44 protein-coding genes are annotated in these 41,708 nt (G+C 55.6%); 7 read left to right on the forward strand and 37 right to left on the reverse strand.

Translation table 11 applies throughout. The features are described 5' to 3' along the window. Positions 1-118 precede the first annotated feature (118 nt). The 11 genes from argT to pdxB form a co-directional block, all read right to left on the reverse strand. Positions 119-901, reverse strand: coding sequence for a lysine/arginine/ornithine ABC transporter substrate-binding protein ArgT (argT, locus tag EXW94_RS08375; RefSeq protein ID WP_014171026.1), 783 nt, complete (start codon positions 899-901; stop codon positions 119-121). A 290-nt stretch (positions 902-1,191) separates the two neighbouring features. Continuing rightward, positions 1,192-1,761 (reverse strand): UbiX family flavin prenyltransferase, encoded by a 570-nt coding sequence (locus tag EXW94_RS08380; RefSeq protein WP_010433259.1) that lies wholly within the window; start codon positions 1,759-1,761, stop codon positions 1,192-1,194. An 88-nt stretch (positions 1,762-1,849) separates the two neighbouring features. After that, the gene (purF, locus tag EXW94_RS08385) at positions 1,850-3,367 is read right to left on the reverse strand and encodes an amidophosphoribosyltransferase (protein WP_010433256.1); all 1,518 of its coding nucleotides are present in this window, start codon (positions 3,365-3,367) and stop codon (positions 1,850-1,852) included. A 33-nt stretch (positions 3,368-3,400) separates the two neighbouring features. Beyond that, on the reverse strand, positions 3,401-3,889 hold the full coding sequence (gene cvpA / locus EXW94_RS08390) for a colicin V production protein (RefSeq protein WP_000262116.1): 489 nt from the start codon (positions 3,887-3,889) through the stop codon (positions 3,401-3,403). 253 nt (positions 3,890-4,142) lie between these two features. After that, positions 4,143-4,829 (reverse strand): cell division protein DedD, encoded by a 687-nt coding sequence (gene dedD, locus EXW94_RS08395; protein WP_174339893.1) that lies wholly within the window; start codon positions 4,827-4,829, stop codon positions 4,143-4,145. Next, positions 4,819-6,087 carry a bifunctional tetrahydrofolate synthase/dihydrofolate synthase gene (folC, locus tag EXW94_RS08400; RefSeq protein WP_174339894.1) on the reverse strand — a complete coding sequence of 423 codons (1,269 nt, stop codon included), beginning with the start codon at positions 6,085-6,087 and terminating at the stop codon, positions 4,819-4,821. Before folC ends, dedD begins: the two co-directional genes overlap by 11 nt. 70 nt (positions 6,088-6,157) lie before the next feature. Continuing rightward, entirely contained in the window at positions 6,158-7,063 is a 906-nt protein-coding gene (gene accD, locus EXW94_RS08405) for an acetyl-CoA carboxylase, carboxyltransferase subunit beta (RefSeq protein WP_010433245.1), read from the reverse strand. Positions 7,064-7,217: 154 nt separating this feature from the next. Next, positions 7,218-7,877 (reverse strand): DedA family protein, encoded by a 660-nt coding sequence (locus EXW94_RS08410; RefSeq protein WP_003861406.1) that lies wholly within the window; start codon positions 7,875-7,877, stop codon positions 7,218-7,220. Between the two features lie 28 nt (positions 7,878-7,905). After that, the gene (truA, locus tag EXW94_RS08415) at positions 7,906-8,718 is read right to left on the reverse strand and encodes a tRNA pseudouridine(38-40) synthase TruA (protein WP_042716992.1); all 813 of its coding nucleotides are present in this window, start codon (positions 8,716-8,718) and stop codon (positions 7,906-7,908) included. Further along, positions 8,718-9,731, reverse strand: coding sequence for an aspartate-semialdehyde dehydrogenase (locus tag EXW94_RS08420; protein WP_174339895.1), 1,014 nt, complete (start codon positions 9,729-9,731; stop codon positions 8,718-8,720). The genes truA and EXW94_RS08420 overlap by 1 nt, the downstream gene beginning before the upstream one ends. Positions 9,732-9,798: 67 nt before the next feature. Continuing rightward, positions 9,799-10,935, reverse strand: coding sequence for a 4-phosphoerythronate dehydrogenase PdxB (pdxB, locus tag EXW94_RS08425; protein ID WP_174339896.1), 1,137 nt, complete (start codon positions 10,933-10,935; stop codon positions 9,799-9,801). A 112-nt stretch (positions 10,936-11,047) separates the two neighbouring features. Here pdxB and flk point away from each other — a divergent pair, with 112 nt between their 5' ends. Continuing rightward, positions 11,048-12,055 (forward strand): flagella biosynthesis regulator Flk, encoded by a 1,008-nt coding sequence (gene flk / locus EXW94_RS08430; RefSeq protein ID WP_100165815.1) that lies wholly within the window; start codon positions 11,048-11,050, stop codon positions 12,053-12,055. A gap of 91 nt (positions 12,056-12,146) precedes the next feature. Here flk and EXW94_RS08435 read toward each other — a convergent pair whose 3' ends face one another. Both EXW94_RS08435 and fabB read right to left on the reverse strand, forming a co-directional pair. Then, positions 12,147-13,325 carry an MFS transporter gene (locus EXW94_RS08435; protein ID WP_126817841.1) on the reverse strand — a complete coding sequence of 393 codons (1,179 nt, stop codon included), beginning with the start codon at positions 13,323-13,325 and terminating at the stop codon, positions 12,147-12,149. A 68-nt stretch (positions 13,326-13,393) separates the two neighbouring features. Continuing rightward, positions 13,394-14,611, reverse strand: coding sequence for a beta-ketoacyl-ACP synthase I (gene fabB, locus EXW94_RS08440; protein ID WP_089597894.1), 1,218 nt, complete (start codon positions 14,609-14,611; stop codon positions 13,394-13,396). Positions 14,612-14,769: 158 nt separating this feature from the next. Between fabB and mnmC the strand changes: the two genes are divergently transcribed. Next, positions 14,770-16,767: a bifunctional tRNA (5-methylaminomethyl-2-thiouridine)(34)-methyltransferase MnmD/FAD-dependent 5-carboxymethylaminomethyl-2-thiouridine(34) oxidoreductase MnmC gene (mnmC, locus tag EXW94_RS08445; protein ID WP_174339897.1), complete on the forward strand. Its 1,998-nt coding sequence runs from the start codon at positions 14,770-14,772 to the stop codon at positions 16,765-16,767. Between the two features lie 62 nt (positions 16,768-16,829). Here mnmC and EXW94_RS08450 read toward each other — a convergent pair whose 3' ends face one another. Genes EXW94_RS08450 through prmB form a run of 6 tightly spaced genes read right to left on the reverse strand, consistent with a single transcriptional unit; the run spans position 16,830 to position 21,378 of the window. Next, a complete protein-coding gene (locus EXW94_RS08450) occupies positions 16,830-17,105 on the reverse strand; it encodes a YfcL family protein (protein WP_059312865.1) in 276 nt (91 codons plus the stop codon). A gap of 13 nt (positions 17,106-17,118) precedes the next feature. After that, the gene (locus EXW94_RS08455) at positions 17,119-17,664 is read right to left on the reverse strand and encodes an elongation factor P hydroxylase (RefSeq protein WP_010433224.1); all 546 of its coding nucleotides are present in this window, start codon (positions 17,662-17,664) and stop codon (positions 17,119-17,121) included. Further along, the gene (locus tag EXW94_RS08460; RefSeq protein WP_089597892.1) at positions 17,664-18,473 is read right to left on the reverse strand and encodes a sulfite exporter TauE/SafE family protein; all 810 of its coding nucleotides are present in this window, start codon (positions 18,471-18,473) and stop codon (positions 17,664-17,666) included. The genes EXW94_RS08455 and EXW94_RS08460 overlap by 1 nt, the downstream gene beginning before the upstream one ends. Further along, the gene (gene mepA, locus EXW94_RS08465) at positions 18,473-19,297 is read right to left on the reverse strand and encodes a penicillin-insensitive murein endopeptidase (RefSeq protein WP_174339898.1); all 825 of its coding nucleotides are present in this window, start codon (positions 19,295-19,297) and stop codon (positions 18,473-18,475) included. The genes EXW94_RS08460 and mepA overlap by 1 nt, the downstream gene beginning before the upstream one ends. Positions 19,298-19,299: 2 nt before the next feature. Further along, the gene (gene aroC / locus EXW94_RS08470) at positions 19,300-20,385 is read right to left on the reverse strand and encodes a chorismate synthase (RefSeq protein WP_174339899.1); all 1,086 of its coding nucleotides are present in this window, start codon (positions 20,383-20,385) and stop codon (positions 19,300-19,302) included. Between the two features lie 60 nt (positions 20,386-20,445). Beyond that, positions 20,446-21,378, reverse strand: a complete 933-nt coding sequence (gene prmB, locus EXW94_RS08475) for a 50S ribosomal protein L3 N(5)-glutamine methyltransferase (protein ID WP_047353630.1) — start codon at positions 21,376-21,378, stop codon at positions 20,446-20,448. Positions 21,379-21,523: 145 nt separating this feature from the next. On the opposite strand from prmB, the gene smrB reads away from it, so the two are divergent. After that, complete coding sequence (smrB, locus tag EXW94_RS08480) at positions 21,524-22,075, forward strand: endonuclease SmrB (protein WP_042718983.1); 552 nt, start codon at positions 21,524-21,526, stop codon at positions 22,073-22,075. A gap of 46 nt (positions 22,076-22,121) precedes the next feature. On the opposite strand, the gene sixA is transcribed toward smrB, so the two are convergent. The 4 genes from sixA to EXW94_RS08500 all read right to left on the reverse strand — a co-directional run bounded on the left by sixA (position 22,122) and on the right by EXW94_RS08500 (position 26,805). Further along, positions 22,122-22,607 (reverse strand): phosphohistidine phosphatase SixA, encoded by a 486-nt coding sequence (sixA, locus tag EXW94_RS08485; protein ID WP_003861375.1) that lies wholly within the window; start codon positions 22,605-22,607, stop codon positions 22,122-22,124. Between the two features lie 209 nt (positions 22,608-22,816). After that, a complete protein-coding gene (gene fadJ, locus EXW94_RS08490; protein WP_174339900.1) occupies positions 22,817-24,964 on the reverse strand; it encodes a fatty acid oxidation complex subunit alpha FadJ in 2,148 nt (715 codons plus the stop codon). Then, on the reverse strand, positions 24,964-26,274 hold the full coding sequence (fadI, locus tag EXW94_RS08495) for an acetyl-CoA C-acyltransferase FadI (RefSeq protein WP_174339901.1): 1,311 nt from the start codon (positions 26,272-26,274) through the stop codon (positions 24,964-24,966). Before fadI ends, fadJ begins: the two co-directional genes overlap by 1 nt. A 246-nt stretch (positions 26,275-26,520) precedes the next feature. Next, positions 26,521-26,805 carry a YfcZ/YiiS family protein gene (locus EXW94_RS08500; protein ID WP_174339902.1) on the reverse strand — a complete coding sequence of 95 codons (285 nt, stop codon included), beginning with the start codon at positions 26,803-26,805 and terminating at the stop codon, positions 26,521-26,523. Positions 26,806-27,177: 372 nt separating this feature from the next. Here EXW94_RS08500 and fadL point away from each other — a divergent pair, with 372 nt between their 5' ends. Further along, positions 27,178-28,461, forward strand: coding sequence for a long-chain fatty acid transporter FadL (gene fadL, locus EXW94_RS08505; protein ID WP_010433202.1), 1,284 nt, complete (start codon positions 27,178-27,180; stop codon positions 28,459-28,461). Positions 28,462-28,506: 45 nt separating this feature from the next. Here fadL and mlaA read toward each other — a convergent pair whose 3' ends face one another. Continuing rightward, positions 28,507-29,259 carry a phospholipid-binding lipoprotein MlaA gene (mlaA, locus tag EXW94_RS08510; RefSeq protein WP_010433199.1) on the reverse strand — a complete coding sequence of 251 codons (753 nt, stop codon included), beginning with the start codon at positions 29,257-29,259 and terminating at the stop codon, positions 28,507-28,509. Positions 29,260-29,574: 315 nt separating this feature from the next. Here mlaA and EXW94_RS08515 point away from each other — a divergent pair, with 315 nt between their 5' ends. After that, on the forward strand, positions 29,575-30,504 hold the full coding sequence (locus EXW94_RS08515) for a formate/nitrite transporter family protein (protein ID WP_108416662.1): 930 nt from the start codon (positions 29,575-29,577) through the stop codon (positions 30,502-30,504). Positions 30,505-30,767: 263 nt separating this feature from the next. Next, the gene (locus tag EXW94_RS08520) at positions 30,768-31,016 is read left to right on the forward strand and encodes a DinI family protein (RefSeq protein ID WP_174339903.1); all 249 of its coding nucleotides are present in this window, start codon (positions 30,768-30,770) and stop codon (positions 31,014-31,016) included. 124 nt (positions 31,017-31,140) lie between these two features. Here EXW94_RS08520 and EXW94_RS08525 read toward each other — a convergent pair whose 3' ends face one another. Next, on the reverse strand, positions 31,141-32,238 hold the full coding sequence (locus EXW94_RS08525; protein ID WP_174339904.1) for a contractile injection system protein, VgrG/Pvc8 family: 1,098 nt from the start codon (positions 32,236-32,238) through the stop codon (positions 31,141-31,143). A gap of 448 nt (positions 32,239-32,686) precedes the next feature. On the opposite strand from EXW94_RS08525, the gene EXW94_RS08530 reads away from it, so the two are divergent. Beyond that, entirely contained in the window at positions 32,687-33,301 is a 615-nt protein-coding gene (locus EXW94_RS08530; RefSeq protein WP_174339905.1) for a hypothetical protein, read from the forward strand. Between the two features lie 30 nt (positions 33,302-33,331). Here the strand turns inward: EXW94_RS08530 and EXW94_RS08535 are convergent, their stop codons facing one another. The 12 genes from EXW94_RS08535 to EXW94_RS08590 form a co-directional block, all read right to left on the reverse strand. Then, on the reverse strand, positions 33,332-33,505 hold the full coding sequence (locus EXW94_RS08535; RefSeq protein WP_375336640.1) for a tail protein X: 174 nt from the start codon (positions 33,503-33,505) through the stop codon (positions 33,332-33,334). Continuing rightward, the gene (locus EXW94_RS08540; protein ID WP_174339907.1) at positions 33,495-34,019 is read right to left on the reverse strand and encodes a phage tail protein; all 525 of its coding nucleotides are present in this window, start codon (positions 34,017-34,019) and stop codon (positions 33,495-33,497) included. The genes EXW94_RS08535 and EXW94_RS08540 overlap by 11 nt, the downstream gene beginning before the upstream one ends. Next, positions 34,019-34,561 carry a phage major tail tube protein gene (locus EXW94_RS08545; protein ID WP_174339908.1) on the reverse strand — a complete coding sequence of 181 codons (543 nt, stop codon included), beginning with the start codon at positions 34,559-34,561 and terminating at the stop codon, positions 34,019-34,021. Before EXW94_RS08545 ends, EXW94_RS08540 begins: the two co-directional genes overlap by 1 nt. A 40-nt stretch (positions 34,562-34,601) precedes the next feature. Further along, entirely contained in the window at positions 34,602-36,176 is a 1,575-nt protein-coding gene (locus EXW94_RS08550; protein ID WP_174339909.1) for a hypothetical protein, read from the reverse strand. Positions 36,177-36,276: 100 nt separating this feature from the next. Beyond that, entirely contained in the window at positions 36,277-36,645 is a 369-nt protein-coding gene (locus EXW94_RS08555) for a phage tail assembly protein (protein ID WP_174339910.1), read from the reverse strand. Between the two features lie 63 nt (positions 36,646-36,708). Then, positions 36,709-37,218, reverse strand: a complete 510-nt coding sequence (locus tag EXW94_RS08560) for a phage major tail tube protein (protein WP_174339911.1) — start codon at positions 37,216-37,218, stop codon at positions 36,709-36,711. Further along, the gene (locus EXW94_RS08565) at positions 37,208-38,683 is read right to left on the reverse strand and encodes a phage tail sheath subtilisin-like domain-containing protein (protein WP_174339912.1); all 1,476 of its coding nucleotides are present in this window, start codon (positions 38,681-38,683) and stop codon (positions 37,208-37,210) included. The genes EXW94_RS08560 and EXW94_RS08565 overlap by 11 nt, the downstream gene beginning before the upstream one ends. A 43-nt stretch (positions 38,684-38,726) precedes the next feature. Next, the gene (locus EXW94_RS08570; RefSeq protein WP_174339913.1) at positions 38,727-39,149 is read right to left on the reverse strand and encodes a tail fiber assembly protein; all 423 of its coding nucleotides are present in this window, start codon (positions 39,147-39,149) and stop codon (positions 38,727-38,729) included. A gap of 1 nt (position 39,150) precedes the next feature. Continuing rightward, positions 39,151-40,404, reverse strand: coding sequence for a pyocin knob domain-containing protein (locus EXW94_RS08575; protein ID WP_174339914.1), 1,254 nt, complete (start codon positions 40,402-40,404; stop codon positions 39,151-39,153). Next, the gene (locus EXW94_RS08580) at positions 40,373-40,822 is read right to left on the reverse strand and encodes a phage tail protein (protein WP_174339915.1); all 450 of its coding nucleotides are present in this window, start codon (positions 40,820-40,822) and stop codon (positions 40,373-40,375) included. Before EXW94_RS08580 ends, EXW94_RS08575 begins: the two co-directional genes overlap by 32 nt. After that, complete coding sequence (locus tag EXW94_RS08585) at positions 40,819-41,370, reverse strand: phage tail protein I (RefSeq protein ID WP_174339916.1); 552 nt, start codon at positions 41,368-41,370, stop codon at positions 40,819-40,821. Before EXW94_RS08585 ends, EXW94_RS08580 begins: the two co-directional genes overlap by 4 nt. Positions 41,371-41,375: 5 nt before the next feature. Next, positions 41,376-41,708 (reverse strand): baseplate J/gp47 family protein (locus EXW94_RS08590; protein WP_174339917.1); only part of this gene is annotated, 333 nt, incomplete at its 5' end.

The raw sequence follows: 41,708 nt of genomic DNA on the forward strand, positions 1-41,708 counted from the left end.
ATTTTTTGCATTATAAATGCGTAAGTATGCACACGACGACCCAATATGGTGCACAAGCTGCACCATATCGAATCACCCACACCAGCAACGCACCAGGTCAGTGCATCACCGTTATGCGTCAGTCACCGTAGACGTTGAAGTCGAAGTATTTCTTCGCCAGTTTGTCGTAGGTACCGTCTTTACGCAGCTCAGCGAAGGCTTTGTCAAAGGCGGCTTTCAGCTCGGTATCGTCCTTACGCAGGCCGATACCGGTGCCGTCACCAAAGTATTTTTTGTCTTTCACGGACGGGCCCGCAAAGGCGTACTCTTTACCGGCTGGCTGCTTCAGGAAGCCTTCGCTCGCGGCGACTTCATCCTGGAATGCGGCATCCAGACGGCCTGCTGCCAGGTCAGAGTAAATCAGATCCTGGTTCTGGTAAGCCACCACATCTACGCCCTTCTCACGCCAGTTGGCATTAGCAAAACCTTCCTGCGTCGATCCCTGAAGCACACCGACATGCTTGCCTTTCAGCGAGTCGATGGTCGGTTGGATCGGGGAGCCTTTGGCGGCAATCAGACGAGAATCCGCAGCGTAGAGCTTGTCAGAGAAGGCGATCTCCTGCTGACGTTTTTCGGTGATGGAGAGAGAAGAGATAATGGCGTCGATTTTTTTGGCTTTCAGCGACGGGATTAACGCGTCAAAGTCGCTGCCCACCCATGTGCATTTCACCGCGATGCGTTTGCACATTTCATTTCCCAGATCGATATCAAACCCCACGAAATCGCCTTTCGCATCCTTGGAAGAGAATGGCGCGTAGGTTGCGTCTGTACCGATACGAACCGTCTGTGGCAGTGCTGCATAGCTACCTGCTGCTGCACTTAACCCCACGAGCAAAGACAGAGCCAGAACCGTCTTCTTCATACATTTACCCTCAAGTACCGTGATTTTATTATGTATTGTGTAGTGTGTTGTGTTGCAGGCTTCTCTTGCAGGTCTTATGCCACATTCCCGTCTGGTCAAAAATTCGACGTTAAATATGTTAATAAAACGTTGCGATATTGCCTTAGTGGTGAAAGATAGCAGGTCTGCCGAACGAACCGGAGAGGGAAGAAGGGAAAAAACGAATTAAATGTCGAGGATATGATCGCCGTTGCATAATTGCCCTGAAACAGGGCAACTTGTCTTTTCATGCACCTTGTTTGTGCACAAATTCAGGCACCCTGCCAGCGGGTGAAGAGGTCTTCCGGCAGGTCAATATCAAACTGGTCCAGTACGCGGTTAACGGTCTGGTTGATGATGTCATCCAGCGTTTGCGGGCGGTGGTAGAACGCGGGGACCGGGGGCATGATGACAGCCCCAAGTTCAGCCGCCTGCGTCATTAAGCGTAGATGCCCCAGATGCAGCGGTGTTTCCCGCACGCAGAGAACCAGTGGACGACGCTCCTTCAGCACCACATCCGCGGCGCGCGTCACCAGGGTATCGGTATAGCTGTTCACAATGCCGGAGAGCGTTTTAATTGAACAGGGCAGGATAACCATACCCGCCGTTTTAAACGAGCCTGAAGAGATACTGGCCGCGATATCGCGGGCATCGTGGACGACATCCGCCAGCGCCTGAACGTCACGCAGGGAAAGGTCGGTTTCAAGGGAGAGGGTCTGGCGCGCCGCCTGGCTCATCACCAGATGGGTTTCCACATCTGCTACGTCACGCAGCACCTGCAACAGACGTACGCCGTAAATCGCGCCGCTGGCACCGCTGATCCCAATAATGAGTCGTTTCATGATTTTTGCCCTTACTGATTCAGGGCAGACTGTGCAGGATTTTGCGGGGAGTTGCAAGTGAGGGCGTCTGCCCTCACCTGCAGAAACATCAACCTTCGTTGTGCATCTCTAAGCTCTCAAGATCGTTCTGCAGCTGGACGGCTTTCGCATCGTCGTTACGCAGGGAATCCAGGTAGTCGAGATACTGCTGGTCAACGTCTTTGGTCACGTACACGCCGTTAAACACTGAGCATTCGAACTGCTGAATGTCCGGGTTCTCGGCACGCACCGCGTCGATCAGATCGTTCAGATCCTGGAAAATCAGGCCGTCAGCACCGATGATCTGGCGAATTTCGTCCACTTCACGACCGTGAGCGATCAGCTCCGTCGCGGTTGGCATGTCGATGCCGTACACGTTCGGGAAGCGAATCTCTGGCGCCGCAGACGCCAGGTACACTTTCTTCGCACCGGCTTCGCGTGCCATTTCGATAATCTGCTCAGACGTCGTACCGCGAACGATGGAGTCATCCACCAGCAGTACATTCTTGTCACGGAACTCGGCGCGGTTGGCGTTCAGCTTACGACGTACGGACTTACGGCGCAGATGCTGGCCCGGCATGATAAAGGTGCGGCCAACGTAGCGGTTCTTCACGAAGCCCTGGCGGTAAGGCTTATCCAGAATACGCGCGATTTCCAGCGCGATATCGCAGGAGGTTTCCGGGATAGGGATCACGACGTCGATATCGAGATCGTCCCACTCGCGGGCAATCTTCTCGCCGAGCTTCGTACCCATGTTCACGCGCGCGCTGTAGACGGAAATCTTGTCGATGAAGGAATCCGGACGGGCGAAGTAAACGTATTCGAACAGGCACGGGTTGCTGACCGGATTGTCAGCACACTGGCGGGTAAACAGCTGGCCCTTCTCAGTGATGTAGACCGCTTCACCGGGCGCAACGTCACGCAGGAATTCAAAGCCCAGCGTGTCCAGTGCCACGCTTTCAGAGGCAACCATATACTCCGTACGACCATCGCCGAGCTCACGTTTGCCGAGCACCAGAGGACGAATGCCGTTTGGATCGCGGAAGGCGACCATGCCGTGACCGATAATCATCGCCACGCAGGCATACGCGCCGCGGATCTGACGATTTGTTGCGGCAATGGCAGCAAAGATGTTGTCTGCTTCCAGCGGGTAGTGACGGAAGTTATCCAGCTCGCTGGCAAACACATTGAGCAGGATTTCAGAATCAGAGGTGGTGTTAATGTGGCGACGTTTCTCTTCGAACAGCTTTTTGCGCAGCTCGTGCGCGTTGGTCAGGTTGCCGTTATGAGCAAGGGTGATGCCATACGGTGAGTTGACGTAGAAAGGCTGTGCCTCAGAGGCGCTGGAACTGCCAGCAGTAGGATAACGAACGTGACCGATCCCCATATTACCTTGCAGACGCTGCATATGGCGGGCTTCAAACACATCGTTTACCAGGCCATTCGCCTTGCGTAAACGGAAGCAGTTGTTTGCATCAATGGTGATGATACCCGCAGCATCCTGCCCACGGTGCTGAAGCACCGTTAACGCGTCATAAATCGACTGGTTTACCGGCATGAAACCGGCGATACCGACAATACCGCACATTCGTCTTTTCCTCGTTAAGCCACATCTCAGGGTTTATGCCCTGGGCAAAAAACTCGACGAGCTTTGCAGATAGTCAAAGAACCATCTGATGATGAAGCTGAACTCTGGAATGAGCTGCGATTTCTGCCAGTCTTCGCTTTTGGAGAACCCGGTGAAGGTATCCAGGAAGAACAGTATCGCGGCCACAATCAGCACGCCTCGCAACGCACCGAAACAGATCCCGAGCACCCTGTCCGTTCCTGACAGACCGGTTTTCTCGACCAGCTGACCTATCACGTAATTGACGATAGCGCCAACAATCAGCGTCGCGATAAACAGCACCGCGATGGCGATTCCGTTTCGGACCAGTTCATCTTCAAAGCCCGTGAACCAGACAGACAGGTAAGTGTAGTAATGACTGGCAACAAAGAAAGCACAACCCCATGTCACCAGCGATAACGCTTCACGAACAAAGCCACGGATCAGGCTAACCAGACAGGAAAAACCAATCACCGCAATGATGGCGTAATCAATCCAGACCATATGTGTCCCACGATTTAACGCCCTGTCATCCAGTTCGGGGCGAATTCTAACAGAAAAAGAAAACGTTTGCGTAGGGATTTCCTTCCCGCGCGTAAATAAAAAAGGCGCTGAAAAAACGCTCAACGCCATGGGCCTTTTGACGCCTCTGTGGACGTCTGCTTCCCCTCACCCTAACCCTCTCCCCAAAGGGGAGAGGGGACTTTTTACACCCTCTCCCCTTTGGGGAGAGGGCCGGGGTGAGGGGTAATTCTTGTCAGTTCGCGCTGTAGTTCATCACCACACCGCTCAGCCCGGAGATCTGCTTCAGCTCACCGAGTGACCCTTTCAGCTTATCTTTCGACGCTTCCGGCCCCACCAGGATACGGGTAATTTTACCCTGCACCGGCGTGGAAGGTGAAGTGTAAACACGGTATCCCGCACCGCGCAGTTTACTCACCACCTCGTTGACTTTATCGGCGTTTTTCAATGCGCCAAGCTGAACAACGTAGGCTTTACCCGTCGGTGTCGCGTCTTGTTTCGCCGGTGGTGGGGTTTCTGACACTGCAGCCAGCTGCTCTGCCGCTTTATCCCGCTGCGGCTTCGGCTGCGGTTTCTCGACAGGCTTCGGTTTTTCAACAGCCTTAGGCTGTTCCACCGGCACTGGATCGATTTCGATATTGTTATTCGCAGCCAGGCGAGAAGGATCGAGCGATGGTGCAGCAGCATCTCCTGCGCGCACCTCTTCTGCCGCCCCCTCTGGCGGTTGAGCAGGCAGCGCCTGCGTCGCGGCGGGCAGCATGTCTGGCTCATCGCGATCGCCCGGTTTCGGCACCAGCGGAATGGCCGCAAATTCGTCCTGATAATGCTTTTTCTGCCCGTCGAGCAGTCCCGGAAGAATAATCACTCCGAGCGCGACCAGCACAATGGTTCCTGTTAAACGGTTCTGAAACTTACTCGCCACCGGTTCTCCCCGCGTCCATCACTTCCATGACATGTGCCACCGTGTGGAATGAACCACACACCAGCACGGTATCTTCTGGTTTAGCATCCGCCATCGCAGCATGCCAGGCCTGCGCCACGCTACTATAGATTGCGCCTGTGCCGAGATGTTCCATCAACTGCTCAGCCGTCGCGCCGCGCGGTCCCTCCAGAGGAGCACAATACCAGCTATCGACCACACTCTCCATGCAGGCCAGCGTCCCGCCGATATCTTTATCATGAAGCATACCGATAACCGCCAGCACGCGCCCGGTTTTTGGTAACGATTTGAGACGTCCTGCCAGATACGCCGCCGCGTGCGGGTTGTGGGCCACGTCCAGAATAAGACGCGGCGACTCGCTGACAATCTGGAAACGCCCCGGCAGGATCGCATTCTGGATACCGTCGCGGATCGCCTGCTCGCTCACCGTTAATCCACTGGCACGCAGTGCCGCCAGCGCGGTGGCGGCGTTCGGCTGCGGTACCTGCGGCAGCGGCAGGTCGTCCAGCGCACCCTGCGCATCGCTAAAGCGCCAGCCGTTGTCCTGAACCTCATAGTGCCAGTCTACGTCGCGGCGCATTAAATGAGCGCCCTTCTCATTCGCCACGTCGGCGATGGTATGCGGCATGTCCGGCTCGCCGACCACGGCGGGCTTATTCGCCCGGAAAATACCGGCCTTTTCACGGCCAATACTTTCACGGTCTGGCCCCAGCCAGTCGGTATGATCCAGCGCGATGCTGGTGACGACGGCGACATCCGCATCCACCATGTTGGTGGCGTCAAGACGACCACCGAGCCCGACTTCCAGAATCACCACGTCAAGCTGCGCCTGTTTGAACAGCCACAGCGCTGAAAGCGTACCGTATTCGAAATAGGTTAATGAGATCTCACCGCGCGCAGCTTCAATTTCCGCGAATGACGCCGTATGGGCAGATTCCGGCAGTTCGCGGTTCTGCACGCGCACCCGCTCGGTGTAGCGCACCAGGTGTGGAGAGCTGTAAACGCCTACCTTGTAACCCGCCGCCATCAGGACAGATTCCAGCGTGCGGCAGGTCGTGCCTTTCCCGTTGGTGCCCGCGACGGTGAACACGAACGGAGCCGGTTTGAGCACATCAAGACGCGCGGCGACCTGGCTTACGCGTTCAAGCCCCATATCGATGGTTTTACTGTGCAGGTTTTCCAGATAAGAAAGCCACGCGGCCAGGGGCGACGTGGCTTGGGGAATGCTTTTATTTTCCATAATGCCCGGTTGTCATTAACAGATTAGAAAGCAAAAGGGCAGCGCCAACCGGCCCTGCCCTTTTCAGTTATCAGGCCTCGGGTTCCTGATCCGGTACGATCACGCCTTCGCGTGGCTCATCCGGGTTCGGCGCGGGCAGATTCATCAGCTTCGCCAGGACGCTTGCCAGTTTCAGGCGCATTTCCGGGCGGCGAACGATCATGTCGATAGCGCCTTTCTCGATGAGGAACTCACTGCGCTGGAAGCCCGGCGGCAGTTTTTCACGTACGGTTTGTTCGATAACGCGAGGACCGGCAAAGCCAATCAGCGCTTTTGGCTCAGCGATGTTCAGATCGCCCAGCATCGCGAAGCTTGCAGAGACGCCGCCCATGGTTGGGTCGGTCAGTACAGAAATGTACGGCAGACCGCGCTCCTGCATTTTCGCCAGCGCTGCAGAGGTTTTTGCCATCTGCATCAGGGACATCAGCGCTTCCTGCATACGTGCGCCACCTGAAGCGGAGAAGCAGATCAGCGGGCAGTTGTCTTCCAGCGCCTGCTCAACGGCACGCACGAAGCGCGCACCGACCACAGAGCCCATTGAGCCGCCCATAAAGGAGAACTCAAATGCGGCGGCAACAACCGGCATCTCATGCAAGGTGCCCTTCATGACGATCAGCGCGTCTTTCTCGCCGGTCTCTTTCTGTGCAGAGGCCAGGCGATCTTTGTATTTTTTGGAATCGCGGAATTTCAGCACGTCTTTTGGCTCAAGTTCGCTGCCCAGTTCTACCAGAGAACCTTCGTCCAGCAGGCTATGCAGGCGGTTGCGCGCCGACATACGCATGTGGTGGTCACATTTCGGACACACTTCAAGATTGCGTTCCAGTTCTGCACGATACAGAACCTGGCCGCAGCTATCACACTTCGTCCATACCCCTTCAGGAATGCTCGCTTTGCGCGTTGGGGTAATGTTGCTTTTAATTCGTTCAATCCAGCTCATTGATAACCTTTCTGCCTGAACCTGGTCGTATGCCAGTTTTGCTATAAGAGGCGAATAATGCCATTTTTGCCTCCAACAGACCATGAATGTTGCACATTAAAACATAACAGCCCGAAACTTTGGATAAAAAAGTGGTCGAACCGCCAGCGTGCATTTACTTCGCTTGTTTAGCTGCCGCCCGTTTGTGACGGATGATTTCGATAACGCCCGGCAGTACGGAAAGCACAATAATCGCTACAATCAGCAACTTAAGGTTTTCCTGAACCACTGGCAGATCGCCAAACAGGTAGCCTGCGTAAGTAAAGAGCAGTACCCACAGCAGCGCACCGACAACGTTATACATCGCAAAATGACGATAGGACATATGCCCCATTCCTGCCACAAACGGTGCAAAGGTACGAACGATGGGGACAAAACGGGCAAGAATAATGGTTTTGCCGCCGTGACGCTCGTAGAAGGCATGCGTTTTATCTAAATAGCTGCGGCGGAAAATTTTGGAATCCGGATTACTGAATAACCGTTCTCCAAACACGCGCCCGATGGTGTAATTAACCGCGTCTCCCACAATGGCGGCGATGATCATCAGCACAACCATTAGATGGACATTCAGGTCATTGGTCGGCAGAGCGGACAACGCACCGGCCACAAACAGCAGCGAATCTCCGGGCAGGAACGGCGTCACCACCAGACCGGTTTCACAGAACAAGATCAGGAACAGAATGGCATATACCCAGACGCCATACTGCGCGACCAGTTCCGCCAGGTGAACATCAATATGCAGAATGAAATCAATCAGAAAACGTATTACGTCCATATTGTCTAAGCCTTAATTGCACCTTTGTTTAGTCCGCTAAAAACAGCGGGCCCATTGGCGGTTTTGGCAGGTCAAACCGATCCGGATAATCCACCGAGACCAGATACAGCCCTTCCGCTTTCGCCGTTGCTGCCGCAAGCGTTCTGTCCTTCGCTGCCAGCAGTTCTGCAATCCAGCTCTCCGGCTGGTGTCCGGCACCCACTTCCATCAGGCTGCCAACAATATTCCGCACCATATGATGTACAAAGGCATTGGCTTTGATATCGACCACCACATACGCGCCATAACGACTGACGTTAATGTGCATGACGTTACGCCACGGCGTGCGGGACTGACACTGCACCGCACGAAACGACGTAAAGTCATTTTCTCCAATCAGACACTGCGCCGCACGCTGCATACGTTCTGCATCAAGCGGCTCATAAAAATGCGTCACGCCCTGGCTTAACACTGCCGGACGCAGACGCTGGTTGTAGATGACGTAGCGGTAACGGCGCGCAGTGGCGCTGAAACGCGCATGAAAATCATCCGGCACAGCTTTCACCCAACGCACGGCAATGTCACCAGGTAAATTCGCATTTACACCCAGCGTCCAGGCAGCATCCTTGCGCACGGCGGTGGTTTCGAAGTGCACTACCTGCCCTGTGCCGTGAACACCGGCGTCGGTTCGGCCTGCGCATAAGACGTTAATCGGCTCATTCGCTACCTGAGAAAGCGCTTTCTCCAGCTTTTCCTGAACGCTGCGCACTTCGTTCTGACGCTGCCAGCCATAATATTTACTGCCATCGTACTCAATGCCGAGGGCAATTCTATGGACCGGCTTTTGTTCCACTTCTGACATCAGTACAGGTACTCCTGCACCAGCTTCTCGGCGATTTTAACTGCCATCAGCGCGCCGCCAAAGCGTACGTTATCGGCAACGGACCAGAACTGAACCTGCTCCGGCATGCCGTAATCGTTGCGCACGCAGCCAACGGAAAGATGCGCGCTACCGGTGGCATCGCCCACCTGGGTCGGGAATTCACTCTCTTCAGAAAGCACGATATCTTCACCGCGGCTAAACGCATCGCGCGCTTCTTCCGCCGCCAGCGGGCGCAGGGCTTCAAAGCCAACCATCTGCGCGTGGCCGTAGAAGACAGGCGACTGCACAACGTTGGCGGAGATCATCAGCCCTTCATCCTGCAGAATTTTACGCACTTCATCGACGATACGACGCTCTTCGCGCACGGAACCTTCACGATCCGGCAGCAGTGGCAGCATGTTGAACGCCAGCTGACGACCAAAATAATCGTCTTCATCAATCGGGATACCGTTCAGCAGCTTCGCACTCTGCCCGGCCAGCGCATCGACCGCTTTTTTACCGTTAGCGGAGGCCGACAGCAGGCTGGTCACATTAATACGAGACAGGCCGCCGTCGTCGATCAGCGGTTTCAGCGCAGTCAGCAGCTGGCTGGTCAGGCTGTTCGGTACCGCGATGACGTTGCGGTTGCGGTAGTCAGCCAGCACGAACGGGTTCACGTCCGGCACCACCAGCGGCACATCCGGCTCCATTGAGAACAGGCCGCTCAGGTCGATCACCAGGCAGCCTGCGTTGGTCGCCTCTTCAACGTACGCAGCAGTCGCTTCAGCGCCCGCGGCGAAAAACGCCAGCTGCGCCTGCGTCCAGTCGAACGCTGCCGCGTCCTGGACCATGACGGATTTACCGTTAAAACGCAGATGCTCACCTGCGCTGTCGGTACGCGCCAGCGCATAGATGTCGCCCACCGGGAACTGACGCTCAGCAAGGGTTTCGAGCAGGGCTTCGCCCACGGCACCCGTGGCACCTAAAATGGCAATGTTCCAGCCTTCAGACATGGTGGTTTACTCCAGAAATAAAAAAGCGTCCCTGTCGGAGTATCCGACAGGGAGCATTAAGAAGACATTAATGCGCCGGGTGATGAACGGCGTTAAACCCAAGTTTATGCAGCAGCGTCGCCGCCGAAGCGTCGTCGCACATCACATACAGGGAAGACCACTCGCGGCGCTCAACGTAGTTCTTGCGCAGCTTATCAAACTCACCCGGGATCCCCGCCACTTTACGCAGCAGCGCATCATCGCGGCGCACATCATACACCAAATGCACCAGCCTTTTCAGCGTTGCCTGATCGAGCGGGCCGTGCAAAGTAATGCGACCAAATTCAGGCGCGGGGAGTAAGGTATCCAGCGCCACCTGCTGCGGATGACCGATAAAGGCGCTGTAGGCTTCAAACACCTGCGTCGTGCCGCGCGCTTTGCCTTCAAGCGTGTAGCCAGCGATATGCGCGGTGCCCACGTCCACCTTGTTGAGTAGCTCAACGTTGAGTTCCGGCTCGGGTTCCCAGACGTCCAGCACCACGCTGAGGTTTTGTCCTTCGTTCAGACATGTCAGCAGCGCGGCGTTGTCCACGACCGGGCCACGGCAGGCATTTATCAGAATAGTGCCAGCCTTCAGACGGCGGATCAGCGTTTCATCGGCCAGATGAAGAGACTTATACGGCCCCTCTTTAAACAGCGGCGTGTGGAAGGTGATCACATCGCATTGTTCAACCAGCTCATCCAGCGAGCGGAAGTCGCCTTCATCGCCGTTATCTTTGCGCGGCGGGTCGCACAGCAGTGTGCGGATCCCTAACGCTTCAAAACGCTTTTGCAGGCGACCGCCCACGTTGCCCACGCCGACAATCCCCACGGTGCGGTCTTTCAGCGCAAAACCATCGCGCTCGGCCAGCATCAGCAGCGAGGAGAAAACGTATTCCACAACGGCAATGGCGTTACAGCCCGGCGCGGCGGAAAAACCGATCCCCGCCTGCTTAAGCCACTTGTCATCCACATGATCGGTCCCTGCCGTTGCGGTCCCGACAAATTTCACCGTTTTGCCAGAGAGCAACGTCTCATTTACTTTGGTCACCGAGCGCACCATCAGGGCATCGGCATCATCCAGTTCATTCACCGGAATCGGGCGACCAGGGACAGCCTTAACATCGCCAAGACGGCTAAACAGCTCGCGGGCGTAAGGCATATTTTCATCAACGAGGATTTTCACGTCTGAGTACCTGTTTGAGAGGAAGAAAACCTGCCAAGTGTGCCATAATCTCGCCGCCAGGCATATATGTCCGCCGGGTTAACGCTGAGTTTTGACTTTAAGGATTCCGACGATGCAGCCTATTTCAGGTACGCCGCCGCGCCCTCCGGGTGAAGGCCCCTTAACGCCGCCGAGTGTCGCAGGCGAACAGCCGCTCTCCACGCAACAGCGCACCGTGCTGGAGCGACTGATCACGCGCCTGATTGCGCTGACGTCGCAACAAAACGCGGAAGTCTGGGCCGGGGTGAAGCATGACCTGGGCGTGAAGAACGACGTACCGCTGCAGTCGCGCCATTTCCCTGCCGCCGAGCAGAACCTGAACCAGCGAATCAACGCTGCGCAACAAAATCACACCACTCGACAGATTGTGTCGCAGTTGACCGAGCTACTGGGCCAGGGGAACAATCGCCAGGCGGTCAGTGATTTTATTCGCCAACAGTATGGCCAGACTGCCCTGAGCCAGCTCACGCCCGATCAGCTCAAAACGGTGCTGACGCTGCTGCAAACCAATCAGCTGTCGATTCCACAGCCTCAGCTGCGCCCGGCGACCGAACGCCCGCTGCTGCCTGCTGAGCACAACACGCTTAATCAGATGGTGACCAAACTGGCCGCCGCCACAGGCGAGTCGACAAAGCTCATCTGGCAATCCATGCTGGAGCTGTCCGACGTGAAAAGCGGCGAGTTGATCCCGGCCAGACAGTTTACGCATCTGGTCACCTGGCTGCAGGCGCGCCAGACGCTCAGCACGCAAACTGCCCCGACCCTGCACACGGTGCAGGCTGCACTGAAGCAGCCGCTCGAACCGCACGAGTTTGAGGCGGTGCGGGATTATGCCCAGCAGACCTGGCAGGCCACGCCGCAAACGGTGCTGACCACCGCGCAGGTGCAGGATATATTGAATCAGATCTTTGTTCGTCGCGCCGAGCGCGAAGGCGGCATTCCTGAAGCACGGAACATTCAGCCGATTTACAGTCCGCTGTTTGCGCCCGTCGTGGAAACCTTCAAAACGCTGTCCGCTCGTCCGGGGCTGATGTTCATTGCGCTGCTGATTGCGCTGGCGATTTTCTGGCTGGTTGCCTGACCTTTTTGCCCGGTGGCGCTCCGCTTACCGGGCCTACAACGGCTCGAACCGTAGGCCGGGTAAGGCAGAGCCGCTACCCGGCAACAACAGCTCAAATCCTGCGAAACGCCACCAGCGTCACCACAATTCCCACCACCGCTGAAACAGCCCCGGCAAGAAATACAGACGGATAGCCAAAGGATGTCGCCACCAGCCCCGCCAGCGGCGCAGTAACCCCGTAGGAGATATCCTGAAACGCGGCATACCCACCGAGCGCCGTGCCGCGTACCTGCGGGGCCACGCGTTTCACCACCTCAACACCCAGCGCCGGGAAGATCAGTGAGCAACCGCAGCCGGTCAGCGCCGCCCCCAGCAGCGCAACGTAGGCATTGGGTGCCTGCCAGAGCAGCAGCAGACCAATGGTCTCAATGACCAGCGAGGCCACCGCCACCTTCACGCCGCCTAAGCGATCCGGCATCCAGCCAAAAAGCACGCGCATCAGTACGAACGCGCCGCCAAACGCGGTGAGCGTAAAGCCTGCCATTGCCCAGCCACGGCTCATAAAGTACAGGGAGACGAAGGTACCAATCACCGCGAAGCCAACGCCCTGTAGCGCCAGGCCGAGACCCGGCTGCCAGATTTGACCGACGACGCTCCACAGGGATGGGCGTTCGCCTTTATGGGCCGGGACTTTTCGCACCGAACCATTAAATGCCCACGCCAGCAGCGGCAGCACCATGGTGGTACCCGCCAGTGCCGCAAAACCAAACTGGCTGTGGATCAGCAGACCCAGCGGAGCACCTGCTGCCAGGGCCCCGTAGATGGCCATCCCGTTCCAGGACATGACCTTGCCCGAACGCGCAGGGCCAACCAGCCCCATCCCCCAGGTCAAGGTCCCGGTCAGCAGCTGACTTTCACCGAATCCAAGGATTAAGCGCCCCACCACCAGCAGCGCAAATTTATACACGGCGTCTACCGGCAGAAGCGCGGCCAGCAGCCATGCGCCGCCCGCCAGACCGCAGGCAAACATGCCCTGCAAAGCTGACCGTTTTGCACCGTGCTGATCCGCCAGGCGTCCGGCATAGCCACGCGTTAACACCGTCGCTAAAAACTGAATACCCACGGCGATGCCAACCAGGGTATTGCCATAGCCCAACTCCTGGTGAACAAACAGCGGGATCACCGGCAGCGGCAGGCCGACGGTCATGTAGGTAAGAAATACCGCAAAAGCGATGCGGAACAGCGAGGTGTTCCCGGACGTGGCGTTTATATCTGATGTAGCGGCCGTCATGCATAACTCCGAATTCAGGCATAAAAAAAGGGAGCCATCAGGCTCCCTTCTACTATACATTCAAACGCTTATGCTTTCAGCTTGCGCATTACCAGCGTGGCGTTGGTGCCGCCGAAACCGAAGCTGTTAGACATAACGGTCGTCAGCGTCGCATCCATTGGTTTGGTGACGATGTTCAGACCAGCAGCCTGCTCATCCAGCTCTTCCACGTTGATGCTTGGCGCGATAAAGCCGTGTTCGAGCATCAGCAGAGAGTAGATCGCTTCCTGCACGCCAGCCGCACCCAGAGAGTGACCGGTCATGGCTTTGGTTGCAGAGATCGCCGGGCTCTTATCCGCAAAGACTTCGCGGATCGCACCCAGTTCTTTCACGTCGCCTACTGGAGTAGAGGTACCGTGGGAGTTCAGGTAGTCGATTGGGGTATCAACGCCGTGCATCGCCATCTTCATGCAGCGCACTGCGCCTTCACCGGATGGAGCAACCATGTCAGCACCGTCGGACGTTGCGCCGTAACCCACGATCTCAGCGTAGATGTGAGCGCCGCGAGCCAGAGCGTGTTCCAGCTCTTCAACCACAACCATACCGCCGCCGCCCGCGATAACGAAACCGTCGCGGTGTGCGTCATAGGTACGGGACGCTTTATCTGGCGTCTCGTTGTATTTGGTGGACAGTGCGCCCATTGCGTCGAACTCACAGGCCATTTCCCAGCCCAGCTCTTCGCCGCCGCCAGCAAACACGATGTCCTGTTTGCCCAGCTGGATTTGCTCAACCGCGTTACCGATACAGTGCGCGGAAGTCGCACAGGCGGAGCTGATGGAGTAGTTCACACCGTGAATTTTGAACGGTGTCGCCAGGCAGGCAGAAACCGCTGAACCCATGGCTTTGGTCACAACGTATGGACCTACCGCTTTCAGGCCGCGCGGGCTACGCATTGCGTCCGCACCGAATACCTGCGCTTTAGACGAACCGCCGGAACCGGCAATCAGACCCACGCGCGGGTTGTTCTGATAAACGTCTTCGCTCAGGCCAGCATCAGCAATCGCTTCCTGCATGGAAAGATAGGCGTAAATAGAGGCATCGTTCATGAAACGAACCACTTTACGGTCGATCAAACCGGTGGTGTCCAGTTTGACGTTACCCCATACGTGGCTACGCATTCCCGAATCTTTAAACTCTTCAGAGAAAGTGATCCCGGAGCGTCCTTCACGCAGAGATGCCAGGACTTCCTGCTGGTTATTACCGATGCTGGAAACGATGCCCAGGCCAGTAATCACTGCACGTTTCATTCAATACCTCTGTAAGTCGCACTATAGTAAGTTTCGAGTCGCACAATAGCGTACACTTGTACGCCGAACAAGTCCGATCAGACAATTTCTGAGGAAATTTGCACCGATGGGCTCACATCGTTAAGATCGTGCCACTGCCTGTCTGACGAGTAACTTACGTGAAACAAAACGCTATACAACCCGCCAACCTCGAATTCAACGCTGAGGGTACACCTGTTTCCCGAGATTTTGATGACGTCTATTTTTCTAATGATAACGGACTTGAAGAGACACGTTATGTTTTTCTCGACGGAAACCAGCTCGGCGCCCGATTCCCCGCGCATCCGCGCAGCCTGTTCGTGGTGGCGGAAAGCGGATTCGGTACCGGCCTCAATTTTCTGACCCTCTGGCAGGCGTTTGATCGGTTTCACGCTGCCCATTCCGAGGCTACGCTCCAAAGATTACATTTCGTCAGTTTTGAAAAATTCCCGCTCACTTTGCACGATTTACAGCTCGCACATCAGCACTGGCCGGAGCTGGCAACCTGGGCAGAGCAGCTTCAGGCGCAATGGCCACCGGCCGTGGGTGGCTGCCATCGTCTGATTCTGGACGGCGGACGCGTTACCCTGGATTTATGGCTGGGCGACATTAACGAACTGACCGATCAGCTCGACGATTCGATGAATCAGAAAGTGGATGCCTGGTTCCTGGACGGTTTTGCCCCTGCCAAAAACCCGGATATGTGGAGTCAGCATCTGTTTTGCGCAATGGCGCGTCTGGCCCGCCCGGGCGCTACGCTCGCCACCTTCACCTCGGCAGGTTTTGTCCGCCGCGGGCTGCAGGAAGCGGGCTTTACCATGCGTAAAACCAAGGGGTTTGGCCGCAAGCGCGACATGCTGGTCGGGACGATGGAACAGACGTTGAATGTCCCCGCTCAGGCACCGTGGTTTTCCCGTCGCGCCAGTGAAACACGCGAGGTAGCACTCATTGGCGGCGGCATTGCCAGCGCCCTGCTCTCGCTCGCGCTTCTCCACCGTGGCTGGCAGGTCACGCTCTACTGCGCCGATGAGGCACCGGCGACGGGTGCCTCAGGCAACCGTCAGGGCGCGCTTTATCCTCTGCTGAGCGCGCACGACCCGGCGCTGTTCCAGTTTTTCCCGGCGGCATTTACGTTTGCTCGTCGTCTGTACGATCTTCTGCCTGTTGATTTTGACCACGACTGGTGCGGCGTGACGCAGCTCGGCTGGGATGAGAAGAGCCAGCAAAAAATTGCGCAAATGCTGTCGCTGGGTCTGCCGGAGGCGATCGCCCGTGCGGTCACTGCGCAGCAGGTTGCTGAAACCGCGGGCGTCGACACGAGCTGTGACGGTATACAGTATCCGCTCGGCGGCTGGCTGTGCCCGGCCGACCTGACGGCGGCGGCGATGACCCTGGCCCAGTCTCGCGGGCTGACGGTGCACTATGCCCACACCGTTGAATCGCTTAGCCGGACAGAACGCTGGAATCTGCGTTTTGCTGATGGCAAAGCGGCGCAGCACGCCAGCGTTGTGCTGGCAAACGGACATAACATCAGCCAGTTTATCCAGACAGAAACATTGCCGGTTTATCCGGTCGGCGGCCAGGTAAGCCATATCCCGACCGCGCCTGCGCTCGGCCAACTGCGTCAGGTGCTGTGCTATGACGGCTATCTGACGCCGCAAAATCCGTCTAACGGCCATCACTGCATCGGCGCCAGCTATCATCGTGGCGAAACGGATATGCGCTACAGCGAGGCGGATCAGGCGCAAAACCGTCAGCGCCTGATTGACTGTTTCCCGGATGCGGCATGGGCGAAAGAGGTGGACGTCAGCGAGGGTGATGCACGCTGCGGCGTGCGCTGTGCCACCCGCGATCATTTGCCGATGGCGGGAAACGTGCCGGACTACGAAGCCACGCTTGAGGCCTATCAGGATCTGGCTGAGCACAGGGAAACGGCGGTGGCCGCACCGGTGTATCCGGAGCTGTTTATGCTGGGCGGGCTGGGTTCACGCGGGCTGTGCTCTGCGCCGCTGCTGGCTGAAGTATTAGCCGCGCAAATGAGCGACGAACCGATTCCGTTGGACAGGGTTACGCTTGCGGGACTGAATCCGAATCGATTATGGGTGCGGAAGCTGCTGAAGGGGAAGAAGGTTAAGTAGGGTGCGGTCAAATCCCCTCACCCTGACCCTCTCCCCAAAGGGGAGAGGGAAGAGAAGACGGCTTAGCGTTTCGCCTGCTGGAACAAAGTGTCCCACATGCCCAGCACCAGTGACTGGTCGCGCGGAGAGAGTTCCCCGGCCAGAATGGCTTTTTCAAGGCTGCGGGTCACTTCATCGTGAACGGCCTCGGCAGAGTGATCGTCACCTGCCTCCAGCTCGGCTACGGCAAGCGTCAGGTGACCACGCAGATAACCGCTGGCGAACAGCTCATCATCACTGGCGTGTTCCACCATGTCATCAATTAACGCCAGAATGCGTGATTCAAATTCTGCGATCATCTTCTTTCCTCTGTTAAAGATCTTCCGGCCAAGGGAAGCATTCCGCCGTGATCTCCGGCGTGTGGTAATAATTCTGTAAAGCCTCGATCAGGCGCGCCGGACGTTCCGGGATGCCCTTCTCAAGATATTCCATCACCTGCTTGTGAACGCGGCGCTGGAAGACGATACGATCCGGCTCGAAGTCGCCTTCCAGGTTGTCGCAGCTCACGTTGAACGGGAAACCCGCCGCCACGCAGAACAGCCACTCCAGCGCCTGGGGTTTGACTTCAACATCTTCAAACTGGCCCTGAGTTGCGGCGTCACGCCCGTCCGGGCAATACCAGTAACCGAAGTCCACCAGCTCGCGACGTGCTTTCCCCGCAATGCACCAGTGCGAAATCTCGTGCAAACCGCTGGCGTAAAAGCCATGTGCGAAAACGATCCGGTTATACGGAACCTCTGCATCAGCAGGAAGATAGATCGGTTCGTCGTCGCCTTTAATCAGACGGGTATTAAAATCATCAGCAAAACAGCCGTCGAAAATCTCAATCAGCTGTTCGTAGTTATGCGTACTGTTCATTAGTGCATCCCCAACCAGGTGAGGATCTCCTGTCCATGGCTGTCATAAAGCAGTTTGGCGCTCATCACCGCCGAGACCACAACAATCATCGGGCGGATCAGCTTTTGCCCCTTGCTCAATACCAGACGCGAGCCCACGCGCGCGCCTAAAAATTGGCCCACCATCATTACAAAGCCGGTTGCCCAGATAACCTTGCCGCCAATGATAAACAGCAGCAGGCCGCCGACGTTTGAGGTCGCGTTGAGCACTTTGGCATGGGCGGTGGATTTGGCGAGGTTGAACCCGGCCAGCGTCACGAAAGCCAGCGCGTAAAACGAGCCTGCGCCCGGGCCGAAGAAACCGTCATAAAAACCTACACAGCCCCCGGCAACCAGCGCAAACGGCAGGCCGTGCAGGCGACGCTGGCGATCCTCTTCACCGAGCTTTGGCATCAGCAAAAAGTACAGGCCAATGCAGATAACCAGAATCGGCAGGATCTGACGCAAAATATCAGACTGCACGTGCTGAACCAGCAGCGCGCCCGACGTCGAGCCAATAAAGGTCATCAGAATATTGAGCTTCTGATCGGCCAGGCTCACCACCTTGCGGCGGATAAAATAGAGCGACGCCGAGAGCGACCCACCGCAGGCCTGCAGCTTGTTAGTAGCCAGCGCCTGAGCCGGGCTCATGCCCGCCGCCAGCAGCGCCGGAACCGTCAGCAAACCGCCCCCACCCGCCAGCGCATCGATAAACCCGGCGAGCATCGCAACAAAAAAGAGCACCGCCAGCAGCAGCGGTGACACCATAAACAGATCGACGAAATTATCCATTAAAGTACATGCTCATCCAGTAGCGCCTGGCAGGAAGGCGGCAACGGAGGCGGTGTCTTCTTCTCAGGCTTAGAGGTTCCAGGCTTCGCCGGTTCAAACCAGCTTTGCAGTTCATAACCACAGCCATCGCCAGGCGGTGGAAGCGGCTGATCTTCACATTCCAGGCTGTTCGCCGGGCAGCGCAGACGAACGTGCATATGTGCACGGTGCTGGAACCACGGACGCACTTTGCGCAGCCAGTCGCGATCCGTTCCGGCATCCAGACAGAGCTGTTGCTTGATGGCCGGGTTAACGAAAATCCGCGTGACGTCGTTATCTTCTGCCGCCAGCTTGATCATGCTGGAGACTTCCTGCGTCCACAGGGACGGCACTACGTGCTTACCGTCGCTCGCGACCAGATCCAGCGCCTGCGGTTTCAGCAGCTGCGAAGACGTCCAGCGCGTTTTCGGCAGCTGTAAGAAGATATCGACATCCAGTCCGGTCTGGTGGCTGGCGTGACCGCCGTTGAAGCGGCCCCCGGCAGGCATCCCCATATCGCCGATCAGCATCGTGCCCAGCCCCAGGTTATGCACCTGATTACCAAGGCGCTGTATAAACAACACCAGATCCGGATGGCCGAAATAGCGGCGCTGATCGGTACGCATCACCTGATAGGTGTCCGACTGCAGCGGAAGTTCCTGCGCGCCCACGATGCAGCCGTTAGAGAAGGCACCGATGGACTGCGCACTCCCCGCCACCGGATGGGTGATTTTTTGCCACGGCGTGGCTGCCAGAGAGGCCCCACTGGCGAGCAGCGCCAGCAGAGCAATTGCGGTTTTTTTCATGTTTACCAGCGTGGAATGGTGGTCGTCACATCCGCATTCTGCGCGCGCTGGCGCAGGAAGTGATCCATCAACACGATCGCCAGCATCGCTTCTGCGATCGGCACCGCGCGGATCCCCACGCACGGATCGTGACGTCCTTTGGTGATCATCTCAACTTCTTCACCAGAGCGGTTAATCGTGTGGCCCGGCACGGTAATGCTGGAAGTCGGCTTCAGTGCGATGTTGGCAACAATCTGCTGCCCACTGCTGATACCGCCCAGAATGCCGCCCGCATGGTTGCTCTGGAAGCCCGCTTTCGTGATTTCGTCGCGGTTCTGGCTACCGCGAAGCTGAACCACATCAAAACCGTCGCCAATCTCGACGCCTTTCACCGCGTTGATGCTCATCAGCGCGTGGGCGATGTCAGCATCGAGACGGTCAAATACCGGCTCGCCCCAGCCAGCCGGAACGCCGTCAGCCACCACGGTGACTTTCGCACCGATGGAATCGCCCTCTTTTTTCAGGCCGCGCATCAGTTCGTCGAGCGCCTCTAGCTTGTCGGCATCCGCGCAAAAGAACGGGTTTTGCTCGACCTGATCCCAGTCTTTGATCGCCAGAGGAATGTCGCCCATCTGGGTCAGACAGCCGCGGATAACGATGCCAAATTTCTGCTGCAGGTATTTCTTGGCAATCGCCCCTGCCGCCACGCGCATCGCGGTTTCACGCGCGGAAGAGCGTCCGCCACCGCGATAGTCACGGAAGCCGTACTTTTGTTCGTAGGTGTAGTCGGCGTGGCCCGGACGGAAAACGTCTTTGATGGCGCCGTAGTCCTGGGAGCGCTGATCGGTGTTTTCGATCAGCAGACCAATGCTGGTCCCGGTGGTGCGCCCTTCAAAGACGCCGGAAAGAATTTTGACCTGGTCCGGCTCGCGACGCTGCGTGGTGTAGCGAGAGGTACCCGGACGTCGACGGTCGAGGTTGTGCTGTAAATCTGCTTCGGTCAGTTCGATGCCCGGCGGTACGCCGTCGACGATGCAACCGAGTGCCAACCCGTGCGACTCCCCAAAGGTGGTCACACGGAATACCTGTCCAATACTGTTTCCTGCCATCACGGCTCCGATGTTGTTGTTTGTGTTTGAGCGTTGTGAAACGGGCCGAAGCCCGCTGGATTAATCTTTATAGATGCTGAAGTATTCGCGCGCGTCGAGCAGCTGGGCTTTGGTCAGCATAAAGACGCCATCACCGCCGTTGTCGAACTCGAGCCAGGTGAACGGCACATCCGGGTACTGCTCTATCAGATGTACCATGCTGTTGCCCACTTCACAAATCAGAACGCCGTCATCGGTCAGGTAATCCGGCGCACAGGCCAGAATGCGGCGGGTCAGCTTCAGACCGTCAGAGCCTGATGCCAGGCCCAGCTCCGGCTCATGGCGATATTCGTTTGGCAGATCGGACATGTCTTCTGCATCGACGTACGGCGGATTGGTGACGATCAGATCGTACTGCAGCGTCGGCAGATCGCGGAAGAGGTCAGAGCGAATTGGCGTAACGTGATGGATCAGGCCGTGCTCTTCAATGTTGTGCTCGGTTACGGCCAGCGCGTCGGTGGAAATATCGACCGCGTCCACTTCCGCTTCCGGGAAGGCATAGGCACAGGCAATCGCAATGCAGCCACTGCCGGTACACATATCCAGAATGTGCTGCGGCTGATGGTTAATCAGTCCTTCAAAGTGGTTGTTAATCAGCTCACCAATCGGTGAGCGCGGCACCAGCACGCGTTCATCAACATAGAACTCGTGGCCGCAGAACCAGGCTTTATTGGTCAGGTAGGCGACCGGGATACGCTCGTTCACGCGGCGGATCACGCGCTCAACGATGCGGTGCTTCTCGCTGGAGGTCAGGCGCGCGGTACGCATGTCTTCCGGAATATCCAGCGGCAGGTAGAGGGACGGGAGCACCAGCTGAACGGCCTCATCCCACGGGTTATCGGTACCGTGACCGTACCAGATGTTGGCGGCGCTGAAGCGGCTAACCGACCAGCGCAACATGTCCTGTATGGTATGCAGCTCGTTTACTGCTTCATCGACAAAAATTTTATCCACTCTTTCCTCCAGGGCATGCTCGCATAATTTTCGGCGGCTAGTTTGCCATGAAGACGGCGATAAATCAGCAATGACGCGTACCGCTTGAGGTTAAAAAATGCGTTTAGTCGGGTACACTATCGGAAATACGAGATGAGAATACCAAATGAAAAAGAAAACATCGCTCAGCGAGGAGGATCAGACACTCTTCCGACAGCTGATGACCGGGACGCGTAAAATCACGCAGGACACCATCGTTCATCGTCCTCAGCGCAAAAAAATCAGCGAAGTGCCGGTCAAGCGACTGCTCCAGGAGCAGGCCGATAACAGCCACTATTTTTCAGATGAATTTCAGCCTCTGCTCAACACGCAGGGGGCTGTGAAGTACGTACGTGAAGACGTCAGCCATTTTGAGCTGAAAAAGTTACGCCGTGGGGACTATTCACCGGAGCTGTTTCTCGATCTGCACGGGTTAACCCAGATGCAGGCGAAACAGGAGCTGGGGGCGTTGATTGCGGCATGTCGTCGCGAACACGTTTTTTGCGCCTGCGTGATGCACGGTCACGGCAAACATATTCTCAAGCAACAGACGCCGCTGTGGCTGGCTCAGCATCCACACGTGATGGCGTTTCATCAGGCACCCAAAGAGTACGGCGGAGATGCCGCATTGCTGGTGTTGATTGAAGTCGAGGAATGGCAGCCGCCAGAGTTACCCTGACAGGATGGCGGGAAGCACATTGCACCCCGCCATATCGCACGTCACGTCAGATCGCTTTTGCCATCTTCAGGTTGCACGGACTCATTTGCCAGTTAAAGACACCTTTGCCGGTTTCGTCCAGGGTGACGTTGGCAATGGCGGAGGTCGTGAACATAGGCGGCGTTTCGCCAGGGCACAGCTCAGATACCAGATAGCCGACCAGCGGCAGGTGGGAAATGACCAGTGCGGAAGCGACACCTTCATTGCACAGCGCCTGAAGATAGGCACTCACAAGACCCACATCGCCACACGGCGTGAGTTCAGGAAGAACATCCACACTGGAAGGCAGGTTCATACACTCCCCGACCACATCCAGCGTCTGTTCTGCACGCAGGAACGGACTCACCAGAACGCGTTCAATGTCCACTTTTTGACCTTTAAGCCAGGTAGCCATTTGACGGGATTCGTCGCAGCCACAGACTGTCAAAGGACGTACTGAGTCACTGGCGGCATCGAGTGCCGCGTCGCCGTGACGCATGATAAAAACTTGCATATTGCACCGCTTTTGTTAACCAGAATCACCGGCGTTGACTACCCGCGATTAAAGCTGGGAGGTAGAAAACCCGATGGCCGGGCATTGTGCCTGATCCATTCGGTGAATGAAACGCTGTTTTTTACCTCAATGGCGTAAGTATAGTCAATCTCTGTTTACAAATTCGCCAAAACAGGTCTCTTCACCGAAGGATTTACCCTTCTTTGACCTCAGCTTACGAGGACAGTTTCCCTTGCAGGCCAAAATGTCTGGCCCCGTTCCGCCATCTGCAATAATTCGTCACAGGGTGTAAACCGTGGACCATATTGCGAAGCCAGACGTTGCAGAATTGCAACCACTTCACCCGCCCCGAGGGTGTCCATATACCGGAACGGGCCGCCAAGGAACGGCGGGAAACCAATACCAAATACGGCACCGATGTCACCATCGCGTGCGCTTTTGATCACCTGTTCGCCGAAACAGCGCGCCGCTTCGTTGAGCATCATCATCACACAACGCTCAGCACACTGCGCTGACGACAGTTTTCCCTGACCGGTAACAGAAATAAGCCCATAAACCGCAGGGTCGACCTGTTTCTTGCTTTTACGCCCTTTTGCCCCGTAAAGATAGAAACCGCGTTCATTTTTTCTGCCTTTGCGATCGTCCTTCAAAATTGCAGAAACAATGTTTGCAGGGGGGCTAAAACGGTCTCCGTAAGCAGCTTCCAGTACAGGTATAATTTTAGTGCCGGTATCTATTCCTACCTCATCCAAAAGTTGGATTGGGCCGACAGGGAAACCAAACTTCACCAGCGCCTCATCGACGTGCTCAATTTTCTCCCCTTCCGTCAGCAACCGCATTGCTTCATTAATGTAGGGAGCCAGAATGCGATTGACGTAGAAGCCTGCTTTATCTGCCACGACAATCGGCGTTTTGCCCTGCTTTTTCGCGAGCTTGACCACCGTGGCAACGGTTTGCGGACTGGTGGTCGCGTGTGGAATAACCTCCACCAGCGGCATTTTTTCAACCGGGCTAAAGAAGTGCAGACCAATCACCTGCTCCGGTCGTGCGGCTTTCGCCGCGATGTCGCCAATCGGCAATGACGAGGTGTTTGAAGCAAAGATGGTATGCGGGGCGCAATGCTGTTCAACGTCTGCCACCATTTGCTGCTTGAGCGCCAGATCTTCAAACACGGCTTCTATCACCAGATCGCGATGTGCAAAACCGCGGTAGTCCGTGGTGCCAGTGATCATCGCGAGTGTTTTATCGCGCTCGCTTGCTTTGATATGGCGGCGTTTAACCTTCTGATCAAGGTTCTGCCAGCTGTACTGAAGCGCGTGGTTGATTCCCTTAGGATTAATGTCTTTGATACGCACCGGCAATTTGCCTTTGCTGGCAGTGACAAACGCAATTCCACCGCCCATCAGCCCGCCCCCCAGCACGCCAACGGCGCGCAGCGGCGCAGGCTCAGCTTCGCTTCCCGGATCTTTTTTGACGTCAGTGCTGGCAAAGAAGATGCTGCGCAGCGCCTGAGACTGCGGCGTCATCGCCAGTTCACCAAAGGCTTTTGCCTCGGCGGCATAACCGCTGCTGCTGCCCTGTGACAAGCCGATTTCAATCACTTCAAGAATGCGCTTCGCCGCCGGGTAGTTGCCTTTGGTTTTTTGCTCGGTCTTTTTGCTTACCATGCTGAACAGGAGCGCGCGCCCCAGTGGTCCTGCCAGCACGCGCTCACGCACAGGAAGAGGACGTTTTGCCTGACGCCCTTTCAGGGCCAACTCAACGGCGGCCTCCAGCAAAATCGAGTGGGGAACCACTTCATCGACCAGTCCCACTTTCAGCGCCTGACGGGCGCGCAGTTGCTTGCCGGTTAAGATCATCTCCAGCGCGGTACTCACCCCCACCAGACGCGGTAAACGCTGCGTTCCACCCGAGCCAGGTAACAAGCCTAACTGCACTTCCGGCAGGCCTAACACCGTTTTTGCATCATCGGTACAAATGCGGCTATGGCAGGCCAGCGCCAGCTCTAAACCGCCCCCCAGACAAGCGCCGTGAATGGCAGCAATCACCGGAAACGACAGGGCGTGGATCTCAGCCATCACCTGCTGCCCCTGACGCGCCAGCTCTTCGGCTTCCTGAGCGCTTTGCGCGCGGGCAATCATGTTGATATCGGCCCCGGCAATAAAGTTATCCGGCTTGGCCGAGATAAACACCAGACCGCGAATGGCTTTGTTTTCGCGGAGCTGCTTTAGCATCGCGCGCACCTGAACGCCAAATTCGGCCTTCAGGGTATTCATCTTTTCATCAGGCACATCAATAGTGATAACGGCCACGTTGTCGAGGCGAACCGTCAGATTGAATGCAGATGGCATGTCCATTATTCAGCCTCCAGAACCATTGCTGCGCCAAGACCGCCTGCCGCGCAGGCGGTAACGAGACCAAACCCACCGCCGCGGCGACGAAGTTCATGTAACGTTTGGGTAATCATACGCGCGCCCGTTGCCGCAAACGGATGGCCGTAGGCGATGGATCCGCCAAGCACGTTAAACTTACTCTGATCCACTTCGCCGGTCGCGTGGGCGCGGCCCAGTACATCGCGCGCGAAGCGCTCGCTTGCCAGCAGCTGGATGTTTGCCAGGGTTTGTGCGGCAAAGGCTTCGTGCATATCGATCAGGGTTAAGTCAGCCAGCGTCAGCCCCGCGCGCTCCAGCGCCAGCGGCGTGGACCAGGCTGGACCTAACAACATGTCCTGCCAGACATCAATCGCCGTAAACGCATAGCTTCGCAAATAACCCAGCGGGGTGATGCCAAGCTCCTTCGCACGGGATTCGGTCATCAAGATCACGGCCGCAGCACCGTCCGTCAGAGGCGTACTGTTGGCCGCCGTAACGGTGCCATGTTTACGGTCAAACGCCGGGCGCAGTTTTGCGTAATCCGCCAGCGTCGAGGTGCCGCGAATATTGTTATCTTCCACCAGAGGTTCTCGGAAAGGCGGGATGTAAGCCGCCATCACCTGGTCGGCAAGTTTACCTTCCGACCAGGCCTTCGCAGCGAGCTGGTGCGAACGATGCGCCAGCGCATCCTGCTGTTCGCGGGTGATGCCGTAAGTTTTCGCCATCTGCTCAGCGGTATCGCCCATGCGCAGGCCGGTTGAATATTCAGCCACCGCGGGCGGAACAGGCATCAGATCGCGCAGGCGTAAACGCGAGAAGAGTTTAAGTTTCTGGCCTGTCGTGCGGGCCTTGTTAGCATCCACGAGGATACGTGCCAGCTTTTTGCTGACCCCAATCGGCAGCACTGAAGAGGAGTCCGCCCCGCCCGCGATACCCGCGCGGATAGTCCCCACCATCAGGCTTTCGGCCACGTTAGCCACCGCCTGAAAGCTGGTCGCGCAGGCGCGGCTGACGCTATAGGCATCGGTGTGCACATTCATTCCCGTGCCGAGAACAATTTCACGTGCAATGTTGGGGGCTTCAGGCATCTGCACGACCTGGCCGAAGACCAGCTGTTCGATGACCTCAGGCGGAATTTCGCTGCGAGCCAGCATCTCGCCTACGACCATTTTCCCCAGATCGACGGCCGGTATACCGTGAAAGGCGGTTGCCTGACGCGCAAACGGCGTTCGCAACCCGCTAACAATGGCAATGCGATCACCTTGTCGGGTGATAAGCGGTAATGCCTGACTCATAACATTCCCCTGTAAAAAACTTTACACAAATATAAAGTGGTCTGACCTGATAACAGTCTTAACCATTTTTTTACATTCAGCCAATCGGGGAAACGAAAAAGTGCGAGCTAAGGCACAGAGAAGAAAAAGAAAATGCCCCTGCATGGCAGAGGCATTTGTGCGGTTTTGTTGCCGGGTGGCGGCGTTGCCTTACCCGGCCTACACGATCGTAGGCCCGTGCAAGCGAAGCGCCGCCGGGCAAAAGGGTTAACGCAGGCCCAGCTGGAAAATCAGCGTTTCAGCTTCACACGCAAAAACAAAATCGATGTCCAGCTTCATGCCACCTTCCACTTCGGTAAAGGTCGACTTGATTTCGCACGGATCGGATTCGACTTCACGCGCACGTTGACTCAGCGCGGCCAGGGTTTCTTCCGCTTCGGCACGGCTAGTGAATACACGGCTGTAAGACGCGGTGCAATCGGTGTTGTCCATGATGGTGCCAACATCCATACAGCAGCAAACCGGGGTTTCATCAGCACTGCATTTACTCATAGCTCAATTTCCTCTGTATTCGCGCGAAGCGCGAGATAAACACGATGCTGATATTTTACGCCCCGCCGTTGGCTCTCTCCAGCCGTTAATGACGCAAAATCGGATAAGTGAGCAATATCACACTAAAAAATGATCTAAAACAAAATTCACCCTTTCGGGTGAGTCTCGCTGGTCACAATTTTGCCAACCAGATCTCGTTTCAAGAAACATGTTTGAAAATATTAATAAACAAACTTGCAACATATTAGCTGGTCAGACCTATACTCACGCCACTGGTCTGATTTGTATGTCATACCTCAGACCCTACACTTCGCGCTCCTGTTACGGTATGTAACAATTATTGAATAAAAATAACTCAATGAGGTTATGGTCATGAGCCAGAAAACCCTGTTCAAAAAGACTGCGCTGGCAGTCGCAGTGGCAATCGTCTCAACGTCCGCCTGGTCAGCGGGCTTCCAGTTAAACGAATTTTCTTCCTCTGGCCTTGGCCGTGCATATTCCGGGGAAGGCGCTATTGCTGATGACGCAGGTAACGCAAGTCGTAACCCTGCGCTTATCATGATGTTCGATCGCCCGACCTTCTCTGCTGGTGCGGTTTACATCGATCCTGATGTCAATATTTCCGGCAAATCGCCTTTCACCGGCGCGAGCCTGAAAGCGGATAACATTGCGCCGACAGCGTGGGTACCTAACCTGCACTTCGTTGCGCCGATTAATGAACAATTTGGTTGGGGTGCGTCAGTCACCTCTAACTATGGTCTGGCAACCGAGTTCAATAACAATTACCCGGCAGGCGAATATGGGGGCAAAACCGATTTAACTACCCTCAACCTGAACCTGAGCGGCGCGTATCGTCTCAATGACAACTGGAGCTTCGGCCTGGGCTTTGATGCCGTCTACGCTGATGCCAAAATTGAGCGTTATACCGGTGAACAAACTGCCGCTCTGCCGAAAAACAGCAACAAGATCGCCAGCCTGAAGGGCGATGAGTGGGGCTACGGCTGGAACGCGGGTATTCTGTATGAGCTGGACAAAAATAACCGCTGGGGTCTGACCTATCGCTCAGAAGTGAAAATTGATTTCGATGGCGATTACAAAAGCGGCATCCTGAGCCCTGTAAACGGCATGGTTCCGGGTGCAGGCACCACCATCCCGTGGGGCACGTCAAACCAGACCGTACCAGGTTCACTGTCACTGCATCTGCCAGAAATGTGGGAAGTCTCCGGTTACAACCGCGTCGCACCACAGTGGGCTATTCACTATAGCCTGGCATACACCAGCTGGAGTCAGTTCGAAGAGTTGAAAGCGACCGGCACCAATGGTCAGACGCTGTTCTATAAGGACGAAAGTTTCCACGACGCATACCGTATTGCGCTGGGTACAACCTACTATATGGACGACAACTGGACGTTCCGTACCGGTATCGCTTTTGATGATAGCCCGGTTCCGGCTGATAAGCGCTCCATCTCCATCCCGGATCAGGACCGCTTCTGGCTGAGTGCTGGTGCAACCTATGCATTCAACGAGAATGCGTCAGTCGACGCTGGCGTCTCTTATATGCACGGTCAGAAAGTGACGTTCCAGGAAGGCCCTTACGAGTTCACCTCTGAAGGTAAAGCCTGGCTGTTCGGTACCAACTTCAACTACGCGTTCTAATTCGCGCAGGGATCAAAAAAGGTGAGCATCGCTCACCTTTTTTATTTATTCCGAATCGATATCTTTGAGTTCATTCTCGATGGCTTTCGCGTTCGGATTATCTTCCGGCTTCAGCTTGCCGCCATTGGCAATGAAGTCATGGTTCTGGAAGTACGCTTCACGCACCATGATATACGGATCGGAAGACTGGCGCAGCAGACCGTCAGAGTCCAGCAGTTGCGCACGCGTTTCAATCCCTTCCACCGTCCACTTACCAATCGACAGCGGCCAGGTCAGCCATGACAGCACAGGATACAGCGTATCCACCATATCGCCGCCATCATCACGCACGGTGAAACTGCCATAGAACGGCAGATGCACATACGGACCATAACCTACACCGTAATGCCCCAGCGTGCTGCCGAAACGGTGCGGCTGTTCACGCTGCAGTTTTGTGTTTGCCATGCCCGCGACATCAATGAAGCCGCCCATACCCAGCAGGGAGTTCAGGAAGAAGCGCGTAAAGTGCACCATCCCCTGATACGGGTCACCTTGCAGGAAATAGTTCACCATCACCGCTGGCTCTTCCAGGTTGCTGGTGAAATTGCTTAATCCATTACGCGCAGGTTGCGGAACATAATCGCGCCATGCCACCGCTACCGGGCGAACCACATACGGATCCAGCACGTTATAGTTGAAGCTGTACATCGAGCGGTTAAACCCTTCAAGAGGATCGGAGCGTCCCGTTTGCTCCCCGGAGCTGGCGCAGCCCACAAGCATCGTCGCGCCCAGCGCAAGCGCCGACAGCCGAAGTTTCATAATTATCTCCCTGTTCAGTATGGCTATCGTTGATTGCCATCCGTAACGGAGCATCTGGCGCTCCGTATGAAAACGTGCAAGTGATTGTAACAGCACGTTTCCCGATGTCTATGAGCACAATTACGGGCAGTAACCACCGTCACTCTGATCTCAGCATAGCCTGGCTTTAGGAATTCGTTTCGCTGGCAATTTTATAATGTCTTTGAAAGAGATGTATCACCTTTGTTGCCATTGCCACCAATTTAAGAGCATCCCCACAGGCATCACGATAAAAGCCGCTACGCTTAAAAGAAAGATCATCCTCCAGGAGCGGTTATGAAAGAAGTGGGCGAAGAAAAAATTGGCGAGAGCAATGAGGACGTAGAAATTGAGAGTGAGGAAAAAGAGCGTGGCGAGAAGATAGAAATTGACGAAGATCGCCTGCCCTCCCGTGCGATGGCGATCCACGAGCATATACGTCAGGATGGTGAAAAGGAGATGGAACGCGACGCCATGGCCCTGTTCTGGTCGGCGATTGCTGCGGGTCTCTCGATGGGTGCGTCGCTGCTGGCCAAAGGCATATTTCATGTCCAGCTGGAGGGCGTGCCGGGTGGTTTTTTACTGGAGAATCTTGGCTACACCTTCGGCTTTATCATCGTCATCATGGCGCGCCAGCAGCTCTTTACTGAAAACACCGTCACTGCCGTGCTGCCCGTGATGCAAAACCCTACCCTGGGCAATTTCGGCTTGCTGATGCGGCTCTGGAGCGTGGTATTGCTTGGGAATATCATTGGTACAGGCATCGCAGCCTGGGCCTTTGAGTATATGCCGATATTTGATGAGCCCACCCGGGATGCGTTTGTAAAAATTGGCATGGATGTGATGAAAAACACGCCCTTAGAGATGTTCTCGAATGCGATTATCTCCGGCTGGATCATCGCCACCATGGTGTGGATGTTCCCCTCGGCAGGCAGCGCAAAAATTGTGGTGATCATTCTGATGACCTGGCTGATTGCGCTCGCCGATACCACGCACATCGTGGTGGGTACCGTTGAAATTCTCTATCTGGTCTTTAATGGCACGCTACACTGGAGCGATTTCTTCTGGCCGTTCGCCCTGCCAACGCTGGCGGGCAATATTTGCGGCGGGACCTTTATCTTCGCGCTGTTGAGCCATGCGCAAATCCGCAATGATATGTCGAACAAGCGTAAGGCCGAGCTCAAGGCGCAGGAAGATAATGAAAAATCGGCAAAAAAATCGGCCTGAATGGTGACTCTTTGAGCAGTCAGGCGGCAATGCGCTTAACGCAAAGTGTAAATAACGCTATACTCGTGCCGCCTCGTCCCCTTAGTTAAATGGATATAGATTAAAAGCAAAGCAATTCGTTGATATTATTGAATTAATAATAATTAAAATAATTAAGATTGTACTCAAATATGTACACAAATTAAAAATTTGACATGCACTTGACGTATGCAATCGCAAAAGCTTTAATACTGTATATTAAAACAGTAATTAGCGGAGCACTTATGTTCGTAGAACTGGTTTATGACAAGCGTAATGTTGAGGGGCTCAAAGGGGCCAGGGAGATCATCTTGGCCGAGTTGACGAAACGAGTGCACCAGATTTTCCCTGATGCCGAAGTGAGGGTGAAGCCGATGCAGGCGAACGGCCTGAATAGCGATGCCAGCAAAAGCGATCGGGAAAAGCTGAACCGCATGCTGGAGGAAATGTTCGATCAATCCGATATGTGGCTTGTTACTGACTCAACCTATTAAAAATAGTTTTACTGGCCGTTACAACCATTTCTCAAAAACCGAAAAAGGGGAGGTAGCTGCCCCCATACCAGAAGAAAATCATTTTTAGGGCCATATGTCAGGCGTAATCTTTCGAAAACCCGGATTAACGCCTCAACTCCACGCTGATGCTCATCCCGCTGCCGGGCTCAAGGTGAAACGCCACGTTCTCCACCACCCATTCCCTGTCGGCCTGCTCGTCAAATCCATCTGTCGTAATTTTGCATTCAGGACTCAACACCACCAGCTCCGGAGTGGCTGGCATCGAAATAGACATGCTCATCAGATATTCAGGCTTTGGCTTTTTCGGTTTCTTATCCTTACCTTCTTCTTGTTTTTGCTCAGCTGCAGCGATTTCACGCATGTGTTTCTGAAGGTACTGCTCTGCTGCCGCCCGACTTGGGTGGGTAAAGCTGGGGCGAGCATGCGGATCGCCACTGCCCGAGCTGATCGTGCTGGTTTTACCAGTAGTAGCATCAAGGTAGCTGATCGTTATCGTTCCCTTGCCGCTTCCATGTGCGCTGCGCGATTTTGTTTTTGATTTACTCCGGTGCGAAAACTGCCAGTGCGTCTGGCCTGAAGGGGTGATGGTCAGAGATGGCAGAGCTTTGCCGCCAGGACTGACGCCGCTCCCCCGCTCCGCAAATATCCAGCACCCACCGCCAGCCTTGCTGACCGCCCCAAACTGCCTGGCCAGGCGCGCCAGAAACTCTGCATCGTTCTCTTTGTACTGGTCAAGATAGCCAGGGTTCACCTTCGCCAGCGATGCGCTGACTTTTGGGGTCATGCCATTCTCTTTCGCGATAGTCGTGACAATTTCTCCCAGCGTCACGCCCTCCCAGTGGCGAACTTTCTGGGACTGCATGGTGCCGGCCCCTTTGGTATTGTCGCCGGGAACGGCAAGGGCGGTAATAGTCATGGTGCGCGGAGGACCCTGAAGGGCTACTGAATCAACAATAAAAACCCCCTTATCCACCAGGATGCCATCAAACCCCAGCGCAAGGCGTAACCGGGTTCCCTTTGGTGGAAGCTTGAGGGTGGGAGAAACCAGGTTGATGGTCAGGCTGTCGGACTGCGGATCTTCGTCGTTCGCGCCATAGTCAATCAATGTAAGGCTTGTCAGGTAACGACTGATTTCCGCTGTAATATCTTTGTTTTCGGCTGTGAGGGAAAATCCCGGCAACCAGGGGCGTGGATTTGTCATGGCGTTTATCTCCATTTGAAGTTCTCTATCGCAGCACTGCTGAGTAAATGATCAGTAACCGGAATGGCATGGCTTGTGCTAATTTACCGCCCCTCATCAGGATGACGAGTATCTCAAATGCAAGGTGTAAAAAAGCTGCAGGAACGTCTGAAAATCATCACTCCAGACCTACTCTCTGAATTTTTGTCCAGCAGGGGTGTCGATGTTATTAGGTGCCTAATGTGCAAGAGCGAAAATATAGGTATCCCGCAAACTCAGGAAGTATCACTGTCAGCAGATGGCAGCAGTGAACAGACTTACGTAAATTTTGTGCAACTATTATCAGGAAGCTCAACACCTCCATCTTTGATACACTACCAGTTCCGGATCATTTGCAATAACTGCGGCTTTACCTGCCACTTTGCTGTATATCCTGTGCTAGACTGGATAGATAGGCGCGGAGAGTCGCATGACAAATGAGCATAAAAATAATGTGATCATGACGGCTTTTCCTCGCAAAGAGGACAGAAAAAACCATTTTTCCGGAGGTGGAGGTGATATGTCAGATCTGGAAGTACGCGTCGCCAAACTTGAATCCGACGTAGAATATATCAAACGAGACGTATCCGAATTACGTAGTGATGCCCGCGAAATAAAGCACACGCTGGGGCAGCTGAATGTAAATATGTCACTTCTCCAGCAAGACTTTTCTCTATCCAAAGACCAGCTTGAGGCAACTAACAAGCGTCTTGGCAACATGGCAACTAAGGATCAGCTTGAGGCAATTAACAAGCGCCTTGATGACATGGCAACCAAGGATCAGCTTGAGTCAACTAAGAGCCAGCTTGAGGCAACTAACAAGCGCCTTGATGACATGGCAACCAAGGATCAGCTTGAGTCAACTAAGAGCCAGCTTGAGGCAACTAACAAGCGCCTTGATGACATGGCAACTAAAGATCAGCTTGAGTCGGCTATAAATAAGGCCTCAAATAAACAGATTATGTGGACCATAGGGACGCTAATCGGATTGTCTGCACTGATATTAACCATAACTAAATTTATTTTTCCCTCTTCTCCAACATGAATTTAACGCCCGCTCACCGCGGGCTTTATTTTAGCTCCAGAGGGTTTCCGCCTGCATGACGGGGGTGGCAACCTTATCAGGAAGCGTTATTTTTATTCCGGCAGGGTACACATCGCCGAGTTCGGCAAGGCCTGGGTTGGCTTCAAGCACGGCGATCATTTCCTGCTCCGCGCCGTAAAATCGCCAGCAGATTTCATCCAGCATATCCCCCGCCCGCGTCGTATATATTTTCGCCATAGTATTTAATCGTCATCGTAAATTGTTGATGCTTTGGTAACCCGGCCATCAAAAAGCGGTCTGCCGTATCTGAAAAATCCGTCACGACCCAGTATCCGAGGATCTCCCCTATACCTGAGATGAGAAGCTGTGGTGTCCTGGTGTCCCCTATTAGCGACATCTCGCGCACGGGCGCGGTGCCAATCGCCCACTCCTGCGGGCGAACGGAAAGGCGTCGCCTGTCCGTAAATACCTCACCCGAAAAGCTAATTACCGGAACAGCCTGACCGACGTACTGCAGCGAATCCATCTGACCGAAGCGTTGTTGCTCACCCCAGCGCCAGCTGAGCGTGCGCTGAAAGCTCTGGTAAGCCGCCTCATCCACGCAGAACTGAAAGGAGCCGAGCGTCATCATGGTTTTAAAATGATATTTTACGCCCAGATCCAGAGCAGCAAGCCCCAGATCCGGAATGACACGCGCAAATTCAAGTAAATCATCCATCAGTTACCCTCCGACAAAAAATCAATCAGCTCAAAGCCTGAGTCAGCCTGCGTGGAGCTCACAAGCACCATCAGGCTGGTCAGCGACAGCATATCAAGGCCGTTGACGCGCCTGATGCCCTGGCCGGGGATAAGCAGGATGCGCTCGCGCCCGTCTACCGAGCGTTTGTAAAACGCGATACTCAGCGTTACAGTGGTCCCGGTTTCTGCGCGCCCCTGCGCAGGCCTTGGGTCTGGCTCCAGGCGGATAACGCGTCCCTCAATCACATCCTCAACGCCGGTATATCCTCCGGCATGGGAGGTATAGCCCTCACGCACGGTCAGGCGGGTATTGAGGCCGAGGAAAAATAATTGAGACTGGATGCCGATCATTCGCAACGAGACGGTCATCTCCTCGATCCCGTTATCAATACCCTGAGGCGCGTCCATATCTCCAGCCATAAAACTGGCCTGCCGAAGCGCCATCGTGGGCGGCCTGTATTCAACGGTAACCGGCAGCTGACTGCCGCGCAGCCATACAGACCAGTTTTTCAGGTATGACATTTGCTCACTCGTTTTAATGAAATATTGTCTGGCGGCCCTGTCACCCGCCCAGTGACGCAGGGGTATACATGCCAGCTCCCGCCGTGGGTGCAAATACATCAAATACCTTTGCACCTACCGCGTCACCAATTTGCTGCGCATCGGCACCGGGCTGTGTAATGACGGTCACGCTCAGATTATTGCTTTGCCGCAGAGGCGTAACGGGAGCCTTTGGCGTATTTTGAGGCTTAAGAAGCCCAAGAAACGCGCTGTCCCTTGACTCTGGTCTGTCGTAATCACGAATATCACGTGCTTTAGCGACCTGCTTGTCATTCTGAATTTCGCGCCATTTATCCTGCATTGCCAGCGCACCCTGTCTGGCCCTTGAGGTATCGAAAATGAAATCATCTCCACGCGCCTCGGCCTGCTTGCGCTGCGTTGATTCGGATTCTCGCCAGCCTATGTTATAGGCCTCTTCTGCAGTCCTGGTTCCCCTGAGCTCCTGTTCGATGCTTGGGAACCACTCGTTTATTTTTTCCGCAAGCACTTCCAGCCCTCTCCAGAGAGCGCTGAGCACGGGCTGAAGGTTGTTTGTCCAGAAGTCGCTGATCCCACCTCCAAAGCTCTTCAGCCTGCTGACCAGGAGTTCCCTGCCGCCGTGCGCAAACCACCCCGAGAAATCATCGGCATATTTCGTGATGGAGGGGGCCAGCTCACCAGCCAGCGTACCCAGCACACTCTGGGCTGCCGTTGAGACGGACACCCACAGATTTGACAGCGCAAACTGCCCTTTCGCCGCCGCCTCGTCTGAGTCTTCTGTGGTCAGAATGTAACGCTTCTGAACCGCCATCAGTTCTTCATATTTTTTGCCGGACATCCTCATCCAGGCGGCAATTTTGTTGGCTTCACCGCCCATGATCATATCAACGGCAGAGCGGGCTGCCTGCTCATCATTCATTTTCAGGGCGCGGTTGAGGACGGTTGCCATCTGGTCTTCGTTGCTCTTTCCCTTCAGGTCTGAGAGGTTAAGGCCCATCATTTTCAGACCGTCCGTTACCGACGACTGCTCGCCCAGAGAATTAATTTCCCCCACCTTGTTTGCCAGCTCTTCGGCCAGATCGCCCAGATTCTCGCCGCTGAGCCCCATCTGTTTCCCGATGCCGTCCCAGGCGCGGAAAGTGTTGGTGCTGACACCATAAGAGCGGGCCATTCCGGCCTGTTCTGCCGTGTGGGCGTTCAGCGCCACAGCAGCCGTCCCCGCTGCCATGATGCCACCCAGCCCCATGGCACCACCGGCAAGCGCGGCCTTCCCGGCCCATAAGCCGCCCTTAAGCGTGGCGACCCCTGCTCCGCGCATGCGCATCGAAAGATTAAGTCTGCTCTGCTCGCGCTCGGTTTCGCGGATTTGCTCCGTCAGTCTGGCATACCGGTTTCGGAGTTTCTCGACTGACTGGCCCGCCATCACACCCGCTGCGATTTGCTTTGCTAGCTCCTGCTGCTGACGCGTCAGATCGGCGGTTCGTCGCTCGGTACCTTTCAGCGACGCATCCAGGGTCTTTGTTGAACGCGTAAAGCTCTGGCTGACAACGCCGCCAAAGGTAATGGTCGATTTAAGCGAACTGGATATGACACTCATGATTCTTTGTCCGTGAGTTCAAGGAAATTTATTAACACCCGGAAAGGCAGGTTCAGGATGCTGTCCACATTCCAGCCGGGGATGCGTAGCGATAGCAGCACTATTCCCCGCTGAATATCCCGCTCGCCAGGTGCCGAGTCATCGCGGCCTCCCGCATCTCCGCGCGCATTGATGCCAGTGCCTTCCTGGCTTCGGCGCGTTCGGACGGAGGTGCCGTAAAAACGATGAACTGATCCTCCAGCTGTCGATAATCGGCGGTCGTCAGATTTTTGATGATGTCAGGATGGACTTCGCACAGCCCGGCAATCATGTCAGCCTCGTTCTCTTCTGGCGTGCCTTTGAGATAGCTCTGGCGGATCCGGTCAAATACTTTCGGCTCGCGCATAGACAGCTGCGTTATCTCATTGCCTGCGGCGTCTTTGATGGGGGTGTACAGCGTTATGGTGACAGTCTCAACAGGGTAGGTCATGTTTTCTCCGGGATAAAAAAAGGGCGCCGCAGCGCCCGTGATGTTCAGGTTTTCAGGTCAGGATCAGCTTCGGCCCATAACCCATTTATTAATATCGCCAAACGGCTCCACGCCATTAACGCGGCGGATCCCCTGCAGGGGCTCAATGTAAATCAGCTCTTTTTGATTGAATGTGCGCTTGTAGACATCAGGACGGAGGGTGATGGTCACACCACACTTCGCGCGCTCGGACTCCGTGCGCGCATCTGACTCGTAGCGGGTGATCAGGCCGCTCATTTCGTCGGTCAGAAATTCATTGCCATTCCCGCCAATATACCCCTCACGCACCGCAAAACGCGGGCGGCCACCGGCCTGAAAACCAAAAAGTGCCAGCACGCGCTCATCCACCCCTTTCAGCTTCATGGTGACAGACAGCGCCTCCATACCGTCATCAAGGATGGTCGGTATGTCCATGTGACCCGCCCTGAATTCCGATTCGATTACAGCCAGCGCCGGCGGGGTGTATTCCATCGCAGCGGGAATATGGGAGCCGTTAACCCAGAGCGCCCAGCTTTTTAAGTAATTATTGCCCACCAAAGGCCTCCTCGGCATATTCAGTATTCACATGAACGCGGCAGGTGATGCGCTCTGCCGGCGATTTGAAGCCATAGTCGTAGTCGATATAGAGATGACCGGCGGCAAGCGTTGCCTCTGTGTTCAGCTCGGGATCGAGCCAGGCTTCACCGCCATGAATGGCACCCAGCGCTTTTTGTTCGCGCAGATAACTGTTTACTGACTCGACCGCATCCCGCGCCAGCATGATATCCAGTGGCGCATCCACGTAGGGGAGGAGGCCAACCTGAATCGACGCGCGCAGCACATCATCCGTGCGCACCGCAGATTCGAACCAGCGAAGGGGATCGTTGCTGCAGTTGCGGTTTCCCCAGTGGCGGAAGCCACCATACTGGATGATGGTGCTGACATTATTCATGTTCAGCTGGTTCGCCACGCTGTTTTCATCCCCGACAGACCAGCTGTCCGGCTGTTCAACGCCGGAGAACCCCTTAACCACCTGATTCGATTTAGACCACCAGTACCCCAGCTCGCTGTCAATCCGAGCGCGCAGACCCGCAGCAAATGCCGAATAGGGTCGATAAACCATCTGACCGCTACCGTCGGTTGTCAGCACGCGCGGACGCAAAATCTCCACACGCTCGCCGTACATAGAACGACGTGCAACAACTTCCTGTGGCGTTGCCATCGAAGGGCTGTCGAGATAAGCGACCCCCTTCATTCTTTCAGCAATTGCTTCAAGTGCCTTTCCAACACCATCATCTTCAGAAAAGTCAGGGGCGATGAACACCCGGGGCTGATTTCCCGTCTTTGTCTGGGCAAGCAAAAATCCCTGCATCCCGCTGATGATATTGCCGATAACCGTCTCCCCGGCCTTTACCGTCGGGGCATCGCTGACGCGGATACCGACAATCAGCGCACCGGTCTGACTCAGGATCTCAGTCACCGCCGTTTTTAATGTTCCGCCCTCACCCAGTCGGGCAGCATGCGCCTCACTCCCTGCAATAACCCAGGGTGTGTTCACAGGGAAAGGCTCATCCTGCCCCCCGGTGAAAGACTGACGGGTAAAAGGCTCCACCACGCCGTTTCCGGCATTTCCGTTAAGTCGTGCTGCGATACCAGTACCGGACTGACTGATAGCCTCAACCACGGCAGCCGCCGTTGAGGTCACTTCGCCCCGCTCGTCCACTGCCAGCGTGATGACCAGCACCCCCTTATCCAGCGCAACAGTAATCGCACTGCCCGCCTCAGCTCCCGCCACTGCTTCCACGCTCAGGGCGTTCCCTGCACGCCCGGGGTAATTTTCACCCGCCGTCAGCGTAAAGGCATTATCCAGTAGCGCAGACCCGAGGTTTACAGAAGCAGGCGTTGCCCCCTCAGCATCCGGCGCGGTGCCGATAAGCCCGATAATCGCCGTGGATACTGTCGTAATGCTTCGCAGCCCGCCGCCGGCGGACACCATATCTATTCCGTGCAAGCCACCCATCTGGCCTCCTGATTTAAGATGAAAAAAAACCCGCCGAAGCGGGTCATACTGGAACTGGCGGCCACTCGACATCCGGAGCCAGGGACGTATCAACCCGGCTCAGCAGGACGGTGTAAACCTCCCACTGCTCAAGCATCTGTTTTTCGGATTCTGTGGCAATAGCGTATTTCACCGCACGCTGCAGGGGCGCAATAATCGCTTCAGCATCCCGCATTAATCGGGCTTTTAGCTTTTCAGCCTCGTCAACATAATCAGGCTCAGGCAGAGCAACGGCAGCCCATTCCATGGCTTTATTTTTGATGTTGTAATGCGGCGTCATTCCGTGAGGCGATACCATGAAAGACTGATACTCCTCCTCCGTTATCTCAAAGAGGTCTGGCGGCAGAGGAATCTCATTATCACGATAGGCAATCACCGTCTCTTCGACGTAAAAGCTGCTCTCTGAATTACTGAAATACTTTTTCATTTTAATAACCTGAAACGATTAGCGAGAACGTGCCATTGCAGTTGTGGGTATTGATAGTCACCTGGTTTTTACCGACTGGCGTGCACAAATAATAGGAGTCCTGGTCTTGCCCCCCGGTACCGTAGAAGCTTGCCCCAACCCCCAGAATTCCGTTAGGGAAGGATGTTGGCAGTGTTACCGTCACTGTGGAGTTATTACCGACTACAATACTCCTGACCGCCTGCATAAACACAACGCCGTTTGCATGCGTGTAGTAGGCGTTGTTGGTCCCGGTCGTTGTCTTTCCGCCGCCGTAACGCGCGTCGGATTCTGTTTTGGTGTAAGAATCGCCAACTTTCGCCAGCTCTACGGCAACATTGCTGGCCGTATGGCGCATGTACGGCCGCGCTGCATCCCCTGACGCAAAACCGCCGATATGGCAGCCGTCGCGCTGAATGCAGTTAACATCATCAGGCGCTGGATTGTTGCTGGGCCCGTACATTTCCGCCCATTCAGACCACGGACCCGAACCAGTCCAGTTGCTCGTTAATCCGCGAATGAATTTCCGACGACTACTGTAGGAGGTATATTCCTGCTGGCAGCCGTAAGCACTCGGGGATACCAGTAAAGAACCCGCTTCATTTATCGGGTAATGGTTGGCCGTGGTTGCATTCGCCGTAAGCTGCTGCTGATAAAGGCCAGCATCAGTCTGCGCCCCCATGGTGTTTAAGTCGACGCTGAGATTTGTCAGTTGCAGTCGCAGAGCGCCAACATTCGAAGCGCTCGGCGGGTGGCGGTCGGAAAAGACTCTGGCCCATTTTTTACGCCCCGCCATGCCCTGATCGAGCGTGTCAAACCACAGCCCGTCATCAGCCCACACCAGACCAAATACCCTGTTTGGCGTCTGTGATGCTTTGACTGCTATGACGGCGTAATCCTCACCGTCCACGAGTTCCGTCGGCATTCCGTAGCCGTACCCCTGGTTGTTAAATCCACCTCTATGGGCATAAAATCCCGTATACGTGGCCATGCTCTCAAGGGTGTTTCCCCCTTCTGTCGGTGAGCCTGGTAGTGGGGTGTAGTTGCCAATCCCATACGCCCCGTGCGGCAAGAGTTTGCCGGAGAGGTATCCCCAGTCTTTCGTTGCTGCCGTACCGCATCCGATGTTTTCGCGGAGTCCTGCTGGGCGGCGGCCACCCTCATCCTGAACCTCCTGGAGCCTGAGGCTTCGACGATAATAACGTTTATCGCCGTTTTCCTGCGTACAGAATGGCAATGCTGGGGTCCACAACCAGAGTGACGCTCTGCGCGTGAACCAGTGGCATCACAAACTTAACAATCAGCTCCTTTATCACGCTGTCACTCTGCCCAGGGAGGTAGGTATCAGGATAAGCGCCATACGCAATCAGCGTGCCGCTTTCGCTTTCCAGCCCGAACTCACGCACCACTCTGCCAGGGTAATCCGCACAGGGGATGATCGCCATCCCACCAATCATGCCGTCAATCGTCTCGCCTGCAGAAAGCGGGACTTCGCCGAAGCGTCCAGCCAGAGCGGTGGCTGAGGGACTCACAACCACCGGGTTGCCGCCGCCATCGCCGAAAGCCGCTGCAACAATGCTGACGACCTTCCCCGCCTGGTAGGCAGCCTCAATTTCATCCGCGCCGGCCTGCGTTAATATCAGTCCTGCTGTCACTGTGATCCTCCTGTTGTAAACGTCACGGTCTCGCTGGCAACGATATATCCCGCCAGAATTGCATCACCCGACACCTCTCCGCGAAAAGAGATGCTGAACCACGAGCGAAGATTTTTCGCCCGGAGCACCGCGTTTTTGAGGTCCTGATGATCCATCTGCGTGATGGGTCTGCCGTCCTGAATCACATCCAGACCGAAGGTATAGGGTTCGCCGCGTGGTGTCTGCTCAAACCACTCGGTAATATGTGTGCTGAACGGGCTGTCAGACAGCGACATTTCGACTGCCGCCGGTGTGCCGCGATGCCGGTGGATATACGCTGCGCGTTTAATCGCGTTACGCTTCTCCTGTTCCGTCCAGTCCGTGTTCCAGGTATCGACGCCGTATTCCCACGCCAGCCAGGGAAGCAGCTCCGCCGGGCAGGAGTCAGGGTTCTTCGCATCGCGTACCGGGACGGGAACGCCGGTAATGCGCCCGGCATGCGCAAGCTCAAGAGCGCGCTCCGGTGAAGAGGCATTAGGCGGCAGAATGGAGCGAATGTCAGTCGCCATTGAGATCACCTTATTAAGCTCAATCCCGCGGCACCAGGGGGCCTCACCCATGTTGCAGAGAATGTCGTCCGGCGGCTCATGAATGACAACGCGCACGACCCCGGCTGATGCAGACTGCCGTCAATGCCGGAATGCGCCACCACGCCACCCACGCGGTGCACGCTCTCTGTGTACGTATCCAGCGCCTTTCTGGCTGTGTCCATCACGACATCGGCATCCAGCCCATAGGGAATGTACACATCGGCCACCACGCCGTAAGGCACGATGCCTGCAGATTGCGTCGTGACATAATCCGTGATGGGGCGCACTTCCTTTGAGTTAACCGCTGCATGCACTGC

The sequence above is a fragment of the Enterobacter sp. JMULE2 genome (assembly GCF_013337145.1).
Lineage (GTDB): Bacteria > Pseudomonadota > Gammaproteobacteria > Enterobacterales > Enterobacteriaceae > Enterobacter > Enterobacter mori.

Bases quoted from the DNA above. Each gene is read 5' to 3' on its own strand.
- EXW94_RS08530 (WP_174339905.1), top strand. From the start codon at position 32,687: ATGACAAATGAGCATAAAAATAATGTGATCATGACGGCTTTTCCTCGC.
- aroC (WP_174339899.1), bottom strand. From the start codon at position 20,385: ATGGCAGGAAACAGTATTGGACAGGTATTCCGTGTGACCACCTTTGGG.
- sixA (WP_003861375.1), bottom strand. From the start codon at position 22,607: ATGCAAGTTTTTATCATGCGTCACGGCGACGCGGCACTCGATGCCGCC.
- smrB (WP_042718983.1), top strand. From the start codon at position 21,524: ATGAAAAAGAAAACATCGCTCAGCGAGGAGGATCAGACACTCTTCCGA.
- EXW94_RS08565 (WP_174339912.1), bottom strand. From the start codon at position 38,683: ATGGGTGGCTTGCACGGAATAGATATGGTGTCCGCCGGCGGCGGGCTG.
- EXW94_RS08450 (WP_059312865.1), bottom strand. From the start codon at position 17,105: ATGATCGCAGAATTTGAATCACGCATTCTGGCGTTAATTGATGACATG.
- EXW94_RS08500 (WP_174339902.1), bottom strand. From the start codon at position 26,805: ATGAGTAAATGCAGTGCTGATGAAACCCCGGTTTGCTGCTGTATGGAT.
- cvpA (WP_000262116.1), bottom strand. From the start codon at position 3,889: ATGGTCTGGATTGATTACGCCATCATTGCGGTGATTGGTTTTTCCTGT.
- purF (WP_010433256.1), bottom strand. From the start codon at position 3,367: ATGTGCGGTATTGTCGGTATCGCCGGTTTCATGCCGGTAAACCAGTCG.
- EXW94_RS08555 (WP_174339910.1), bottom strand. From the start codon at position 36,645: ATGACCTACCCTGTTGAGACTGTCACCATAACGCTGTACACCCCCATC.
- EXW94_RS08535 (WP_375336640.1), bottom strand. From the start codon at position 33,505: ATGCTGGATGAAATCTGCTGGCGATTTTACGGCGCGGAGCAGGAAATG.
- EXW94_RS08380 (WP_010433259.1), bottom strand. From the start codon at position 1,761: ATGAAACGACTCATTATTGGGATCAGCGGTGCCAGCGGCGCGATTTAC.
- fabB (WP_089597894.1), bottom strand. From the start codon at position 14,611: ATGAAACGTGCAGTGATTACTGGCCTGGGCATCGTTTCCAGCATCGGT.
- mlaA (WP_010433199.1), bottom strand. From the start codon at position 29,259: ATGAAACTTCGGCTGTCGGCGCTTGCGCTGGGCGCGACGATGCTTGTG.
- accD (WP_010433245.1), bottom strand. From the start codon at position 7,063: ATGAGCTGGATTGAACGAATTAAAAGCAACATTACCCCAACGCGCAAA.
- EXW94_RS08420 (WP_174339895.1), bottom strand. From the start codon at position 9,731: ATGTCTGAAGGCTGGAACATTGCCATTTTAGGTGCCACGGGTGCCGTG.
- EXW94_RS08455 (WP_010433224.1), bottom strand. From the start codon at position 17,664: ATGAACAGTACGCATAACTACGAACAGCTGATTGAGATTTTCGACGGC.
- EXW94_RS08545 (WP_174339908.1), bottom strand. From the start codon at position 34,561: ATGTCATACCTGAAAAACTGGTCTGTATGGCTGCGCGGCAGTCAGCTG.
- EXW94_RS08520 (WP_174339903.1), top strand. From the start codon at position 30,768: ATGTTCGTAGAACTGGTTTATGACAAGCGTAATGTTGAGGGGCTCAAA.
- EXW94_RS08435 (WP_126817841.1), bottom strand. From the start codon at position 13,325: ATGACGGCCGCTACATCAGATATAAACGCCACGTCCGGGAACACCTCG.
- fadL (WP_010433202.1), top strand. From the start codon at position 27,178: ATGAGCCAGAAAACCCTGTTCAAAAAGACTGCGCTGGCAGTCGCAGTG.
- truA (WP_042716992.1), bottom strand. From the start codon at position 8,718: ATGTCAGAAGTGGAACAAAAGCCGGTCCATAGAATTGCCCTCGGCATT.
- EXW94_RS08550 (WP_174339909.1), bottom strand. From the start codon at position 36,176: ATGAGTGTCATATCCAGTTCGCTTAAATCGACCATTACCTTTGGCGGC.
- flk (WP_100165815.1), top strand. From the start codon at position 11,048: ATGCAGCCTATTTCAGGTACGCCGCCGCGCCCTCCGGGTGAAGGCCCC.
- mepA (WP_174339898.1), bottom strand. From the start codon at position 19,297: ATGAAAAAAACCGCAATTGCTCTGCTGGCGCTGCTCGCCAGTGGGGCC.
- EXW94_RS08525 (WP_174339904.1), bottom strand. From the start codon at position 32,238: ATGACAAATCCACGCCCCTGGTTGCCGGGATTTTCCCTCACAGCCGAA.
- EXW94_RS08515 (WP_108416662.1), top strand. From the start codon at position 29,575: ATGAAAGAAGTGGGCGAAGAAAAAATTGGCGAGAGCAATGAGGACGTA.
- EXW94_RS08585 (WP_174339916.1), bottom strand. From the start codon at position 41,370: ATGGCGACTGACATTCGCTCCATTCTGCCGCCTAATGCCTCTTCACCG.
- fadJ (WP_174339900.1), bottom strand. From the start codon at position 24,964: ATGGACATGCCATCTGCATTCAATCTGACGGTTCGCCTCGACAACGTG.
- EXW94_RS08540 (WP_174339907.1), bottom strand. From the start codon at position 34,019: ATGGATGATTTACTTGAATTTGCGCGTGTCATTCCGGATCTGGGGCTT.
- argT (WP_014171026.1), bottom strand. From the start codon at position 901: ATGAAGAAGACGGTTCTGGCTCTGTCTTTGCTCGTGGGGTTAAGTGCA.
- EXW94_RS08410 (WP_003861406.1), bottom strand. From the start codon at position 7,877: ATGGACGTAATACGTTTTCTGATTGATTTCATTCTGCATATTGATGTT.
- EXW94_RS08570 (WP_174339913.1), bottom strand. From the start codon at position 39,149: ATGAAAAAGTATTTCAGTAATTCAGAGAGCAGCTTTTACGTCGAAGAG.
- EXW94_RS08460 (WP_089597892.1), bottom strand. From the start codon at position 18,473: ATGGATAATTTCGTCGATCTGTTTATGGTGTCACCGCTGCTGCTGGCG.
- fadI (WP_174339901.1), bottom strand. From the start codon at position 26,274: ATGAGTCAGGCATTACCGCTTATCACCCGACAAGGTGATCGCATTGCC.
- folC (WP_174339894.1), bottom strand. From the start codon at position 6,087: ATGGAAAATAAAAGCATTCCCCAAGCCACGTCGCCCCTGGCCGCGTGG.